The sequence below is a fragment of the Tsukamurella sp. M9C genome (genome assembly GCF_020169415.1).
Classification (GTDB): domain Bacteria; phylum Actinomycetota; class Actinomycetes; order Mycobacteriales; family Mycobacteriaceae; genus Tsukamurella.
In genome coordinates, this window is the sequence record NZ_JAIULG010000034.1 from 1 (window position 1) to 51,122 (window position 51,122).

General features: G+C 71.6%; 47 protein-coding genes, 1 tRNA gene and 2 pseudogenes. 22 read left to right on the forward strand and 28 right to left on the reverse strand.

Translation table 11 applies throughout. From position 1 onward, the window contains the following. The 7 genes and pseudogenes from LB823_RS15860 to LB823_RS15890 form a co-directional block, all read left to right on the forward strand. A pseudogene (locus LB823_RS15860) lies at positions 1 to 603 on the forward strand (AAA family ATPase); the annotation flags it as partial. Continuing rightward, positions 600 to 1,781 (forward strand): TadA family conjugal transfer-associated ATPase, encoded by a 1,182-nt coding sequence (locus LB823_RS15865; protein WP_224648424.1) that lies wholly within the window; start codon positions 600 to 602, stop codon positions 1,779 to 1,781. The pseudogene LB823_RS15860 and the gene LB823_RS15865, both read left to right, overlap by 4 nt. After that, a complete protein-coding gene (locus LB823_RS15870) occupies positions 1,778 to 2,578 on the forward strand; it encodes a type II secretion system F family protein (protein ID WP_224648436.1) in 801 nt (266 codons plus the stop codon). The genes LB823_RS15865 and LB823_RS15870 overlap by 4 nt, the downstream gene beginning before the upstream one ends. Next, complete coding sequence (locus LB823_RS15875) at positions 2,575 to 3,177, forward strand: type II secretion system F family protein (protein ID WP_224648438.1); 603 nt, start codon at positions 2,575 to 2,577, stop codon at positions 3,175 to 3,177. Before LB823_RS15870 ends, LB823_RS15875 begins: the two co-directional genes overlap by 4 nt. A gap of 23 nt (positions 3,178 to 3,200) precedes the next feature. Further along, complete coding sequence (locus tag LB823_RS15880; protein WP_224648440.1) at positions 3,201 to 3,395, forward strand: DUF4244 domain-containing protein; 195 nt, start codon at positions 3,201 to 3,203, stop codon at positions 3,393 to 3,395. A 35-nt stretch (positions 3,396 to 3,430) separates the two neighbouring features. Further along, a pseudogene (locus LB823_RS15885) lies at positions 3,431 to 3,727 on the forward strand (TadE family type IV pilus minor pilin); the annotation flags it as partial. A 56-nt stretch (positions 3,728 to 3,783) separates the two neighbouring features. Next, positions 3,784 to 4,104 carry an Rv3654c family TadE-like protein gene (locus tag LB823_RS15890; RefSeq protein WP_224648442.1) on the forward strand — a complete coding sequence of 107 codons (321 nt, stop codon included), beginning with the start codon at positions 3,784 to 3,786 and terminating at the stop codon, positions 4,102 to 4,104. A 6-nt stretch (positions 4,105 to 4,110) separates the two neighbouring features. On the opposite strand, the gene LB823_RS15895 is transcribed toward LB823_RS15890, so the two are convergent. Next, positions 4,111 to 7,647, reverse strand: a complete 3,537-nt coding sequence (locus LB823_RS15895) for an ATP-binding cassette domain-containing protein (RefSeq protein WP_224648444.1) — start codon at positions 7,645 to 7,647, stop codon at positions 4,111 to 4,113. 113 nt (positions 7,648 to 7,760) lie between these two features. Continuing rightward, positions 7,761 to 8,255, reverse strand: a complete 495-nt coding sequence (locus tag LB823_RS15900) for a tetratricopeptide repeat protein (RefSeq protein WP_224648447.1) — start codon at positions 8,253 to 8,255, stop codon at positions 7,761 to 7,763. A 69-nt stretch (positions 8,256 to 8,324) separates the two neighbouring features. Between LB823_RS15900 and LB823_RS15905 the strand changes: the two genes are divergently transcribed. Continuing rightward, entirely contained in the window at positions 8,325 to 8,654 is a 330-nt protein-coding gene (locus tag LB823_RS15905) for a TfoX/Sxy family protein (protein ID WP_224648449.1), read from the forward strand. A gap of 1 nt (position 8,655) precedes the next feature. On the opposite strand, the gene LB823_RS15910 is transcribed toward LB823_RS15905, so the two are convergent. Further along, positions 8,656 to 10,929, reverse strand: a complete 2,274-nt coding sequence (locus LB823_RS15910) for a DEAD/DEAH box helicase (protein WP_224648557.1) — start codon at positions 10,927 to 10,929, stop codon at positions 8,656 to 8,658. 409 nt (positions 10,930 to 11,338) lie between these two features. Here LB823_RS15910 and LB823_RS15915 point away from each other — a divergent pair, with 409 nt between their 5' ends. The 3 genes from LB823_RS15915 (at position 11,339) to topA (ending at position 15,363) form a co-directional block, all read left to right on the forward strand. Continuing rightward, a complete protein-coding gene (locus LB823_RS15915; RefSeq protein WP_068523077.1) occupies positions 11,339 to 11,542 on the forward strand; it encodes a cold-shock protein in 204 nt (67 codons plus the stop codon). A 131-nt stretch (positions 11,543 to 11,673) separates the two neighbouring features. Beyond that, the gene (locus LB823_RS15920) at positions 11,674 to 12,252 is read left to right on the forward strand and encodes a hypothetical protein (RefSeq protein ID WP_224648451.1); all 579 of its coding nucleotides are present in this window, start codon (positions 11,674 to 11,676) and stop codon (positions 12,250 to 12,252) included. Between the two features lie 171 nt (positions 12,253 to 12,423). Then, the gene (gene topA, locus LB823_RS15925; protein ID WP_224648453.1) at positions 12,424 to 15,363 is read left to right on the forward strand and encodes a type I DNA topoisomerase; all 2,940 of its coding nucleotides are present in this window, start codon (positions 12,424 to 12,426) and stop codon (positions 15,361 to 15,363) included. Here the strand turns inward: topA and LB823_RS15930 are convergent, their stop codons facing one another. Continuing rightward, on the reverse strand, positions 15,364 to 16,860 hold the full coding sequence (locus tag LB823_RS15930) for an adenylate/guanylate cyclase domain-containing protein (protein WP_224648455.1): 1,497 nt from the start codon (positions 16,858 to 16,860) through the stop codon (positions 15,364 to 15,366). A gap of 85 nt (positions 16,861 to 16,945) precedes the next feature. On the opposite strand from LB823_RS15930, the gene LB823_RS15935 reads away from it, so the two are divergent. Next, on the forward strand, positions 16,946 to 18,166 hold the full coding sequence (locus tag LB823_RS15935) for a DNA polymerase III subunit delta' (RefSeq protein ID WP_224648457.1): 1,221 nt from the start codon (positions 16,946 to 16,948) through the stop codon (positions 18,164 to 18,166). Here LB823_RS15935 and LB823_RS15940 read toward each other — a convergent pair. The 3 genes from LB823_RS15940 to LB823_RS15950 all read right to left on the reverse strand — a co-directional run bounded on the left by LB823_RS15940 (position 18,163) and on the right by LB823_RS15950 (position 22,762). Further along, the gene (locus LB823_RS15940; RefSeq protein ID WP_224648459.1) at positions 18,163 to 19,809 is read right to left on the reverse strand and encodes a serine/threonine-protein kinase; all 1,647 of its coding nucleotides are present in this window, start codon (positions 19,807 to 19,809) and stop codon (positions 18,163 to 18,165) included. The genes LB823_RS15935 and LB823_RS15940 overlap by 4 nt on opposite strands. A gap of 84 nt (positions 19,810 to 19,893) precedes the next feature. Next, the gene (locus LB823_RS15945) at positions 19,894 to 21,387 is read right to left on the reverse strand and encodes an NAD(P)/FAD-dependent oxidoreductase (protein WP_224648461.1); all 1,494 of its coding nucleotides are present in this window, start codon (positions 21,385 to 21,387) and stop codon (positions 19,894 to 19,896) included. 130 nt (positions 21,388 to 21,517) lie between these two features. After that, complete coding sequence (locus LB823_RS15950) at positions 21,518 to 22,762, reverse strand: CdaR family transcriptional regulator (protein WP_224648464.1); 1,245 nt, start codon at positions 22,760 to 22,762, stop codon at positions 21,518 to 21,520. A gap of 52 nt (positions 22,763 to 22,814) precedes the next feature. Between LB823_RS15950 and LB823_RS15955 the strand changes: the two genes are divergently transcribed. Beyond that, positions 22,815 to 23,771 (forward strand): arsenic resistance protein, encoded by a 957-nt coding sequence (locus LB823_RS15955; RefSeq protein ID WP_224648559.1) that lies wholly within the window; start codon positions 22,815 to 22,817, stop codon positions 23,769 to 23,771. A 30-nt stretch (positions 23,772 to 23,801) separates the two neighbouring features. Further along, positions 23,802 to 24,380, forward strand: a complete 579-nt coding sequence (locus tag LB823_RS15960) for a hypothetical protein (RefSeq protein ID WP_224648466.1) — start codon at positions 23,802 to 23,804, stop codon at positions 24,378 to 24,380. Here the strand turns inward: LB823_RS15960 and LB823_RS15965 are convergent. From LB823_RS15965 to LB823_RS15975, 3 genes are read right to left on the reverse strand one after another with little or no spacing between them, the layout of a single operon-like run. After that, positions 24,277 to 25,590, reverse strand: coding sequence for a cytochrome P450 (locus tag LB823_RS15965; protein ID WP_224648469.1), 1,314 nt, complete (start codon positions 25,588 to 25,590; stop codon positions 24,277 to 24,279). The two genes, LB823_RS15960 and LB823_RS15965, sit on opposite strands and share 104 nt — an antisense overlap. Positions 25,591 to 25,641: 51 nt before the next feature. Continuing rightward, entirely contained in the window at positions 25,642 to 26,211 is a 570-nt protein-coding gene (locus LB823_RS15970) for a TetR/AcrR family transcriptional regulator (protein ID WP_224648471.1), read from the reverse strand. A 37-nt stretch (positions 26,212 to 26,248) separates the two neighbouring features. Beyond that, entirely contained in the window at positions 26,249 to 26,884 is a 636-nt protein-coding gene (locus LB823_RS15975; RefSeq protein ID WP_224648473.1) for a TetR/AcrR family transcriptional regulator, read from the reverse strand. A gap of 198 nt (positions 26,885 to 27,082) precedes the next feature. On the opposite strand from LB823_RS15975, the gene LB823_RS15980 reads away from it, so the two are divergent. The 4 genes from LB823_RS15980 to LB823_RS15995 are packed head-to-tail and all read left to right on the forward strand — an operon-like array spanning position 27,083 to position 31,291. Next, positions 27,083 to 28,501 (forward strand): NAD(P)/FAD-dependent oxidoreductase, encoded by a 1,419-nt coding sequence (locus LB823_RS15980; protein WP_224648475.1) that lies wholly within the window; start codon positions 27,083 to 27,085, stop codon positions 28,499 to 28,501. Then, the gene (locus LB823_RS15985; protein WP_224648478.1) at positions 28,498 to 29,298 is read left to right on the forward strand and encodes an SDR family oxidoreductase; all 801 of its coding nucleotides are present in this window, start codon (positions 28,498 to 28,500) and stop codon (positions 29,296 to 29,298) included. Before LB823_RS15980 ends, LB823_RS15985 begins: the two co-directional genes overlap by 4 nt. Next, complete coding sequence (locus LB823_RS15990) at positions 29,295 to 30,059, forward strand: acetoacetate decarboxylase family protein (RefSeq protein ID WP_224648480.1); 765 nt, start codon at positions 29,295 to 29,297, stop codon at positions 30,057 to 30,059. Before LB823_RS15985 ends, LB823_RS15990 begins: the two co-directional genes overlap by 4 nt. A gap of 5 nt (positions 30,060 to 30,064) precedes the next feature. After that, positions 30,065 to 31,291 (forward strand): NADH:flavin oxidoreductase, encoded by a 1,227-nt coding sequence (locus tag LB823_RS15995; protein ID WP_224648482.1) that lies wholly within the window; start codon positions 30,065 to 30,067, stop codon positions 31,289 to 31,291. 56 nt (positions 31,292 to 31,347) lie between these two features. Here the strand turns inward: LB823_RS15995 and LB823_RS16000 are convergent. From LB823_RS16000 to LB823_RS16025, 6 genes are all read right to left on the reverse strand, one after another. Beyond that, a tRNA-Thr gene (locus LB823_RS16000) sits at positions 31,348 to 31,420 on the reverse strand. Positions 31,421 to 31,490: 70 nt separating this feature from the next. After that, positions 31,491 to 31,994 carry a DinB family protein gene (locus LB823_RS16005; RefSeq protein WP_224648484.1) on the reverse strand — a complete coding sequence of 168 codons (504 nt, stop codon included), beginning with the start codon at positions 31,992 to 31,994 and terminating at the stop codon, positions 31,491 to 31,493. Beyond that, a complete protein-coding gene (locus LB823_RS16010) occupies positions 31,991 to 32,344 on the reverse strand; it encodes a hypothetical protein (RefSeq protein ID WP_224648486.1) in 354 nt (117 codons plus the stop codon). The genes LB823_RS16005 and LB823_RS16010 overlap by 4 nt, the downstream gene beginning before the upstream one ends. Before the next feature lie 142 nt (positions 32,345 to 32,486). Then, a complete protein-coding gene (locus LB823_RS16015; RefSeq protein ID WP_224648489.1) occupies positions 32,487 to 33,479 on the reverse strand; it encodes an ABC transporter substrate-binding protein in 993 nt (330 codons plus the stop codon). 88 nt (positions 33,480 to 33,567) lie between these two features. Next, positions 33,568 to 33,822 carry a hypothetical protein gene (locus LB823_RS16020; RefSeq protein ID WP_224648491.1) on the reverse strand — a complete coding sequence of 85 codons (255 nt, stop codon included), beginning with the start codon at positions 33,820 to 33,822 and terminating at the stop codon, positions 33,568 to 33,570. Next, the gene (locus LB823_RS16025) at positions 33,822 to 34,742 is read right to left on the reverse strand and encodes an SPFH domain-containing protein (protein ID WP_224648493.1); all 921 of its coding nucleotides are present in this window, start codon (positions 34,740 to 34,742) and stop codon (positions 33,822 to 33,824) included. Before LB823_RS16025 ends, LB823_RS16020 begins: the two co-directional genes overlap by 1 nt. Positions 34,743 to 35,017: 275 nt before the next feature. Between LB823_RS16025 and LB823_RS16030 the strand changes: the two genes are divergently transcribed. Continuing rightward, positions 35,018 to 35,500, forward strand: a complete 483-nt coding sequence (locus LB823_RS16030; protein ID WP_224648505.1) for an SgcJ/EcaC family oxidoreductase — start codon at positions 35,018 to 35,020, stop codon at positions 35,498 to 35,500. A gap of 152 nt (positions 35,501 to 35,652) precedes the next feature. Then, positions 35,653 to 36,381, forward strand: coding sequence for a hypothetical protein (locus tag LB823_RS16035; protein ID WP_224648507.1), 729 nt, complete (start codon positions 35,653 to 35,655; stop codon positions 36,379 to 36,381). 64 nt (positions 36,382 to 36,445) lie between these two features. On the opposite strand, the gene LB823_RS16040 is transcribed toward LB823_RS16035, so the two are convergent. Genes LB823_RS16040 through LB823_RS16060 form a run of 5 tightly spaced genes read right to left on the reverse strand, consistent with a single transcriptional unit; the run spans position 36,446 to position 41,932 of the window. Beyond that, positions 36,446 to 37,072, reverse strand: coding sequence for a PaaI family thioesterase (locus LB823_RS16040; protein ID WP_224648509.1), 627 nt, complete (start codon positions 37,070 to 37,072; stop codon positions 36,446 to 36,448). Positions 37,073 to 37,075: 3 nt separating this feature from the next. Further along, entirely contained in the window at positions 37,076 to 38,248 is a 1,173-nt protein-coding gene (locus tag LB823_RS16045; RefSeq protein WP_224648521.1) for a lipid-transfer protein, read from the reverse strand. Next, positions 38,245 to 38,661, reverse strand: a complete 417-nt coding sequence (locus LB823_RS16050; RefSeq protein ID WP_304941285.1) for a MaoC family dehydratase — start codon at positions 38,659 to 38,661, stop codon at positions 38,245 to 38,247. The genes LB823_RS16045 and LB823_RS16050 overlap by 4 nt, the downstream gene beginning before the upstream one ends. Continuing rightward, on the reverse strand, positions 38,658 to 39,656 hold the full coding sequence (locus tag LB823_RS16055; RefSeq protein WP_224648523.1) for a bifunctional MaoC family dehydratase N-terminal/OB-fold nucleic acid binding domain-containing protein: 999 nt from the start codon (positions 39,654 to 39,656) through the stop codon (positions 38,658 to 38,660). Before LB823_RS16055 ends, LB823_RS16050 begins: the two co-directional genes overlap by 4 nt. Beyond that, on the reverse strand, positions 39,653 to 41,932 hold the full coding sequence (locus LB823_RS16060) for an acyl-CoA dehydrogenase (RefSeq protein ID WP_224648525.1): 2,280 nt from the start codon (positions 41,930 to 41,932) through the stop codon (positions 39,653 to 39,655). Before LB823_RS16060 ends, LB823_RS16055 begins: the two co-directional genes overlap by 4 nt. A gap of 100 nt (positions 41,933 to 42,032) precedes the next feature. Here LB823_RS16060 and LB823_RS16065 point away from each other — a divergent pair, with 100 nt between their 5' ends. After that, positions 42,033 to 42,899 carry a TIGR03619 family F420-dependent LLM class oxidoreductase gene (locus tag LB823_RS16065; RefSeq protein ID WP_224648535.1) on the forward strand — a complete coding sequence of 289 codons (867 nt, stop codon included), beginning with the start codon at positions 42,033 to 42,035 and terminating at the stop codon, positions 42,897 to 42,899. A gap of 8 nt (positions 42,900 to 42,907) precedes the next feature. Continuing rightward, positions 42,908 to 43,318 carry a nuclear transport factor 2 family protein gene (locus LB823_RS16070; protein WP_224648537.1) on the forward strand — a complete coding sequence of 137 codons (411 nt, stop codon included), beginning with the start codon at positions 42,908 to 42,910 and terminating at the stop codon, positions 43,316 to 43,318. Between the two features lie 357 nt (positions 43,319 to 43,675). Here the strand turns inward: LB823_RS16070 and LB823_RS16075 are convergent, their stop codons facing one another. The 7 genes from LB823_RS16075 to LB823_RS16105 form a co-directional block, all read right to left on the reverse strand. Further along, entirely contained in the window at positions 43,676 to 44,533 is an 858-nt protein-coding gene (locus LB823_RS16075; protein ID WP_224648539.1) for a MaoC/PaaZ C-terminal domain-containing protein, read from the reverse strand. Positions 44,534 to 44,564: 31 nt separating this feature from the next. Continuing rightward, positions 44,565 to 45,647, reverse strand: coding sequence for a ferredoxin--NADP reductase (locus tag LB823_RS16080; protein ID WP_224648541.1), 1,083 nt, complete (start codon positions 45,645 to 45,647; stop codon positions 44,565 to 44,567). A gap of 15 nt (positions 45,648 to 45,662) precedes the next feature. Beyond that, complete coding sequence (locus tag LB823_RS16085) at positions 45,663 to 45,983, reverse strand: hypothetical protein (RefSeq protein ID WP_224648543.1); 321 nt, start codon at positions 45,981 to 45,983, stop codon at positions 45,663 to 45,665. 4 nt (positions 45,984 to 45,987) lie between these two features. Continuing rightward, on the reverse strand, positions 45,988 to 47,160 hold the full coding sequence (locus LB823_RS16090) for a Rieske 2Fe-2S domain-containing protein (RefSeq protein ID WP_224648545.1): 1,173 nt from the start codon (positions 47,158 to 47,160) through the stop codon (positions 45,988 to 45,990). Beyond that, on the reverse strand, positions 47,157 to 48,878 hold the full coding sequence (gene kstD / locus LB823_RS16095; protein ID WP_224648548.1) for a 3-oxosteroid 1-dehydrogenase: 1,722 nt from the start codon (positions 48,876 to 48,878) through the stop codon (positions 47,157 to 47,159). The genes LB823_RS16090 and kstD overlap by 4 nt, the downstream gene beginning before the upstream one ends. A gap of 173 nt (positions 48,879 to 49,051) precedes the next feature. Continuing rightward, positions 49,052 to 49,495: a hypothetical protein gene (locus tag LB823_RS16100; protein ID WP_224648550.1), complete on the reverse strand. Its 444-nt coding sequence runs from the start codon at positions 49,493 to 49,495 to the stop codon at positions 49,052 to 49,054. A 238-nt stretch (positions 49,496 to 49,733) separates the two neighbouring features. Continuing rightward, positions 49,734 to 51,122 (reverse strand): FAD-dependent oxidoreductase (locus LB823_RS16105; protein ID WP_224648552.1); only part of this gene is annotated, 1,389 nt, incomplete at its 5' end.

The window sequence follows — 51,122 nt, forward strand, 5'->3', positions numbered from 1 at the left end:
CTCCTGCTCGGCTGCGCGGACATGCCCGGCCTGCGCTGGGGCGACCTGGCGCTGCGCGGCGGCCACGTCCCGTCCGAGGCGCTGGTCGCGGCGCTCCCCGGGCGTGCCGGGGCCGTCGCGGTGCTGTCGGCGGGCGGGTCGGTCGCCGCCGGGTCGCGCGACGCAGGCGGCGCTCCGTCGCCCGGGATCCCGGTCGAGGGTCTGCTCGCGGTGATCGACGCGGGCCGCCGCAGCGTGGGCGTCACCGTCGTCGACCTGCCCCGGCGGGACGACCCGGCGACGTCCGCGTGCCTCGAGGTCGCGGACGTGGTGGTCGTCGTCGCCGCTGCCACGGTGCGGGGGTGCGCCGCCGCGCGCACGGTGGCCGACGGGCTGGCGGGCCGCGCTCGGCAGGTCGGGCTGGTGGTGCGCGGTCCCGCGCCGGGCGGGCTGTCGGCGCGCGACGTCGAGCGGTCCGTCGGGGTACCGCTGCTGGCGTCGATGCGCCCGCAGCCCGGCCTGGCCGCCCAGCTCGACGACGGCGGGCTGCGGCTGCGCCGGGGTACACCGCTGGCCGTGGCGGCGGGCCGCGTGCTCGACGGCCTGCGACGGGGTGCGGCGTGACGTCCCCCGACGGCGACCTCCTGGCCCGGGTGCGGGAGCGGCTCGCGCACACGGCAGCGGTGCTCACGCCCGACGTGATGGCGGCCGCGCTTCGCGCCGAATGCGGGGGCGTGTTGGGCGATACGGACCTGCTCGACGGCCTCGCGTACCTCGAGACGGAGCTCGTCGGCGCCGGCCGACTCGAGCCCCTCCTCGCCGATCCGGACGTCGCGGACGTGCTGGTCTGTGGCCCGCGAAAGGTGTGGGTGGACCGGGGCCGGGGGCTCGAGGCCGCGGGCGTCGTCTTCGAGGACGACGACGCCGTGCGGCGCCTCGCCGCGCGGCTCGCGCTGGCGGCGGGGCGGCGGCTGGACGACGCGCAGCCCTGGGTGGACGGGCATCTGCCCGCCGGGCCGGGCGGCCGCGCCGGGAGCGGGATCCGGCTGCACGCGGTTCTGCCGCCCCTGGCGCACGACGGCACCTGCATCTCGCTGCGCGTGCTGCGGCCGGCGACGCAGACGCTCGACACGCTCATCGACGGTGGGGCGGTGCCGGGCGAGGTGGCAGACCTCGTGCGGCGGGTGGTGGCGGCCCGGCTCGCCTTCCTCGTGGTCGGCGGCACGGGTAGCGGCAAGACGACGCTGCTCAACGGCCTGCTCGGCGCGGTGGATCCGGCGGAGCGGGTGCTGTGCGTAGAGGACGCGCACGAACTCGATCCCGTTCACCCGCACGTGGTCTCGCTGCTGGCGCGGGGCGCGAACGTCGAGGGCGTCGGCGAGGTGACGGTGCGGGACCTGGTGCGGCAGGCACTGCGGATGCGGCCCGACCGCATCGTGGTCGGCGAGGTCCGCGGCGCCGAGGTGGTCGATCTGCTCACCGCCCTGAACACCGGCCACGACGGCGGTGCCGGCACCGTCCACGCCAACTCGCCGCGGGAGGTGCCCGCCCGGCTCGAAGCGCTGGCGGCGCTCGGCGGCCTCGGCCGGGAGGCGCTCCACGCCCAGCTGGCCGCGGCCTTCCAGGTGGTGTTCGCGGTGCACCGCTGGCCCTCGGGCCGGCGCGGGCTGCGCAGCATCGGCGTCGTCGACCGGGGCGACGACGGCTACGTGCGGGTGCTGGCCGCGTGGGACCGCGACGGTGGCTTCACAGCGGAGGCGGAGCGCGTGCACGCGCTGCTCGCGGAGCGGGGTGCCCCGTGACCGCTGCGATCGTCCTGCTCGCCGCGGCGGCGCTGGCCTGGCCCGGCGGTCCCGCCGCCGCGCGGCTCCGGGCGCAGTACGCGCCCGCGTCGTCGCCGGTCGCGCGGCGCTGGGGCTGGTTGGTCGTCGCGGTCCCCGTCGGTGCGCTTCTGATCGGCCCCGGTCAGGCGCTGGCGGCGGCGCTCGCCGCGGGCACCGTCCGCGATCTCCGGGCGCGGAACCGCGCAGCGCGGGAGCGGATGTCCCGGCTCTCGGCGATCCTCGCCGGCGTGGAGGCGATGGTCGCCGAGCTGTCCGTCGGCGCCCACCCCGCTGCCGCCTGCACCACCGCGGGCCGCGACGCCGACGACCCGCGCGTCCGGGCCGTCTTCGCGGAGATGGCCGGGCGGGCGGAGCTCGGCGGCGACGTGGCCGTGGGCCTCCGGGCGCACGCCGGCGAGAGCGCGGCGTGGTCCCGGATCGCCGCGGCCTGGGAGACGGGCACGCGGCACGGGATAGGCATGGGCGAGCTCCTCGCCTCCGTCCGGGAGGACCTGCGGGCGCGCGAGCGGTACGAGCGGCGGGCGCACTCGTCGCTGGCCGGGGCGCGCGCCACCGCGCAGGTGCTCGCCGCCCTTCCAGTGCTCGGCGTGGCGATGGGCCAGCTGATCGGCGCCGACCCGCTCGGCACGCTGCTCGGCACCGGCGCGGGCGGCGTCCTGCTGGTGGTCGGGACGTGTCTGACGTGCGCCGGGCTCCTCTGGTCCCGCGCCATCGCCGACGGTGCCGCCGGCACCGGATCGGGAGAGCGGTCGTGAGCGGGCACGGACCGCTCGCCGCCGCGCTGGCGTTGCTGGCGGCGGCGCTGCTCGTACTGCCGGTGGCGGCGCGCTCGGCGGTGGCGGTCACCGTCTCCGGGGAGACGGCGCGGTCGCGCGGGATGCGACTGCCGCGGCGGGCCGCGGTGCCGGACCCGTTCGAGGCCGCCGCGGCCTACGACCTGTTCGCCGTCTGTCTGCGCGCGGGTATGCCGACGGCCGACGCGGCCCGCGCCGTCGTCGCGGGCGCGCCGCCCGCGCTCGCGGAGGTGCTGGCCCGCGCGGCGGAACTGCTGGCCCTGGGCTCGGACGCCGAGGCCGCGTGGCGGACGGAGTCGGCGGACCCGCAGGTCGTCGGGCTCACCCGCATGCTCCGACGGTCCGCCCGCGCGGGTTCCTCGCCGGCCGCCGGGCTGGCGGACCTCGCGCGCACCGAACGGGCGCAGGCCGAGGACCGCGCGGTCGCGGCGGGCGAGCGGGCCGGCGTCGCAGTCGCGGGGCCGCTCGGACTGTGCTTCCTGCCGGCGTTCGTGTGCTTGGGCATCGTGCCGGTGGTGATGGGACTCGCGGGCAAGGTGCTCGGGGAGGGGCTGCTGTAGCGGTCCGACGGAAGGGGGATGGAATGTGGATTCGATTGCGATGCAGGATGACCGAGCTGATGCTGGAGGACGACGGCATGAGTACGGTCGAATACGCAATAGGCACGATAGCGGCCGCTGCCTTCGGCGCGGTGTTGTACGGGGTCGTCACCGGCGACAACATCGTCAGCGGGCTGACGGACATCATCGGCAAGGCGCTGGGCACCTCGACCGGCTAGCCGGGGACGCGGGCGCGGTCACCGTCGAGGCGGCGTTCGCCGTCGCCAGCCTGATCACCGTGTTGGTGCTGAGCGTGGGCGCGGTCGTGGGCGTCACCGCCCATGTGCGGTGTGTGGACGCCGCGCGCGAAGCGGCCCGGCTCAGCGCCCGGGGCGACGACGCCCGCGCTTCCCGCGCGGTCGAGTCGGTCGGCCCGCCGGGCGCGACGTCGACGGTGAGCCGGAGCGAAGACACGGTGACGGTGCAGGTCCGGGCCCCGGTGGCGCTGTTGCCGGGACTGACCGTCTCCGCCACGGCGGTCGCCGCCGTGGAACCGGGGGCGGCACCGTGACGGCGGGGCCGCGCGCCGCTCCGACGAGGGCCCCGCGTGGCGGGCGGGAGGACGGCGTGGCGACGGTGCTCGCCGCCGTGATGGTCGCCGCGATCGTCGTGGTGGCGGTCATGGTGGTCGACGTGGGCGCCGCCGTATCCGCCCGCCACCGCGCGCAGGCCGCGGCCGACCTGGCGGCGCTCGCCGGCGCCGCGAGCGCGATCGACGCGGAGGAGGCGTGCGCGGCGGCGGACCGTCTGGCCCGGGCGAACGCGGGATCGCTCCGGGCGTGCGGCGTGGACGGATTCGAGGTGACGGTGCGCGTGAGTGTCCCGGTCTCCCTGTCGGTCTTCGGATCCGACGAGGCCACCGCGGTCGCCCGAGCGGGCCCGGCGTGAGCGCTCTCAGCCGGCGAGGTAGCCCCACTCCGGCGCCAGCGCGGCCCACGGCCCGATCGCGGCGATCCGCCCGTCGACCAGCACCACCACCCGGTCGGCCCGGGCCAGCGCGGCCCGCTTGGACGTCGCCCCGATCACGGTGGCGCGGCGCTCGCGCAGCGCCTGCCACAGCTCGATCTCGGTCGTGGCGTCCAGCGCGCTGGACACGTCGTCGGCGAGCAGCAGCTCGGCGTCGGTGGCCAGCGCCCGCGCGAGCGCGAGCCGCTGGACCTGGCCGCCGGAGAGTCGCACGCCCCGGTGTCCGACCAGCGCGTCCCGTCCGCCCGCCGCGGCGACGTCCGATCCGAGTCGGGCGTCGGCGACGGGGCCGTCGAAGGCGCGCTCGTGGCCGAGCCGGACGTTGTCGGCGAAGGTCCCGGACAGCACCCGGGGCACCTGGGCGATGTGCGCCACCTGTCCCGGCCGCAGGAACACCTCGGCGTCGGCCACCGGCCGGCCGTTCCACAGGATCTCGCCGCGGTGCGAGACCAGGCCGGCCAGCGCCGCCAGCAGGCTCGACTTGCCGGATCCGACCTGGCCCACGAGCAGCACCAGCTCGCCGGCCGAGACGCGCAGGTCGACGTGCTCGACGCCGATCGTCCCGTCGTCGTGGACGGCGGCGACGTCGCGCAGTTCCAGCTCGGCCAGCGGAACCCGGGGCACCTCAGGGGGCTCCGGTGCGGCGCCGGCGACCAGGTCGACGCCCGGCGGCACGGTCATCAGATCCACGCCGCCGGCGAAGCGGCTCGTCTCGGCCTGCCAGGCGCGGGTGCCGGGGGCATCGGTCACGACGCTGCCGGCGACCCGGCCGAACCAGCCGAAGCCGCTGACCGCGTTGGCGACCAGCAGCGTCGTCGCCAGCTCCCAGGCCCCGCCCGCGTACGCCGCCCACGCGGCCACCACCCCGGCGCTGACCATCACGACCGGCACGCCCTCCAGGGCGGCCTGCACGCGATGCTCGGTCACGGCGGCCTGGACGCGGCCGGTGTCGACCCTGCGCAGGTGCGCCAGGACCGCGGGGGTGGTGGCGGAGAGCTTGACGGTGCGCGCCGACTCCAGTGCGGACACCAGGGCGCGGCCGAATCGGGCTCGGGCCCTGGACGCCGCCGCCGCGGACCGGCCGGCGATCGGGCGGCCGATGCTGGAGGCGACGGCGGAGGCGACGAGAACGACGAGGAGGATCCCGCCGGCTGCCCAGGTCCCGCCGAGGAGCGAGGTCGCCGCAGCGATCAGGATCCCGTTGACGAAGTCCACCCAGCGATCGGCGTACCGCGCGTAGCGGTCCGCGTCCATGGTCCGGGCGACGACCTCCCCCGGCGGGGTGCGGGGGAGGCGATGCGGTTGGGTCTGGCCGTGCAGGACCGCCATCCGGACCCGCAGCATGACCTCGATCCACCACCGCGGGTAGAGCCGGAAGGCTTCGGAGATCGCCAGCGGTGCGACGATCATTGACAGCACCACCCCCAACGTCAGCCACGTCGGCCGTTCGCCCCGGCTGATCGCCTCCACGGTCTGGCCCCAGAGAAGTCCGGTCACCGCGCCCTGCGCGCCGGTCAGCGCCGCCACGAGGAACAGGACCGCGCCGACGACACCCCAGAGCGGCCGGACCAGCAGCACGTGGACGATCCCCCGGGTCAACGACGGGCCGTTGCCGACCTCCCGGAGCGGGGGCGGCGGTCCCATCCGCCGGCGCCCCCCGACGGTGGCCTCCGGTGGCGCCGTCGGAGCCGCGGAGGACGCTCCCTCGGCCGGGGCGTCGGTCCTGCTGGCGGCGAGCAGTGCGGCGAACGGCCCGGGCACCTCGGCCAGCGCCGCCCGAGATCCCTGTTGCACGATCCGACCCCGGTCGAGCACGGCCACGAGCGGCGCCCGCTCGATGGTGGTGAGCCGGTGCGCGATCAGGATTCCGGTGCGGCCCAACAGCAACCGGTCCGACGCGGCGATCACGAGCTGCTCGGTGAGCGGGTCCATCCGCGCGGTGGCCTCGTCCAGGATCACCACATCGACGTCGCGGACCATGAGCCGACAGAACGCGACCAACTGCTCCTCACCCGCCGACAGCGTCGTTCCGCCCGGCCCGAGCGGACTGTCCACCCCGTCGGGCAGGCCGTCGACCCAGGTCTGCAGGCCGAGCCGGCGGATGGTGGCGTCGATCTGCTCGTGGGTGATCGACGGGTCGAACAGGGCGATGTTGTCGGCCAGCGACCCGATCAGGATCTCGGTCCGCTGGGTGACGACGCCGACCCGGGACCGCAGTCGGTGCAGGTCGATCCGATCGATGTCCATCCCGTTGAGGAAGACGGTTCCCGCCGGGGGATCGACGGCGCGCGACAGGAGCGCCGCCAGTGTCGACTTGCCGGACCCGGTCCGCCCGACCAGGGCGACGGTCCGCCCCGCGGGGATCGTGAGGTCGATCCCGCTCAGCGCGAATGTGCCTTCGGCGTAACTGAAGTCGAGGTCGCGGATCTCGATGCTCACGCCCGGATCGCCGTCGGGGGTGGGGATGTCCGCGCCGCCCTCGGGCTCCGGCGCGGAGGCGAGCATCTGCCGGATCCGGATGACCGCACCCATCCCTGCCTGCAGATCGGGCAGTTGCTCGGCCAGCTGGGCCACCTGACCGACGAACATCGAGGTCACCAGGAACAGGGTGACCAGCCGGGCGACCGACATCGAGCCGTCGACCGCCAGCGCGATTCCGGTGACCGCGATCCCGGCGAGCAGGCCGTGCAGCAACAGTCCGGCGCGGCGCGCCAGCCGCGTTTCGACGCTGACGACGTCGTAGAACCGGGCGTGGATGACGGCCGAGAGTCGTGCCAGCCGGGCGATCGAATGCGACTGGCCCAGGCTGGTGCGCAGGTCGTCGCGGCCGGCGATGCCCTCCTCCAGGGCGGCCGCCTGGTCCGTCCACGCGATCTCCTCGATCACCTTGCGGCGCGCGATCTCGCCGAGCAGTCGCCGGATGGCGAACCAGGTGACGGCCGCGAGGATCGGGAACAGGAGGAACGCCGGCCACCACGAGACGCCGGCGATGATCCAGATCGGCAGGCACGACGCGACCGTGCGGAACAGCGACCACAACTGCCAGCGCGCCAGGTTGCCGATCTCGTGGGTGTCGTCGTCGACCCGGTCGAGGATCTCGCCCACCGCCTGCTCGGTGAGCACCGACAGGGGCTGACGCATCGCCGACTGCAGGACGTCGTCGCGCAGTGCGCCCTCGGCGCGGTCGACCACTCCGACCCAGGCGATCTTGCCGACCGATTCGATCACCGCCGCCCCCAGCAGGCACACCGCCAGCGCGACGATCAGGTGGCCTGCCGGGTTCTCCGCCAGCCGGCCGGCGAACACCGTGCCGGCGGCGGAGCCGAGCGCGGCCACCCAGACGGCGACGATCGCGCCGACCGCCACGGGGCTGCGAAGCCGCCGCCAGGTCACCTGGCGTTCGGGGCTGATCGGCGGGATCGGCGGCGTCGAGGTCGGCGCGGCGGAAAGGGTCGAACTGGACATCGTAGGTCCACGGTAGAGCGCGCCGTCCGCCGCTGTCGCGTCCTTTTCCGGCCCGCCGAACCGGCGCCGTGCGCTGCGAAGCAATGCGCCGGCACGTCGTGAATCCCGTGCGTTCAGCCCTCGATCAGGGCGTCGGCGTAGTGGCGTGCCGAGACGCGGTAGTAGGAGAGACGGTTCGCGAGGGCGTGGATCGTGGCGGCGAGCGCTTCCCGGTCGCGTCCCAGGTCCGCGAGCATCAGGGCGCGGAAGACGACGACGGCGTCGTCGAGCCCGTCCCCGCGATCGGTATCGAGCGCCGCGAGCAGGCGCAGGCCGTCCTCCGGTTCGCCGAGGTTGCGGAGCGAGCTCGCGAGCTGGATCGTGGCCTGACGCGCGCGGTGGTCGTCGAGTCCCGCCTCCAGCGCCGCGTGGTACCCGGCCACGGCGAGGTCCGGTCGATCGAGCGCGTCGTGCGCGCCCGCCACCTCGAACCGGCGGACGCCCTCGGGAACCTCGGGGGCGGCGACGGCGCGCTCCATCCGGGCGAGGAACGCGGCCGGCTCGTCGGTGTCCAGGTATCCCCAGATCGCCTCGATGTCGTCCTCCCACGCCATCCGATCAGTCGTCACCCCGCCACCGTAGTTCCCGATCGTCGGCGACGTGCTGCGCGCCGCCGACGACCGGCGCACACTGGGGCGATGGCGTACGACGAGGGGCTGGCGGACAGGATCCGGGACGCGATCGCCGGGCAGCCCGGTGTGGTGGAGAAGCGCATGTTCGGCGGGCTGGCGTTCCTCGTCGACGGGCACATGGCGATCGCCGCGAACAGCAAGGGCGAGGCCATGGTGCACCTGGACCCGGACGCCGCCGACGAACTGCTCGGGCCGCACGTCACGCGCACCGTCATGCGGGGGCGCGAGATGCGCGGCTGGCTCGACCTCGATGCGGAGGCGACCGCCTCGGACACCGAGCTCGCGGAGTGGGTGCGGCGCACCGTCGACTACGCGCGGTCCCTGCCGCCCAGGTGACTCAGCCCGCGGCCACGGCGGCGAGCACCAGGTCCAGCACGAGGACGGCGCCCTCCTTGTCGAGCGGGTCGTTCCCGTTGCCGCACTTGGGGGACTGCACGCACGAGGGGCAGCCCGACGGGCACTCGCACGCCGCGACGGCGTCCCGCGTCGCCACGAGCCACGTCGCCAGGGACTCGTAGCCGCGCTCGGCGAAGCCCGCCCCGCCGGGGTAGCCGTCGTAGACGAAGATCGACGGCAGGCCGGTGTCGTCGTGCAGCGCCGTCGAGAGCCCGCCGATGTCCCAGCGGTCGCACGACGCGACGAGCGGCAGCAGGCCGATCGCCGCGTGCTCGGCGGCGTGCAGCGCCCCCGGCCAGCGTTCCGGGACCAGGCCCGCCGATTCGAGCACCTCCGGGGTCAGCGTGATCAGGGCGGCGCGGGTGGCCAGCGTGGTCTCCGGCAGGTCCAGCTCGACGGCGTCCATCACCTCGCCGCTGCGCAGCGTCCGCAGGTAGCCGACCACGCGGCTGGTCACCTCGACGGAGACGAACCGCGCGGTCACGTCGCCCAGCACCTCGGTCTCGTGCACCGCGGTGACGTGCACGTCGAGGTCCTCGCGCGCCGACGTGGTCCACTCCGGCTCCTCCGCGTGCACGAGCGCCAGTCCGTCGTCGAGGTCCAGCTCGTCCACCACGTACGACTCGCCCTGGTGCACGTGCACCGCTCCCTGGTGCACCGTCGAGAGCGCCCGCGTGAAGTCGACGGTCCCGAGCAGCCGCCCGGTCGTCTCCTCGACGATGAGGATCTCGCTGCCCGCCCCGCCCCGGATGTTCACGCCCGCATGCGGATCGATCCCGGCGGCCAGGAAGTAGCCCGCGGGCCGCTCGCGCAGCAGTCCGTCGGCCACCAGCCGGCCCACGACGTCGACGGCGCCGAGCGTGCCGACCTCCGCACGGCTCAGCGGGATCTCGCTCGCCGCGCACAACAGCTGCGGCCCGAGCACGTACGGATTCCACGGGTCGGTGATCGTCGCCTCCACCGGCCGCCCGAGCAGCGACTCGGGATGGTGGACCAGGTAGGTGTCCAGCGGATCGTCGCGGGCGATCAGCAGGATCAGCGAGCCCTGCCCGCGCCGCCCGCTGCGCCCCGCCTGCTGCCAGAACGAGGCGACGGTGCCGGGGAACCCGGCCATGAGCACCGCGTCCAGGCCGGCGATGTCCACGCCCAGCTCCAACGCGTTCGTCGTGGCCACGCCGAGCAGCGCCCCGTCGTTGAGGCCCTGCTCGAGCCGGCGTCGGTCGTCCGCGAGGTAGCCCGCTCGGTAGGCGGCGATCCGCTCCGCCAGCTCGGGCGTCGCCTCGGCGAGCATCCGCCGGGCCGAGAGCGCGACGGTCTCCGCGGACCGTCGGGACCGGACGAACGCGAGCGTGCGCGCCCCCTCGACCACCAGGTCGGACAGCATCCGCGCCGCCTCCGTGGTGGCGGGGCGCCGCACGGGCGCCCCGTTCTCGCCCTCCAGGTCGGGCAGCAGCGGCGGCTCCCACAGGGCGACGGTCCGCGGCCCGTGCGGGGACGAATCCTCGGTGACCGCAACGCAGTCCGCGCCGATGAGCCGCGACGCGGCGCCCGCGGGATCGGAGGTGGTCGCGGACGCGCAGATCACGGTGGGGGTGCTGCCGTACTTCGCCGCCACCCGCAGCAGGCGCCGCAGGACGAGGGCGGTGTGCGAGCCGAAGACCCCGCGGTAGTGATGGCACTCGTCGACCACCACGTACCGCAGGCCGCGGAGGAAGCGGGCCCACTTCGCGTGCCGCGGAAGCAATCCCACGTGCAGCATGTCCGGGTTGGTGAACACCCACCGGCTGTCGGAGCGCGCCCAGCGGCGCATCTCCTGCGAGGTGTCGCCGTCGTACATGGCGGGCGAGGCGTCGTTCGGGCCGTAGTCGGTGGTCAGGCGCACCGCGGCCCGGTGCTGATCGGTGCCGAGCGCCTTCGTCGGCGACAGGTAGAGCACCGTTGCGCGGGGGTCCTCCGCGAGGGCCGCGAGCACCGGTAGCTGGTAGGCGAGGGACTTGCCCGAGGCGGTCCCCGTCGAGATCACGACGTGCCGGCCCGCGTGCGCGTGCTCAGCGGCCGCCGCCTGGTGGCGCCACGGCTCCCGGACACCCTCGTCGACGAGCCCCTCCCGCACCCGCGGCGGGACCCAGGTCGGCCAGGGGGCGAATTCCGCTCGGCGTGACGGGATGTCCGCCACGTGGGTCAGGCTCTCGGCGCCGGACCCCGAACCGGCCATGACCCGGTCCAGCAGCTCCCTGCCGAAGGTGTTGTGCTCCACCGTGATAGCCCCCGCATCGACCCGGCGTCCGTCGGGCCGCGCGGGCCGCGGACGCGCCGATCGTCCAGTCTAACCGCGCCGAGAACGGACCGTCGTCCGGTGGGACGGCGGGTGAACGGAAGGCGAAATCGCGCCGCCCGCTGTTGCTCGATGGGAAATCGTGATTGACTGTATGCGGTCGCAGCTCCCGCCGGGGGTCCGAAGGGACCATCGGGGGATCGATGTTGCGGGCGTGGTACTGAAGGTTTTTGTGTGCGGTCTCCGCAAACGGCTCCAGAAAGTATGGCGGCCGGAACCGGCCAGGAGTCGCGCCCCACAGGGGGAACGGTTCCTACACCGGTAGGTAGACAAGTTAGGAAACATCTCAATGGCACAGGGAACTGTGAAGTGGTTCAACGCGGAGAAGGGCTTCGGCTTCATCGCACCGGCCGACGGCTCGGATGACGTGTTCGTCCACTACTCGGAGATCCAGGGCAACGGCTTCCGTACCCTCGAGGAGAACCAGCTCGTGGAGTTCGAGGTCGGCCAGGGCACCAAGGGCCCGCAGGCCACCGGCGTCCGCGCTCTCTAAGAAACCTCGCACCACGCGATAAGAGTTTCTCGCAGCACCCCTCCGCCCTCGGGTGGAGGGGTGCTGTGCATTTCTCGGCCCGTTCGCCGTGTCGACGGTGCCGCCGCACCACGGCCCTCTAGGCTCATCACGTGTCCCAACTGTCACTCTTCTCCGCCGAGCAGACCGAGCCGTCGCCCCGCGACCTCGCCGGCCTGCTCGCCTCGACGGGGCAGATCGTGCAGGTGGGTGGGAGCGCGCGGGTCTCGGTGGTCGTCGCCGATCCGTGGCGCGCCGAGGCGATCGCCGTGATGATCGAGGAGGCCGGCCTGCGGCCGCAGCTCGACACCTCCGAGGAGGGGAATCCGCTGGTCCGGACCCTCGCGGCGCCGGAACTGCAGCCGATGGCCGTCGCCTGGACGCGCGGCGCGGCCAAGACGGCACCGTCGACCTGGGTCCCCGGCCCGCGCGCGCTGCGGGCCTGGGCACTCGCGGGCGGCGACGTGGACGGCGTGCACTACCTCCTCGCGCTCGACCAGCACGCGCCGGAGAGCGCCCCCGTGCTGGCGACGGCCCTCATGCGGGCGGGCGTCGCGCCCACCCTGGTGGGCACGAGGGGGACGAAACCGGCGCTGCGGGTGTCCGGGCACCGTCGGCTCCTGCGACTGCGGGAGAGCATCGGCGACCCGCCCGCGCACCCCGAGGCGGCCGCCCACTGGCCGCAGCCCTGACGCCCCGATCGGACCCGTCCAGCGGAATCCATGAGGCGTGCAGCGGCCCCTGTATATAAGGTGGGGCCCGAGGTGCGGCAGAATGGGCACCGGAGTGGCCGCCTACGTCGCAAGTGACGCGAGGGGTCGAGGTGGTGACGCAGGTGCCACCGGAACAGATCAGGAGGGTCCATGGCGGCACGAGGGAAGGCAGCAGCTGGAGACGGCCTGCATCGTCTGGTGATCGTGGAGTCCCCCGCCAAGGGCAAGAAGATCGGCGACTTCCTCGGCCCGGACTACACAGTCCGCGCGTCGATGGGCCACATCCGCGACCTCCCCAGCCGCGACAACCCGCTGCCCGAGGCCGACCAGGGCAAGCCCTGGGCCCGCCTCGGCGTCGACGTGGACCACGACTTCGAGGCCCACTACGTCACCTCCGCCAGCAAGCGCTCCACCGTCTCCGAGCTGAAGTCCCTGCTCAAGCAGGCCGACGAGCTCTACCTCGCGACAGATGGTGACCGCGAGGGCGAGGCCATCGCGTGGCACCTGCAGGAGGTGCTCAAGCCCAAGGTCCCGGTCAAGCGGATGGTCTTCCACGAGATCACCCAGCAGGCCATCCAGGCCGCCGCGGAGGAGCCGCGCGAGCTCGACATGAACCTCGTCGACGCGCAGGAGACCCGCCGCATCCTCGACCGCCTCTACGGCTACGAGGTCAGCCCGGTGCTGTGGCGCAAGGTCAACCAGGGCCTGTCCGCCGGCCGCGTGCAGTCCGTCGCGACCCGCATCATCGTCGACCGGGAGCGCGAGCGCATCGCCTTCCGCACCGCCGGGTACTGGGACATCGCCGCGCAGCTCGACGCCGGCGCCGAGGCCACCCCGCGCACCTTCGGCGCGCGCCTCGTGACCGTCGACGGCGACCGCGTCGCCACCGGCCGCGACTTCGACGCGCAGGGGCAGCTCAAGAAGCCCACCGGGATCACTGTGCTCGACGGTGCCCGGGCGAACGCCCTGGTCGCCGGCCTGCAGGGTGCGAACCTGACGGTGACCTCCGTCGAGGAGAAGCCCTACACCCGCAAGCCCTACGCGCCGTTCATGACCTCGACGCTGCAGCAGGAGGCGAGCCGCAAGCTGCGGTTCAACACCGACCGCACCATGCAGATCGCGCAGCGCCTCTACGAGGGCGGCTACATCACCTACATGCGTACGGACTCGACCACGCTGTCGGAGACCGCGATCGCCGCGGCCCGCGAGCAGGCCGGACAGCTGTACGGCCCCGAGTTCGTGCACCCGACCCCGCGGCAGTACACCCGCAAGGTCAAGAACGCGCAGGAGGCGCACGAGGCGATCCGCCCCGCGGGCGAGACCTTCCAGACGCCGGGCGCGCTGGCGTCGGTGCTGAACTCGGACGAGTTCCGGCTCTACGAGCTGATCTGGCAGCGGACCGTCGCCTCGCAGATGGCCGACGTCAAGGGCACCACCCTGAGCCTGCGCATCGGCGGCGCCGCCTCGACCGGCGAGAGCGTCGAGTTCGCCGCCTCGGGCCGCACCATCACCTTCCCCGGCTTCCTCTCCGCGTACGTCGAGACCGTCGACGACCAGGCCGGCGGCGAGGCCGACGACGCCGAGTCGCGGCTCCCGCATCTGGTCAAGGGCCAGGCCATCACAGCCGCCGAGCTGGCCGCCGCCGACCACGTCACCAGCCCGCCCGCCCGCTACACCGAGGCCTCGCTGGTCAAGACCCTCGAAGAGCTGGGCATCGGCCGACCGTCGACCTACGCCTCGATCATCAAGACCATCCAGGACCGCGGCTACGTCGTGAAGAAGGGCAACGCCCTCGTCCCGCAGTGGGTGGCGTTCGCCGTGATCGGGCTGCTCGAGGGCCACTTCGGCGGCCTCGTCGACTACAACTTCACCGCGTCGATGGAGGACGATCTCGACGAGATCGCCGGCGGCCGCGAGGGCCGGGTCGACTGGCTCACCCGGTTCTACTTCGGCGACGGCGGGCCCGAGGGCGACGGTGCCGCGGTCGCCGGTGCCGACGGTCCCGGCCCGGACAGCCCCGGCCTGAAGAACCTCGTCGCCGCGAACCTCGACGCGATCGACGCCCGCGCGGTCAACTCGATCCCCCTCTACACCGACACGGACGGCAACGTCGTCTACGTGCGCGTGGGCCGCTACGGCCCGTACCTGGAGCGCACCGTCACCGGCGAGAAGGGCGAGCCGGAGGTCCAGCGCGCCAACATCCTGGCGGCGATGACCCCCGACGAGCTGACCGAGGAGGTCGCGGAGAAGCTGTTCGCGACCCCGCAGGACGGCCGCCCGCTGGGCATCGACCCGGCGACGGGCCACGAGATCGTCGCCAAGGAGGGCCGCTTCGGCCCGTACGTCACCGAGATCCTGCCGGAGCCCGAGAAGGACCCCGAGGCGGAGGACCTGGACGCCGAGGCTGCGAAGCCCAAGACCCGGAAGAAGAAGGCCGACGCGCCGAAGCCGCGCACCGGTTCGCTGCTCAAGACCATGGACATCGAGACCGTGACCCTCGAGGATGCGCTGCGGCTGCTGTCGCTGCCCCGCGTCGTGGGCGTCGATCCCGAGTCCAAGGAGGAGATCACCGCCCAGAACGGCCGCTACGGGCCGTACCTGAAGAAGGGCACCGACTCCCGCTCGCTGGCCACCGAGGACCAGATGTTCACGGTGACCCTCGAGGAGGCGCTCAAGCTGTACGCGGAGCCCAAGCGACGGGGCCGCGGCGCCGCCGCCGCGCCGCCGCTGCGCGAGCTCGGCAACGACCCCGTCTCCGGCACCGCGATGGTGATCAAGGATGGCCGGTTCGGCCCCTACGTGACCGACGGCGAGACCAACGCCTCGCTCCGCAAGGGCGACGAGGTCGCGACCATCACCGACGAGCGCGCCTCCGAGCTGCTCGCGGACCGTCGCGCCCGGGGGCCGGTGAAGAAGAAGGCCACCAAGAAGGCGGCGGCCAAGAAGGCGCCCGCGAAGAAGGCACCGGCCAAGAAGGCCGCGGCGAAGAAGACGGCGGCCAAGAAGACCACTGCGAAGAAGACGGTCGCCAAGAAGACCACGCCCGCGAAGAAGGCGCCCGCCGCGGCGCCCGCGGACGAGACCGTCTGATCAGTCGTCGACGGGGCGCGCCAGCCGCGTGAGCTGGCCGCGCCCGCGGAGCTCGATGGCCTCGCCGAGCACCCACAGGGCCTGCTCGGCGGGCGTCGCGGCCTCGACCGCGCGCCCGGCCGCGAGCAGCGACGAGGGCTCGGACTTCGCGATCTCGGTGATCCGCGCGGCCTCGTTCACTGGGTCGCCGATCACCGTGTACTCGAACCGGGCCTTCGCGCCGATGTGCCCGGCGACCACCTGACCGGCGGAGACGCCGATGCCGAAGCCGGTGCCGCCGAGCACGTCACCGAGCTGGATCCGCATCTCGCGGGCCGCGGCCAGCGCGGCGCCCGCGGCGTCCGGGTGGGGCAGCGGGGCGCCGAAGATGGCGAGCGCCGCGTCGCCCTGGAACTTGTTGACGAAGCCGCCGTGCAGGTCGACGAGGTCGACGACCACCTTGAAGAAGTCGTTGAGCAGGTCCACGACGGCGGCGGGCTCCTCGGTGACGGCGATCTTCGTCGAGCCCACGAGGTCGACGAACAGCACGCTGACCTCGTTGATCTCGCCACCCAGGTGCGTGCCGTGCTCGAGGGCCTGCCGCGCGACGTCCTGCCCGACGTACCGGCCGAACATGTCGCGCATCCGCTGCCGCTCGGCGAGGTCGTGCACCATGTCGTTGAAGCCGGCCTGCAGCAGCCCCAGCTCACTCGAGTCGTAGATCTTCACGGAGGCGGCGAAGTCGCCGTCGCGGACCTTGCGCTGCGCCTGGAAGAGGTCGCGGATCGGGTCGCCGATGGACTTCGCGGCCCGGACGGTGCCGAGCAGGCCCGCGCCGAGCGCCACCACGGACAGCAGCAGCACCGGGTTGATCAGGGTCGGGGCGTCGGGGTCGATGATGCCCGACTCCTGCGAGACGACGACCATGATGATGCCGACGATCGGCGTCGCCGTGCCGAGCACCCAGCTGAGCAGGATGCGGGTGGTCACGGACAGGCCCGCGGAGCCCTGCGGCTCCTGCGCCAGCGCCGCGACCGTGATGGGCCGCAGCACCCGCTCGGTCTGCATGTAGCTGAGCGCGCACGTCGTGGTGGCACCCAGCAGTACCGTCAGCGCGACGACGATCCGGATGCCGCCCGGCGAGTTGTAGTTGATGACCACGAAGATGCCGCCGCCGATGAGCCAGAAGATCGCCTGCATGAGGGCCATGCGCAGCGGAATGGCGAGGGCCCGGCGGGAGATCTCGGGGTCGTACGGGGCGCTGCGCCGGTGCCAGCGCAGCACCGGGAGCACCAGCTTGAGCCCGATCAGCATGCCGAGCACGCTCGCGACCACCAGGTAGGTGATGAAGACCAGCAGGTTGACGCCGCTGATCTCCTGAAGCTGCACGGACTGCTGCACGGGCAGCGCGAACCGGAGGAAACCGAAGACGAAGACCGCGCCCAGGATGTTCGACCGCAGGATGTCCAGCGCGAAGATCGGCCAGGGGGTCTTGGCGAGCCACCGCGCCAGTCGCATAGCGCGACTGAGTCTGCTCTTCGGTGCTGCCACCGCTCCAACTTAGCGTGCGCTCGGCGTCGGACGGGAGGGCTAGGGTGTGGGGGTGAGCTCAGTGTTCGATCGCCTGGTGGGGCAGGAAGCGGTGGTGGTGGGCCTGCGGGCCGCCGCCGAGGCCGCACGGGAGGTCGTCGCGAGCGGGGGCACCGTCGCCGATCTGGCGGGATCGTCCATGACGCACGCCTGGCTGTTCACGGGCCCGCCCGGCTCGGGGCGGTCCGTCGCCGCCCGCGCGCTCGCCGCCGCCCTGCAGTGCGACGATCCCGGGGAGCCCGGCTGCGGGCGCTGCCGCGCCTGCACGACGGTGCTGGCCGGCACCCACGCCGACGTGCGCGGCATCGCCCCCGACGGGCTCTCCATCGCCGTCAAGCAGATGCGCGAGGTGGTGGCCGACGCGTCGCGGCGGCCGTCCGTCGGGCACTGGCAGATCGTGCTCATCGAGGACGCCGACCGGCTCACCGAGCAGGCCGGCAATGCGCTGCTGAAGATGGTCGAGGAACCGCCCGCGCAGACGATCGTGCTGCTGTGCGCGCCGACCGTCGACCCGGAGGACATCTCGGTCACGCTGAAGTCCCGGTGCCGGCACGTGCCGCTCGTCACACCGTCGGCGCCCGCGATCGCGGCGGTGTTGGAGCGGGACGGCATCGACGCCGAGCGCGCGGCCTGGGCCGCGGGCGTTTCGGGCGGGCACGTCGGGCGGGCCAAGCGTCTCGCCACGGACCCGGAGGCGCAGAAGCAGCGCAAGCAGGCGCTGAGCCTGGCGCGGGCGGCCACGTCCGAGGGCGTCTACGGCGTCGTCGAGCAACTGCTGCGCGACGCGGAGAGCACCGCCAAGGAGCTCAACGCCGACCTCAACGAGCGGGAGACCGAGGAGCTCAAGACGGCGCTCGGCGCCGGCGGCGTGGGCCGCGGCACCGCGGGCGTGATGCGCGGGTCGGCCGGGCAGCTCAAGGACCTCGAGAAGCGGCAGAAGGCCCGCGGCACCCGCGCGGTGCGCGACGCGCTCGACCGCGCGCTCATCGACCTCGCCGCGCTCTTCCGCGACGCGCTGGTGCAGGGCTCGGGCGCGCAGGTCACGCTCATGCACCCCGACGAGGCCGAGCAGACCCGCCGGCTCGCCGGCTACGCCCGGCCCGAGGGGCTGCTGCGCTGCGTCGAGTCGGTGTTGGAGTGCCGTGAGGCGATCGACCTCAACGTCAAGCCCGTCGTCGCACTGGACGCGATGGCCGCGGGCGTCTCGTCGGCGCTCCGGGAGAACCGACGCTAGTCGCCCTTGAGCTGCACCTGCTCGAGGGTCGTCGACCACTTGCCGCCGTCGACCTTGACCAGCCCGGTGATCCACACCAGCACGTACCTCGACGACGGTGCGTCGCTCGCGGTGAACTCCGTGTCGCCGTTCGACAGGGTCCCGCTCCACACCCGCTGCGTGTCGTCGACCGAGCTCGGCGACGCGGAACCCGCGATCCGGATCTCCACCGTCGAGCCGGAGCTCGGCGACGTGATGGTGCCGGAGGTGATCCGCGTGGCCTTGTCGAGGGTGATCAGCAGGCCCGTGCCCTTCTTGAGGCCGCCGAAGCCGGGGCCGGAGAAGTAGTAGTCCGTACGCCACGAGGGCTTGTCGCCGGTGAGGACGTTCTCGGCGTAGTTCGAGCTCTCGGCCCCGCCCTGGAAGTACACCTGCTTGACCGAGGAGGCGGTCACCGTCGAACCTCCCCCGGACCCGCCCAGGTCGCCGATGGACGGCTTGACCAGGTAGAACACGCCCGCGGCGAGGGCGATGATCACGACGGCGGCGAGCGCGGCGACGGCCCGGCCCCACTTGCGGGGCGGCGCCGGAGGGGGCGCGACGGGCGCCTCCTGCCGGGCCGAGGCGGGCAGCTGCTCGGCGCGGGTGGGCGCCGGCTGGGCCGCGGTGTGCGGGCCGGGGTACTCGCCGGTCGGGACGTACTGCCCCGTCGGCGGCCCCGGGTAGGGCGCGGTGCCGGGCCCGGCGTGGGCGCCGGTGTGCTCGCCCGTGTACGCGGGCTGTTGGGCGGTGCCCGCCGGGATCGACTGTGGCGCGGTGCCCGACGGCATCGACGACGGTGCCTCCCCGCGCAGCCCGGCGACGAACTCGGCGCACGTGGCGTACCGGTCCTCGGGGCGCTTGGCGAGGGCCTTGCGGAAGACGGCGTCGAGGTGGCCCGGCAGCGACGGGTTGCGGGCGGTGATCTTCGGCGCGGGCTGGTTCAGGTGCGCCGCGATGACGGCGGCGGGGGAGTCGCCGGGGAAGGGCGGCTCGCCCGTGAGAAGTTCGAAGACGGTGCAGCCGAGCGAGTAGAGGTCGGCCCGGTTGTCGAGGATCTTGTTGTCGAAGGCCTCAGGCGACATGTACGCCATGGTCCCGACGGTGATCCCGGTCGACGTGACGCCCACCGCGTCGCCCGCGGCCTTGGCGATGCCGAAGTCCGCGAGCTTGACCTGCGGCGCACCGTCGGAGTCGAAGGCGACGAGGATGTTGGCGGGCTTGACGTCGCGGTGGGTGATGTTCGCGCGACGGTAGGCGTAATCGAGCGCTGCGCCGGCACCGTCGGCGATGTCGATCGCGAGCGACAGCGGCATCGGGCCCCGCTCGGCGACCATCCGCGCGGTGTCCGGCCCGGCGACGTACTCCATCGTGATCCACAGCCGACCGTCGACCTCGCCGCGGTCGTAGAGGTGGATGATGTTGCGGTGGTTGAGCTGTGCCAGCACGTAGGCCTCGCGGTCGAACCGCGCCTTGTACTGCGGGTTGCTGCTGACGGAGGTGTGCAGCAGCTTCAGCGCGTCCTGTCGGGGCAGGCGCGGGTGCTGGACCAGGTAGACCTCGCCCATTCCGCCGCCGCCGAGCTTGCGGACCACCCGGTAGCCCGCGATCTGCTGCTCGTTCATCCGCTCCCTCAAAAACGCGACCGCCCGTCGGCCGCACCGAGTCAACGGTAGCGGTAGACGGGCGGCAGCGGCGATCGTTGCAGGTCAGACGGTGACCTTGGCCTGCTTGCTGGAGCTCAGGCGCAGGCCGGACTCCTCGCCGAGCGACAGCTCGCTGTTCAGGCGCTTGGCGTCCTCGAAGTAGCTCATGGACATGCGCCAGTCGTCGGCCTCGCCCTGGCGGGGGAGCTCCTTGAGCGCGCGCTGGACGTAGCCGGCCTCGAAGTCGAGGGCCGGGCGGGTCGCCATGTCGGGATCGGCGACGGCGACCGCGGTGTCCAGGCCCTTCGCGTCCATCGTCGAGATGAGCTGGGTGATGTACTTCCACAGCATCCCGACCTTGAGCGTCCACGACGAGTTCGTGTAGCCGATGGCGAGAGCCGCGTTCGGGACGCCGGAGAGCATGGCGCCGCGGTGGATGACGGCGTTCGGCACGTCGACGTCGCGGCCGTCGACCGACAGGGTCACCCCGCCGAGCAGCTTCAGCTTGAGGCCGGTCGCGGTCACGATGATGTCGGCGTCGAGGTGCTCGCCGCTCGCCAGCTCGATGCCGGTCTCGTCGAAGGTCGCGATCTTGTCGGTCGCGACGTCCGCCTTGCCGGACCGGATGGCCTTGAACAGGTCGCCGTCGGGGACGGCGCACAGGCGCTGGTCCCACGGGTTGTACGGCGGGTTGAAGTGCACGTCCACCGGGTAGCCCTTGGGGAGGCGCTTGGCGTTCTCGTTGCGGATGATTTTGCGGGCGAGGTCCGGGAAGCGCTGGGCGAAGACGTACACGCCGCGCTGCTGCCAGATGAACCGCTTGCGGCTCAGGTCGTGACCGATCTTGTGGCCGAAGACCTTGTGCAGGGTGTTCGTGATCGGATCCTGCTTGGGCACCGGCATGATGTACGTCGGCGTGCGCTGCAGCATGGTGACGTGCCCGGCCGGCTTGTCGCTGGTCAGGAGCGACGGGACCAGGGTCACCGCGGTCGCGCCGGAGCCGATGACGACGACCTTCTTGCCGCTGTAGTCCAGGTCCTCGGGCCAGAACTGCGGGTGGACGATCTGCCCGGCGAACTTCTCGCGGCCCGCGAACTCGGGCGTGAAGCCCTGGTCGTAGTCGTAGTAGCCGCTGCCGAAGAGCACCCAGTTCGCGGTGAGCGCGATGCGCTCGCCGGCGTGGTCCACCTGCACGGTCCAGCGGCCGTCCTCGCTCGACCAGTCGGCGGAGACGACCTTGTGGTCGTAGCGGACCTTGTCGAGGAGGTTGTTCTCCTCCATGGTCTCGTGCAGGTAGTCGAGGATCTTGTGCGCGTCGGCGATCGAGTCCTTCGACTCCCACGGCTTGAACTCGTAGCCGAAGGTGTGCAGGTCGGAGTCCGAGCGGATGCCGGGGTACTTGAACAGGTCCCAGGTGCCGCCGAAGGTCGCGCGTCCCTCGAGGATCGCGAAGGACTTCCCGGGCAGCTCGGCGGTGATGTAGTGGCCGGCGCCGATGCCGGAGATGCCGGCGCCGATCACGATGATGTCGAGGTGCTCGGGCGTGGTGCTCGTCATGCTTGTCTCTCCTGGTCTCCGACGGATCGGCTGGGCTCAGTGATAGAACCGATGACTTACTCTCTCGCTCGACGGCCCGTCGCGGCCAGCGCAGAGTGCACCCGGTTGCCTCCCGGTCTGGTGCAGATCGTCACGCAGGGCCGTCGGGTCCGAGCCAGCGCAGCACGTCCAGGGCCACCGCCACCCCCGTGGGGTTGTCGGCCAGGGGGCGGGGCAGCAGCTCGTCGGCCCTTGTCAGGCGGCGGATCACGGTGTTGCGGTGGGTGTAGAGGCGCTCCGCCGTTCGCGAGGTGTTGAACTGCTCGTCGACGTACGCGGCGACGGTCTCCCGGGTCTCCTGATCGGCGTCCATCAGCGCGCCGAGGGTGTCGCGGACGAACTCGTCGGCCTTGCCCGTGTCGCTCGTGACCAGGGAGATCAGCGCGATGTCCTCGTACCGCGCGACGCGCCGTCGGGTGCGCAGCCGCGCCATCAGGCGCTGCGTCGTGCCGGCGTCGAGGTGACTGCGCCGGAAACCGTCCAGGTCCTCGCCCGGCCGCCCGATCGCGACCCGGACCTCGGGGTGGTCGGCCAGTTCTCGGGCGAGGTCGCCGGAATCGAGGTCGACGGTGCCCGGCAGCCACAGCCACAGGGCCGAGGCGCTCGCGACCACGGTCAGCGGCCGCGGGGTGCCCGCGCGGCGGGCCAGGGCGTGGGCGGCCGCGTCGAGGTCGCCGACGGTTCCGGTGGTCCAGATGACGGCCGCGGTGTGCGGTCCGGTGAGCCGGTAGCCGAGCTGCTGTTCGGCGCGGGGCCGGGTGATGGGGGCGCCCTCGAGGATCAGCGAGACCGCGGCCAGACGGTCCGCGTTGGTCCCGGTGGTCAGCTGCTCGCGTTCGCCGGCCATCCGGATCGTGATGGCGTCGATGGTGTCGTCGACGTAGGTCGACATCGACGCCCACGTCACCGCGAGGAGTTCCCGCAGCTCGGCGGGGTCGTCGGTGAGCTCGAAGCAGACGTTCATCCACAGCGTCCAGGCGGTGTTGAGGCCCTTGCGGTAGGTGTCGATGCCGTGCAGGTCGAGGCCCCGTCGGACCAGGTCGCGAGCGACGGCGAGGGCGTCGGCGGAGTCGATGTTCGGCGGCACCCGGCGGCCGGGCTGGGCCAGGTTGTGCGCCGCCCAGTGCAGCATGACGGCGGTGTCGGAGTTGCGGACCAGCTCGGCGAGGGTCGGGTCGGAGGCGATCGGCGAGAGGATGACGCCGGTCAGCGTCGCGTCCTGCAGCGCGGTCACCCACTCCTCGGGCGCGTTGCTCGCGAACTCCGCGGCGCGGCGGATCAGCTCCTTGACCCGGTCCGAGGGCTCGGGCCAGGTCTGTTCCGTCGGCGCACCCATGGGTGGAACCCTACTGACCCGCGGTCGGAACTAGGGTGTGCGCGTGACGGGAATGCGGTCGGCGGCCGGCTGGGCGGAGGCCCACCAGGTCCCGCTGTACGTCGCCGGGCTCGTTCTCGGGGCCGCCCTCGGGCTCGCGGTCCCGACGGTGGCGGGTCCCGCCGAGGCCGTCATCAACCCGGTGCTCGCGCTGCTGCTCTACGCGACCTTCCTCGGCATCCCGTTCGCGCGGATGGGGGAGGCGCTGCGGGACGTCCGGTTCCTCGGCACGGTGCTGGCGGTGAACTTCGTGGCGGTGCCGGTCGTGGTGCTCGCCCTGTCGCGGATCGTCGCGCACGACCGGGTGCTGCTCGTGGGCGTGCTGTTCGTGCTGCTCACGCCGTGCGTCGACTACGTGATCGTGTTCAGCGGCCTCGCTGGCGGCGCGCAGGACCGGCTCCTCGCCGCCGCGCCGCTGCTCATGCTCGTGCAGATGGTGCTGCTGCCGCTGTACCTGTGGCTGTTCGTCGGCGCCGACGTGGTGCGGACCGTCGAGTACGGGCCGTTCGCCGAGGCCTTCGTGTGGGTGATCGCGGTGCCGCTGCTGCTCGCGGGGGCGACCCAGTGGGCGGCGGCGCGGACCCGATGGGGCGCTGAGCTCGCGGCGGCGGTGGCCGGCGCGATGGTGCCGATCATGGTGCTGACGCTGGCCGTCGTGGTGGTCTCGCAGATCGCGGGCGTGCGCGACCAGCTCTCCTCGCTACTGCTCGCGGTCCCGGTGTACGTGCTGTTCGCCGCGGTGATGACGCCCGTCGGCGCGGCCGCGGGCCGGGCTGCGGGCCTGGACGTGCCGAGCCGCCGCAGCGTGGTCTTCAGCGGCGTCACGCGGAACTCGCTGGTGATCCTGCCGCTGGTCCTCGCCCTCCCCGCTGAGTACGCCCTGGCGCCGCTGGTGGTGGTCACGCAGACCCTCGTCGAGCTGGTGGTGATGGTCCTCTTCGTCCGCCTGATCCCGCGGTTGATCCGCTAGCCGAGATTCATCGATCGCTATCCTGACGTGATGGATGCGGATTCCGGTCAGGTCGTTGCTCGGCGGGCGACGCCCCTCGGCGTCGTCGGCGCGGTTCTGGCAGTCCTCGTCGTGGTCGAGGTGCTGGCCTGGCTGTGGGGTCAGACCGTCGGCACTGACCTGCTGTGGCAGGCGTTTTCTCTATTGGTCGGCGGCGTGCTCGTTGTGGTGTGGCTCATCTACCTCGCGACCTGGGCGGCCCGCCGCAAGCGGTTCGCCTGGCACCTGCTGATCATCCCGGCGATCGGCCTGCTCGGGATCGCCGCCGCGTTCACCGGTCTGCCGCACAAGGCGCGGTGGGCCTACGACGAACCCCGGCTCACCGCAGCAGCGCAAACAGTGCTGGCCGATCCGCGGACGGAGTTCTACGACCACGGCGACCGCCGGATCGGCACGCAGGAGGTGTACAACACCGCCAAGGTCGACGGAGTGGTCACCTTCTCCATCTTCGGCGGGGGTTTCAGCATCACGACGCTCGAGTACCGTCCCGACGGGAGTTCCCCGGATCGCTGCGGAACGAACCGCTGCCGACATCTGTCGGACGACTGGTGGCGCGTTCTGGTCGACTAAGCGGTCCGTTCATCTTCGCGACACGGACCGGCAGCGACGAGAGCCCGCGCACATTGAGCGAGTGCACCCGCTCGATGTTCTCGAAGTCCACCTCGTAGCCGCGCACCGTCGACACCACCTCGCCCAGCGCGATGTCCGCTTCCAGCTTCGCCAGGTGCGAACCGAGGCAGAAGTGGCTGCCGAAGCCGAAACTCAGTGAGGCGGAGGTGTCCCGCCCGATCCGGTAGGCGGCGGCATCGTCGAACACCCTCTCGTCGCGGTTCGCCGACGCCACTAGGAGCAGCACCCGATCTCCCTGGGGGATCACGGTTCCCGCGAACTCCACGTCGACGGCCGCGCGCCGTAACAGCATCTGCGTCGACGTGTCGTAGCGCAGGGTCTCCGCGGACCAATCCGGCACGGCCGACGGTGCGCCGAAGGGCTTCGCGCCCTCGTCGGGATGTCGTGCACCCCAGTACATGGCGTTGCCCAGCAGCTTCGTCGTGGTCTCGTTCCCGGCGACGATCATCAGGATGAGGATCCCGACGATCTCCGCGTCGGTGAGCGATTCCCTTGCGCCGCTGTCGTTCTCGACCTGGGCGGCGATCAGCGCGGAGATCAGGTCGTCGGCCGGCCGCGCGCGACGCGCGGCCACCAGGTCGACGTAGTACTGGTACAGCCCGAAGAACGCCTCGGCCGCCGGCTGGGGCACGTCGAAAACCCCGTCCTCGCGGTGGATCAGGACGTCGCCGAGGCGGCGCAGCTCGTCGCGGTCGGCGATCGGGACGCCCATCATCTCGGAGATCACCTCCATCGGGACGAGCGCGGCGAAGTCGGCGACGAAGTCGAATTCGGTCCGGTCCAGGCACGCCGCCCAGTGCTCGCGCACCCGCTGCTCGATCCACGGCCGCAGCGCGGCGACGCGCTTCGGGGTGAAGGCCTTGGCGACGAGCCGGCGGATCCGCAGGTGCCGCGGGTCGTCCATCGCGAGGAAGCTCATCGCGTACTCCGCGTCGGGGGTGTACGCCGCCGGCTCCAGCGTGACGCCCCACGCGCTGGAGAGGCGCTCGGTGTCGCGGAAGGCGGCGCGGACGTCGTCGTACCGCGACAGCGCCCAGAAGTCGCGCTCGGCGTTGTAGTACACGGGCTGCTCCGCGCGCAGCCGCTCGAAGACCGGGTACGGGTCGTCGTGGAAGGCGTAGGAGTACGGATCGAGAATTGAACTGGACATGTGTCCAGACAGTAGTCCAGAGATGTCCGGAAGGGAACAGGTTCTTGTTCGTCAGTGCGACATCATCAGGTCGACGGCGCGTGCCAGCGCGGCCTTCGAGGCCTCGAGGTCGAGGTACCCCATGCCGGCCTGGACGAGCACGCCGGAGTACGCGAGCTCGACCGACTCCACCAGGCCCGACGGTGCGCCGCACCCCAGGGCCTCCGTCAGCCGGGCGCGGATCAGCAGGCCGACCCGCAGCCGCGCGGACTGCGCGTCGGCCTCGTGGCCGAGGAGTGCGGTGTTCACCGCGGTCGCGAACTGCGGATCGATCAGCACCAGCTCGACGAGGCCGGTGAGCACCTGCAGGACCCGCTCCCGCGGCGCGGCCGCCGGGTCGGGCTCGACGAGCTCCGCCTCGACGCGACGCGCGAAGACCTCCGCGATCAGGTGGTTCTTCGACGAGAAGTACGTGTACGCCGTCGCGGGCGAGACGCCCGCGGCCCGCGCCGCCAGGCGCACGGTGAACCCGTCGACGCCGTGCTCGGCCAGCGTCGCCGGCACCGCGGCGCACAGCTTGGACACCGTCTCGGCCTGGGCGGGGGACAGTCGCCTGCGGGGGAGGTCGGTCGGGCTGGACATGCGTCCAGACGTTAGACCATGCGCCGTCTCGTCGGGTTCAGGCTCCGAAGGATTCGATCGCGATGCGAGCGCCGGCGATGAGGCGCGCGCGGGTGAACACCTCCGGCTGCGACAGCAGCAGTCTGCCGGACTCGATCACCAGGGCGACGATCATCCGGGCGTACAGCTCGTGATCGCGACGCGGGTCGTGCGTGGCCTCCTCGCCCGCGGTCATCGACAGCATGCGGGTCACCATCTCCGCGGCCTGGTCGCGCCCGCGGTCGACCGTCCTGCGGAACTCCGGGGTCGCGCTGTCGACGAGCTGCAGGATCGCGCTCCACAGGTCGGGCGAGGTGTCGAACATCTTCAGCAGATTCGCGTACAGCGCCATGGCGAGGTCCGCCCGGTTCTCCTGGGTCTTCGCCCGCGCCGCGGCGTCGTAGCACTGGGCGATCGCGCGGCGCTCCTCCCGCTCCAGCGATGCCCGAAGGAGCGCCGGGGAGTCGTCGAAGTGCTTGTAGACCACCGGACGCGATACCCCGGCGGCCTCGGCCACGGATTCGATCGACACCTTGTGCACGCCGCGCTCGACGACCACGCGGAGGACCGCGTCGAGCAGGTGCTCCCGGCGCTCCTCCGGCGTCATCCTCGGGGCGTACGGGCGCTTGGCCTCCGCCTTCGCCACATCTGTCATCACGCCGCCCCTCTCCTTCGGTCGTGTCGGGAATCCCGGGCAATCCTACGGCTTGTGTAGCTACAGCGATCGAAGCTACATTGTGTGTAGCTACAGTGAATGTAACTTTGGGAGATCGGTCGATATCACGACTCCCACGCCCGGATCCGCCGGATACGGCCGAACGGTGTTCGGCTCATCGAACGAGGAGTTGGTGCAGTGGACAACCGAAGTGATCGCGTCTGCGTGATCGGGGCCGGCTACGTCGGAAACGGTGTCGCCGGCGCCCTGAAGCGGGCCGGAGTGCCCTACGACCAGATCGAGGCCACCGACCGGATCGGCGGCAACTGGTCGCACGGGGTCTACGACTCGACGCACTTGATCAGCTCGAAGTCGTCGACCCAGTACGTCGAGTTCCCCATGCCCGCCGACTACCCGACCTTCCCCAGCCGGGCCCAGATGCTGGCCTACTTGCAGTCCTACGTCGATCACTACGGGCTCGCGGAGCACATCGAGTTCAGCACCGAGGTCGTCGACGTCCGTCCCGTGGGCGCCAACGGCATGGCGGGCTGGATCGTGCAGCTGGCCTCCGGCGAGGTGCGACGCTACCGCGCCGTGGTCGTGGCGAACGGCCACTACTGGGAGCGACACCTGCCGCAGTACCCCGGTGAGTTCACCGGGAAGCAGTTGCACTCGAAGGACTACAAGCGGCCCGCGGACTTCGCTGAGGGTGGAAGAGTCCTCGTGGTGGGGGCGGGCAACTCCGCCAGCGACATCGCCGTCGAGGCATCGGCGACCTTCGGCTCCGCCGACATCTCGATGCGGCGTGGTTACTGGTTCATCCCCAAGACGATGTTCGGTGTGCCCGCGTCCGAACTGGACCGGGTATGGATTCCGATGCCGCTGCAGCGCACGGCTTTCAAGGCCATGCTGCGCTTGAGTTACGGTGACTACGAGCGCTACGGCCTCAAGCGGCCCGACCACAAGCTGTTCACCCGCGACGTCACCGTCAACACCTCGCTGATGTACGCGCTCCAGCACGGCAAGGTGCGGCCGCGGCCCGAGATCGAACGGTTCGACGGTGCCACGGTGCACTTCACCGACGGCACCTCGGCCGACTACGACACCCTGGTCTGGGCTACCGGGTTCCGCACGCGATTCCCCATGCTCGACGAGTCGATGTTCGTCTGGGAGAACGGCGATCCGCTGCTGATCGAGCACGTGCTCGCGCCCCGGTTCGCCAACCTCTACCTGATGGGCCTCGTTGCCCCGCGTTCCGGCGCGGGACGGATCATCTCGCACGGCTCCGCCTTCCTCGCCGAGGCGATCCCGGCGCAGGCGCACTTCGCAGAGCCGCTCTCCGATGTCGTCGCTCGCTGGATTCCGGCGCGTTCGACGATGCTCGCCGGCTCGGCGGAGATCCTCGGCCGCGTCCGGCTGTTGCGCCAGGCGATACGACTGCTGGTGGCGAAGTCGGTGCTCCGCCCTCAGACTCCCGGGCTCCGGGCCCCTGCTCCGCGGTCGTCCGCGCCGCAGCCGTTCACCGCACTCGTCCCGCTCGATCCGACCCCACCGGCCGCCGCGCCCCAGCACGCCGCGCGTGTCGATTCCACACCCAAGGAGAGCATCCTGTCATGAGTCTTCCCACTCCCACACCGGATTCCCGGATCGTCGTCACCGGCGCCTCGAGCGGAATCGGTGAGGCGCTCGCCGAGTCCTTCGCCCGCCGCGGGTATTCCCTGATCCTCGTCGCGCGCCGTGAGGATCGGCTGCGGGCCCTCGCTGAGCGGCTCGCCGGCCGCTACGTGGTGCAGGTCGATGTCGAGCCCTGCGACCTGGCGGACGCGACCCAACGCGCCGAGCTGATCCGCCGCCTCAGCAACGTGGAGGTCAGCGGGCTCTGCCTGAACGCCGGCTTCGCCACCTACGGCAGCATCGTCGAGCTGGACGCCGACCGGGAGCGTGAGCAGGTCGAGCTGAACGTGGTAGCCGTCCACGACATCCTCGTCGGCCTCCTGCCCGCCCTGGTCGCCCGCGGCTCGGGAGTGGTCCTGGTGACGGGCTCGACCGCCGGCAACCAGCCCAGCCCGAACAACGCCACCTACGCGGCAAGCAAGGCCTTCGCGAACGCCCTCTCCGAATCGCTGCACGGCGAGCTCGCGGGCACCGGCGTCACCTGCACGCTGCTCGCCCCGGGGCCGGTGCGAACGGAGTTCGCCGAGGTCTCGAACCTCGGCGCCATCGAGCAGCGCCTCCCCGGGGTCGCCTGGGTCACCGCGGAAGTCGCGGCGGAGGCCGCCGTCCGCGGCGCCGGCGCCGGTCGCCGCCGGGTGGTTCCGGGCGCGACCGCGAAGCTGCAGGACTTCGGCGGCAAGTACGCGCCGCGCACCATCCTCAACCCGATCCTCCGCAAGGCCTACGGGGATCTCCGATGAGGGGCCGCGGATCGGAGTACGGCCTGCGCGGCAGCGTGCGGCAGGCGCTCGAGCTCGTGCCCCCGCGCGGCATGCTGTACCGGGACGCGCACTACTTCACCGCGACCGTCGAGGTCGACGTGCCGACGATGCAGTCCTGGCTCCCCGCGGGCGTCCACGCGGTGACCCCGGGGCGCGCGGACGTCTTCACCGCTTGGTTTCCGGACTGCACCTACGGCTCGGTGTATCACGAGGCCGGAATCTTCGTCCACATCAAGACGATCGGCGGGCGCACCGGTATCCACTGTCCGTGGATGATCCTCGACGACGACGTCGCCCTCATCCTCGGCCGCGAGCTGCTCGGCTATCCGAAGAAGCTCGGCGAGATCGAGTGGAACCTCGAGGAGCCCTGCATCTCCGCCAAGGCCGTCCGCCGGGGAACCGAGGTGATCGCCATGAGCGGCCGCCTCGGGGAGCTGATCGAGGACGCACCCCCGATCCTCGGCCGGCCGCACCGCAACGTGACCGGGACCCTCGGCGTGGCCGTGCCCCGGATCGTCGGATTCACACCGGGCGAGCATCCGATCGAGACCCGCGCGGTGCACCTCGACGAGTTCCGCATCGCCGGGTCGGATCGCGACCCCATCGACCGGATGGGCCTCGGCGAGGTCGTCGACGCCCGCCTGCATCGGGTGGATCTGTCGGCCGGGATCCCCCCGATCCCGCTGCGCCCCCTGACCCCTCTGTTCTCCCTGACCCGCCTGCGACCGAGAGTGCTGTGAGCATCATGACCGAATCCCTCCTGTCCGAACCCCTGGTCCTGCCCTGCGGGCAGATCCTCTCCAACCGCATCGCCAAGGCCGCCATGAGCGAACAGTTGGCCAAGCGCGACGGCACCGCGAGCGACGAGCTCCGCCGCCTGTACGCCGTCTGGGCCCGCGGCGGCGCCGGCCTGCTGCTCTCGGGGAACATCATGATCGATCGGGACGCCCTCACCGAGCCCGGCAACGTGATCCTCGACGACGCCCGCGGCCTGGAGGCGATCCGCGCCTGGACGGGCGTCACGTCGGGCACCGACGCCAAGATCTGGGCCCAGATCAACCACCCGGGCAAGGTCGCGGTCTCGCCGTTCGATCGTCGCCCCGTCGCCCCCTCGGCGCGACGCAGCACGGTGCCCGGCTACAACATCCGCAAGCCGCGGGAGCTCTCGTCGAGCGAGGTCGGCGACATGATCGCCAAGTACGCCCGGACCGCCGAGCTGGCCGTGGCAGGCGGTTTCGACGGAGTGCAGGTGCACGCCGCCCACGGCTACCTGCTTTCGCAGTTCCTCTCGCCGCTGTCCAACCAGCGCAACGACGAGTGGGGCGGCGACGAGACCCGGCGCATGCGGGCGCTCCTGGAGACCGTCGCGGCGGTGCGCGCCGCCGTCGGCAACGGCGTCCCCGTCTCGGTCAAGCTGAACTCGACCGACTTCCTGCGCGGTGGTTTCGATTCCGAGCAGGCGCTCGCCGTGGCGCTCACCCTGGGGGAGGCCGGTATCGACCTGCTCGAGATCAGCGGCGGGGGCTACGAACAGCCCGCCATGACGGGCGTCGCGGCGGGACAGGCCACGGGGGCGGATGGGCGCGGCTACTTCTTCGACTTCGCGCAGCGGATCCGCGCCGCCTCGACGGTGCCGATCATGCTCACGGGCGGCCTCCGCGACCCCGCCGTCATGGACGAGATCCTCGGCGCCGGCGTCGTCGACGTGATCGGCGTGGGACGACCGCTCACCTTCGTCCCGGATTACCCGCGACACCTGCTCGACGGTCACGCCCCCGCGCTCCCCAAGAGCGCGCCGCGCGTGGGGTATCGGCCCGCGAACGGATACCTCGAGTTGGCCTGGCACAACAACCAGCTGCACAAGATCGCCGCAGGCAAGACCCCGCAGCGCCGCCCCGGGATCCGGACGCTCGCCCAGTCGCTGACGCGCATCACGGTCGCCGCCGGCAAGCAGATGTCCATCCCGCGGTAGCCCGAGAAACCAGAAACGCCAGGCCGGACGTGTCGTCCGGCCTGGCGTTTCTCGTGAGCTGCCTGCGAGAATCGAACTCGCGACCTTTTCATTACGAGTGAAGCGCTCTACCGACTGAGCTAAGGCAGCGTGGCCCCGCACGGATGCGTGACCGAGGACCAAGTGTACTGACCGCCCCGTCGACCACCAAATGCACCGCTCAGCTGGTACGTCTCGCCAGTACCTGCTCCCGGAGGATGTCGGCGTGCCCGAGGTGCTGCGCCAGCTCGCGCAGGACGTGGAGGTAGGCCCACCGCAGCGGTAGAGGGCCGAGACGGTGTCCGGGGAGGACGTCGTCGAGCGCGAGGTCGGCGGTCGCCCTGCGCGATGCGGCGCACACGTCGGCGTAGGTGGCGCGCACCGACGCGATGTCGTCGGCGTCGATGAGGATGAACGACTCGTCGGGGGTCTCCGGGATGCCGATCTCTGCGCGCGTCCGGCCCGTGAGTGCGGAGTCGAACCACACCTTTTCGACGAACGCGCCGTGTTTCACCAGGCCCAGCAAGGTGGTGCGCGACGGCACGAGTGAGGCTCGCGCCTCCTCCTCCTCCGTGAGTCCGTCGAGCGTCGCGGCGAGCCTGGCGCGGTGCTCGTCGAGGAAGGTCTCGAACTGTTCGCGTATCTGCGCGTCGAGGGTCGTGCGCCCGATGGTCGGCTGCGTCATCGCACCCGCTCCCGCGGCGACGGTGACCAGGCGTCAGGAGGCGGTGCCAGTGGCGCAGGCGCCACAACTTGCCGGATCCCCCAGACGATGGGGCCGAGTACCGGGACCATCCAGGACGCCCTACTCCATGCCCGCTTCCGGCGGGGCGACATCGCGGTGGGCCGGATCGATGCCGTCGCGCTGCGAGCGGAGAGAATCCAGACGGCCATGGCGATGAGCAGAGCAGGCAGTCCGATGATCAGGAGGAACACCAGGAACATCTCGTCGTTGAGTTCCTTGCACATGGGGACCTCGGGCATCCGCGCGCATTCGCTCAAACCGGCTTCCGCGAGGATGGGCACCGTCGTCATGCCCTGATGCTACTGAGCGCCGGCCCCCTGGCGTCGCGCCGGAGAGTGCCGATGACCGGCCTGACGATGTCCGATCTGTCACGTGCGGTCACGATGTCATAGGCGCCGGGGCGGACCGTACGCCCGCCCCGGCGCCGTCGGGCTACTTGCCGGAGATCCAGGACGGGATCGCGGGCCCGGGCACGTCGAAGGCCTTCGCGATGTCCGCGAGGATGTGGTACGCGCCCTGCACGCTCACGGCGCTCATCCACTCGGCGTCCTTGACCTCGACGGTCCGCGGCTCGAGCGGCGCCCACAGCGGGTTCTGCCGGTAGGTGTTGAGCGAGTCGACGCCCTTGTCGCCGTTGGTGGTCACGAAGATCTTCGTGCCGTCGGCCTCGGGGATGCGCTCGGCGCTGATCTCGGTCATGAACTCGTCGATGTTCTGCGATGCGGGCCGCGCGAGGCCGGCGTCCTGCAGCACGATGCCGGAGAAGGACTTCTTCGCGTAGAGCCGGGTGGGGCCGTCGAGGAAGCGGACCACGGAGATCGTGGTGTCGGGTCCGGACTTGGCCTTCACCGCGTCACCGACGCGGCGTGCCTGCGCCTCGTACTCGGCGAGGCGCTGGTCGGCGAGGGTCTCCTTGCCGAGGGCCTTGGCCAGCAGCCGGATGTTGTCCTTCCACGTCGGGCCGGTGGTCTCGCTGAAGACCGTCGGCGCGATGCCGGTGAGCTGCGCGTACTCCTTGGCGTGCCGCACCTTGGCGCTCACGATGAGGTCGGGCTTGGTGGCGATGATCTTCTCGAGCGACGGCGCGGCCAGCTTGCCCACGCTCTGCGCCTCGGCCCCGTAGTTCGTCGCGGACGCCCCGAGGTAGTCCGGGAGCTTGCTGCCCAGCGTGTTGTACTCGGTGAACGCGACCACCTTGGTGTCGAGCATCAGCGTCGCGTCGGTGAAGGAGGCGTCCAGCGCGGCGACGCGCTGCGGCTGGCTCGGGATGGTCGTGCTGCCCATCGCGTGCTCGACGGTCCGCGGGAATCCGCCGGCGGCCGCGCTGCTGCCGGCCGCCGTGTCCGACGGTGCGCCGCTGCCGCACGCCGTGAGCGCGCCGATCGTGAGCGCGGCGAGCGTCACGCGCGCCAGGGAGAGCTTCATGGGTACGAGGTTTCCTTCCTCCCCGCGGGCATCGCGAGGATCGCGAGAAGGAAGGTTACGCTCGCCTTAGTGCTGGATACAACAGTGATTAGCGCTGGTCAGGGTTTGCAGGTGGCCGTCCGGGGCCGCGCATCGGCTGCGCCTTCCGCGGCATCCGGCCCGCGTCATCGAGCGCCCGGCGCAGGAGGAACTCGATCTGCGCGTTGACGCTGCGCAGATCGTCCGCGGCCCATTTCGCGAGCGCCTGATAGACGGCGGGATCGATCCGGAGCGGGACCGCCTTGCGGCCCCGCTCCGGTCGGTCGCCCGCGGCGGGGCGCTCGGGGGAGTCGGTCGAGCCCACTAGCTGTACAGGCTCCCCGTGTTCACGACGGGCGTGGTGCGGCTGTCGGAACACAGCACCACCAGCAGGTTCGAGACCATCGCCGCGCGTCGGTCGTCATCCAGCTCGACGGTGCCGTTGTCCTCGAGCCGGGTGAGCGCGTTCTCGACGATGCCGACGGCGCCCTCGACGATCTTCTCCCGCGCCGCGAGCAGCGCGGAGGCCTGCTGCCGCTGCAGCATGGCCTGCGCGATCTCCGGCGCGTAGGCCAGCGACGAGATGCGGGCCTCGAGGATCTCCAGGCCGGCGAGCTCGACGCGGGCGGCGACCTGCTCGGCCAGCTCCGCGGCCACCTGATCGGTGGACCCGCGCAGCGATGTCGCGCCGGCGACCGCGTCGTCGGCGTCGTACGGGTGACTCGTGGTCACGTGCCGCAGGGCCGATTCCGCCTGCGAGACGATGAACTCCTCGTAGTCCTCCACCGCGAACGTGGCGCGTGCCGTGTCCGCGACCTGCCACACGATGATCGACGCGATGTTCACCGGGTTGCCGGTCGAGTCGTTGACCTTGAGCTCGGCGGTCTCGAAGTTGTGCACGCGCACCGAGACCCGCTGCCGCGTGGTCAGCGGCAGCACGAGGCCGAGGCCCTGGGTGCGCACGGTGCCGACGTACCGGCCGAAGAGCTGCACCACCAGGGTGTGCCCGGGCGCGACCACGACGACCATGCTGATGAGCAGCAGTGCCGCGATGCCGAGCAGCACGCTGACCACGATGAGCGCCGGCGCCTTCGCCGAGATCGACAGCACGACGAGGCCGACGGCCCCCGCGATGAGCGCGAGGAAGCCGAAGAACGCGGCCACCGCGGCGCCGGCCCCGGCGTGCCACGCCGCCCGCTCCGTGATCGCCACCTGGGTGTCCTCGGGTTGAACGATGCCTGTCATCACCCCTCCTTATTCTGATATCACTTAAGTAAGTGATATCAGTTTTTCGTTCGCGACGTCAAGGACGCGTCAGGGTCCCGTCAACGACTCTTCCCGCCGGACGAGGTCGGCAATAGCGTTCCGAGCCATGACCTTCCTGCTGATCGTGACGGGCGTGCTGCTGCTCCTGCGCCTGGTCAACGAGCTGTACTACCGCCGCGTCGATCGTCTTCCGATCGAATCGCGCTGAACCGAAGGCTTGACCTCAACCGGGGTTGATAAGCGAGCCTGGAGGCATGGCTGACGACCTCTCGCGGAACCCTGCCCGCGACCTTCCGGACATCCTCGGCGACGGCGCGCCCGGCGACGCCACGGCGATCGTGGACTTCGTCTCCGAGGTGCTCGAGGCGCAGCGCGCGGGCAGCGTCCCGCGCGTGCGCTCGCTGTTCCGCGACGACGCGGTCTGGACCACGGCGCACGGACGCCGCCTGCACGGTCGCGCCGCGATCGACGCCTTCCTGGCGCGCACGGTCCACGGCTCGATGGCGCGCGGCGCCGCCGACTACGTCGTCGAGCGGGTCCTGTTCATCCGCCCGGACGTGGCCGCGGTCAGCGTCCGGGTCCGGCCGCTCGGGCCCGACGGTGCGCCGCACCCCGCGGTCCCGGACGCGGCGCCGCTGTACGTGCTGTCCAAGGACGACGGTGCCTGGCGCATCGCCGCCGCGCAGTCCACGGCCGTCTTCGACGATCCGGCGGCGCAGCACCGGCGCGCCGGGTAGCCTTCGCACCGCGTCCGGCGGTGATGTTCCCGCAATCGCGTGATCGACTCCCGCGAAAAATGGAACGTGTTACAGTTCTGCCCACGAGACCGTGAGCGTCGAGCTGTCCTGCCTGGGCTTTTCCGACGGCGCTGCGGGAGAGGGGTAGCACCATGGCGACATCACAGCCCGAAACCGACGACGTGACCGTCGAGTCCGTCGACGAGCCCGGCACCGGCGCGAACCAGCCCGAGGCGTCCGGGACGACCGCGTCCGAGACCACGGCGAAGATCTCCACCGCCAAGCCGCGGCCCGCCGCGAAGGCGCGACCGGCGGCGGAGAAGGCCGACGAGGCGCCGCGCGGCATCGTCGTCACGCCGCTCATGCTGGCGCTGTCCGCCGTCGTCGTGCTGCTCGCGGTCGCCGCCACGGCCTTCGGCTTCCTCTGGCAGTCGGCTGCGTCCGACCGGGACGACGCGCGCGATCAGCTCGCCGCCGTCACCGCGACGCAGGAGACGGACGCGCGCGCCGAGGACATCGCGAAGAAGTACGCGATCGGCGCCGCCACCATCGACTACCAGAACCTGGCCGCGTGGCGCACCGCGCTCACGGCCGGCACCACCGACGAGCTCGCGAACCAGCTCCGCGAGGCGTCCACGCAGTTCGAGCAGGTCGTCGTGCCGCTGCAGTGGCAGTCCACCGCGACGCCGCTCGGGACCATCGTCGCGTCCACCAAGGACGGCCTGATCACGGTCAACGTCTTCGTCAACATGATCACCAAGAGCACGCAGCGCCCCGAGGGCATCCCGTCGACGGCCACCTACACGCTGACGATCGACACCAAGCAGGACTGGAAGATCAGCGACGTGCGCGGCATGGACGCCGCCCTGTCCGGCAAGTAGCGGTTCCATACGAAACGGCGCGGACCTCAGGGTCCGCGCCGTTCGTCGTGTCAGGGATTGCGGGTCAGGGCTGGCCGGGCAGGAGCTGCACCATGAGGCCCTCGCCGTCGGCGAGCAGGGTGCCGTCCTCCTCGGTGAGCCGGGCGGTGATGAAGGTCTTCCGCCCGTCCACGCGGTCGACCTTGCCCTCGATGACGAGCGGCACGTCCAGCGGCGTCACCTTGCGGTAGTTCACGTGCAGGTACGCGGTGCGGCTGATGGGCCGCTTCGCGGCGTAGACCACGTTGCCGAAGTTGTCGTCGAAGATGAGCGGCAGCACGCCGCCGTGCGCGACCCCGCCGCCGCCCAGGTGGTACCGGCGCAGCACGCCGCGGGCGACCACGGACTCCTCGTCGAACTTCTCGACGTGGAAGGGCGGCATCAGCAGGCTGCCGCGCCCGGGCAGCGACATGCTGCGGTTCGCGGGCCCCTTGCCCTCCCGCGCCGCGTACGGCGCCAGCAGTTCGACGAGTTCGGCTGCTCTGTCCCGCGCGGCCGCGTACACCTCGTCGGGGGCGTCGACGCACACCGCGAGGTCCTGCAGGCGCCGCATGTTCTCGACGAAGTCGCCGAACGCGGGCGGCGGCGTGGCCTCTCGGAATCGCGGGATCTCGCTCCGCAGGTCCACCTTGTCCGAATCCGAGTCGCTCATCCGTCAGACCTTACTCAGGACCAAACCGCTGGTCGGAACCCCGGTCCCGGCGGTGACCACGGCCCGCTCCGCGCCGGCGACCTGATTGGCGGCCGTTCCGCGGAGCTGACGTACCGCCTCGGCGATGCCGTTCATCCCGTGGATGTACGCCTCGCCGAGCTGGCCGCCGTGCGGGTTCAGCGCTAGGGCCCCGTCGAGCTCGCCGGTCCCGGCCGCCAGGAACGACGGCGCCTCGCCCCGCCCGCAGAAGCCGAGCTCCTCGAGCTGCATGAGCACGTAGGGGGTGAAGTGGTCGTAGAGCACGGCCAGGTCCATGTCCGACGGTGCCATCCCCGCCTGCGCCCACAGCTGCCCGCCGACGACGCCCATCTCGGGCAGGCCGGTGAGCCCGTCGCGGTAGTAGCTGGTCATGACGTACTGGTCGGGTCCGCTGCCCTGTGCCGCGGCGGCGATCACCGCGGGAGTCTGCTTCAGGTCGCGGGCGCGTTCGGCGCTCGTGATCACTAGCGCCACACCGCCGTCCGACTCCTGGCAGCAGTCCAGCAGGTGCAGCGGCTCGGCGACGAACCGCGACGCCTGGTGCTCCTCCAGCGTGACCGGCTTGCCGAAGAACCAGGCCTTCGGGTTGGTCGCGGCCCGCGCCCGGTCGAGCACGGCGACCCGGCCGAAGTCCTCGCTGGTGGCGCCGAAGTCGTGCATGTAGCGGCGCGCCGCCATCGCGACCGTCGCCGCCGGGGTGGCGATCCCGGCGGGGTAGTGGAAGGCGTTGTCGATGCCGTTCGTGTTCACCTGCTGCGCGGCGGCGTTCGAGACCTGTCCGAAGCGGTGCCCGGACCTCTCGTTGAAGGCGCGGTAGGCCACCACCACGTCGGCGACGCCGGTCGCGACGGCCATCGCCGCCTGCTGCACGGTCGCAGCCGCGGCGCCGCCGCCGAAGTTGATGCGGCTGAAGAACTTCAGCTCGGGAATCCGCAGCTCGCGCGCCACGGCGATCTCGGAGTTGGTGTCCATCGTGAAGGTCACCAGGCCGTCGACGTCCTGCGGCGTGAGGCCGGCGTCGTCGAGCGCCGCCCGCACGCACTCCACCGCCAGGCGCAACTCGCTGCGGCCGGAGTCCTTGGAGAACTCGGTGGCGCCGATACCGGCGATCGCGGCCCTGCCGCTCAGCCCGCTCATGCCGGCAGCACCACGGTCGCGGTGCCCGAGATGTGGTCACCCAGGCTGTCCTTCGCGGTCACGGCGATGGTGACGGCGGCACCGTCGACCGCGGTGACCGCGCCCGAGAAGTGCAGTGTGTCGCCGGCGTAGCAGGGCGCGCCGAGCCGGATGGAGATGTTCCGCACGAAGGCCTCCGGGCCCGCCCAGTCGGTCACGTACTTCTGGACCAGGCCGTTGTCGGTGAGGATGTTGACGAAGATGTCCTTGCTACCGCGGGCGTGCGCCGCGTCGCGGTCGTGGTGCACGTCCTGGAAGTCGCGGGTCGCGATGGCCGTGGTCGCCACGAAGGTGGTGCTCGCGTGGATCGTCATGGGCGGCAGCGCGGTCCCGACGGTGACCGCGTCCGCGCGCAGGGTGGTGGGGTACGTCATCGTGCCTCCCAGGCGGGCAGGGTCAGGTCGTCGTCGACGCGCAGGAACACACTCCGCACGGGCATGCCGATCTCGACGGCGGCGGGATCCACGTCGATCAGCTCGCCGAGCACGCGCACGCCCTCGTCGAGCTCCACGAGCGCCACCACGAAGGGGAGGCGCTTGCCGGGGACCTTGGGGTGGTGGTGCACCACGAAGCTGAAGACGGTGCCGGTGCCGGGGGAGACCACGTAATCGGGGACGAGCCCCAGGTCGCCGCCCGGGTCCATCGGACCCGGCGGGTGGCGGAGCGTGTCGCCCCAGCGCTGGATCCGCAGCTCCCCGGCCTTGGCGCCCTCCCAGTAGAAGGCGGTGTCGCGCGAGATCACGGGCCGCAGTACGCCGCCCGCGTAGGCGGAGGCGTCCACGATCCGGCCGCTCGGCCCGGCATCGGGCACGGTGCCCTCCGACGGCGCGTCGGCCGACGGCGGGCGGAACTTCAGCATCCGGAAGGTCATCTCGGCGACGACCTCCTCGCCCACGCGCCACAGCGTCCGGGTGGTGAAGAACCAGCCCTCGCCGAGCCCGGTCTTCTTGGGGCCCACCACGTCCTCGAGCCGAGAAGAGGAGGTCATCACCTCGCCCGGCCGCACGTGCCGGTGGTACGTCTGGTCGGAATTGGTGGCGACGACGGAGGTGAAGCCGGCGTCGTCGAGTGCGGCGGACATCAGCCCCATCGGGTCGTCGTCGGCCCGCACCCCGTGCAGCCCGCGCATCGACCACACCTGCGCCATCGCGGGCGGCGCCACGGGCCCGCCGAACACCGACTGCTCCGCGAACGCGGGGTCCGAGTACAGCGGGTTGGCGTCGCCGATCGCCTCGGTCCAGTTGTTGATCATCGGCTGGTTCACGGGATCCCGGCCGGCGCGCGGCGCGGAATCGCCGAGCGCGCGAATGCGTTCCGCCGCGGCGAGCACGGCCGCGGTCGTGTCCGCCGTCGTGTCGGGCGCGGTCATCGCGGCACCCGCGGCAGCTGCAGGCCCATGAGGGCGATCAGTTCGCGCTGGATCTCGTTGACGCCGCCGCCGAAGGTGAGCACCAGGTGGCGCTTGGCCTGTACGTCGAGCCAGTGCAGCAGCTCGGCCGTGGCCGGCTCGGCCGGGTCGCCGTGCGTCCCGACGGTCTCCTCGAGCAGCGCGGTCAGGCCCTGGATCCGGTCGGAGCCGAAGACCTTGGTGGCGGAGGCGTCCGCCACGTCGACGGGGCCGCCGGCCTCCGCGGCCGCGACCTGCCAGTTGAGCAGCTCGTTGATGAGCTCCGCCGCCCGCACCCGGGCCAGCGCCTCCGCGACGTCGGGCACGCCCAACAGCTCCTGTTCGTGGGCCCAGGCGTCGACCCGGTCGTACAGCGCGCCGATCCGGCCCGACGGGCCCAGCATGACCCGCTCGTGGTTGAGCTGGGTGGTGATGAGCTTCCAGCCCTCGTTCTCCACCCCGACGAGCATGTCCACCGGGACGCGGACGTCGTTGTAATAGGTGGCGTTCACGTGGTGCGCGCCGTCGGCCGTGATGATCGGCGTCCAGCTGTAGCCCGGGTCCTTCGTGTCCAGGATGAGGATCGAGATGCCCTTGTGCTTGGGCGCATCCGGATCGGTGCGGACGGCCATCCACACGTAGTCGGCGTCGTGGCCGCCGGTGGTGAAGATCTTCTGCCCGTTGACCACGTAGTGGTCGCCGTCGCGGACCGCGGTGGTGCGCAGCGACGCGAGGTCGGTGCCCGCCTCCGGCTCGGTGTACCCGATCGCGAAATGCACCTCGCCCGAGAGGATCTTCGGCAGGAACCTCGCCTTCTGCTCCTCGGTGCCGAAGGCCTGCAGCGTCGGCCCGACGGTCTGCAGCGTCACCGAGGGCAGCTGCACGTCGGCGCGGGAGGCCTCGTTGACGAAGAGGTACTGCTCGATCGGCCCGAAGCCCTTGCCGCCGAACTCGGTGGGCCAGCCGACGCCCAGCCGGTCGTCGCGACCCATGCGCAGCACCACGTCCCGGAAGACGTCGCCGTGCCGCTGCACCAGCATCGCGGTGCGCTCCTCCGGCGTCATCAGAGTCGAGAAGTAGTCACGCAGCTCGGCCTGCAGGGCGCGCTGCGCGGTAGTGAGGGCGAGGAACCGGCCCGACTCGTCCGCGCTCGTCGCGTCGTCGCGGTGCGCGGTGGCCAGCGCTCGCACCGTCTGGGGGACGCCGCCCACGAACCGGGTGAGGTCCTTGATCGCCGAGTAGAACCGGTGCAGCGGGTACGTCGCGTCCACGCCGATGCCGCCGTGCAGGTGGTGGCAGGTCCGCACGGCCGACGGTGCCTCCGCGGCCAGCCAGTGCGCCGCGAGCGCGGTGGCCTCCTCGGCCGGCGAGCCCGTACCGATCCGCCAGGCGGCCGAGACCGCGGCGAGGTGCAGCGTGCGGGAGGCGATGTAGACGTCGGCGATCTGCTGCGCCACGGCCTGGAAGGCGCCCAGCGGGCGCCCGAACTGCTCGCGCTTGCGCAGGTGGTCGACGGTGAGCGCGAGGGCCCCGGCGAGCGCACCGTCGGCGACGGCGGCCGCGCCGGCCAGCCCGCACTCGCGCACGGCCTGCGCGACGGTCCCGTCGGTGGACCCGCCCAGCACCGCCTCGGCCGGCACCTCGACACCGGCGAGGTCGACGGTGCCCTCCGGCGTCCCGGCGGACGTGGGGCTGGGGGAGACGGTGACGCCGGGCGCGGACGCGGGCACCACGAAGACCGCGGCGCCGTCGTCGGTGGCGGCGCTGACCAGGAGGTGCGCGGCGTGCTGCGCATACCCGACGGCCACCTTCCGGCCGGTCAGCGCCCAGCCGCTCGCGGTGCGCACGGCGCGCGTGGACGGTGCCGACGGCACGGCGGCCCCGGCCTCGCCCAGCGCGCCCACGATCAGCTCGTCGCCGGTCAGGGCGGCGGGCAGGAGCCGCTCGCGCTGCTCGACGGTGCCGTGCGTCGCGACGGGCAGGATGCCTAGCGCGAGGGCGGGGAGCAGCGGGGCGGCGATCGCGAGCCGGCCGGCCTCGGTGAGCACGGCGGCCACCTCCTCGGCGCCGAGTCCGGCGCCGCCGAGGCTCTCGGGGGCGGGGAGGCCGAGGAGATCGGCCCGGGCGAGGTCCGCCCATGTCGCGCGCCAGGCGTCCCCGGTCTCGGCGCCTCCGCTCTCGCGCGCGGCGGCGTGCCCCAGCACGTCGGCCGCGAGGCCGGCGACGGCCACCTGGTTCTCGTCCGGACGGAAGTCCACGCGCACTCCTGATCTCGATACCGCGTACAAACGGTGAAACGTGTTCTATTTTTAGCAAGTGGAGTGAACGCTCGCAAGCAGTTCGACGAAAGGGTGACCCATGCGATTCACGTACGCCGAGGCGATGACGGATCCGTCGTACTACGTCCCGCTCGCGCAGGCGGCGGAGGAGGCCGGCTACCACAGCATGTGCGTCGCCGACAGCATCGCGTATCCCGAGGTCTCGGACTCGACGTACCCGTACACCCCCGACGGCAGCCGGGAGTTCCTCGACGGCAAGGAGTTCGTCGAGACCTTCGTGCTCGCCTCGGCACTCGCGGCGTCGACGAAGACCCTCCGCTTCACGCCCTTCGTCCTGAAGCTGCCGATCCGCCCGCCGGTGCTGGTCGCCAAGCAGGCAGCGTCGCTGGCCTCCCTCAGCGGCAACCGCTTCTCGCTCGGCGTGGGCATCAGCCCGTGGCCCGAGGACTTCGAGATCATGGGCGTGCCCTTCGAGCGCCGCGGTAAGCGCATGGACGAGTGCATCGAGATCATCAAGGGCCTCTCGACCGGTGAGTACTTCGAGTACCACGGCGAGTTCTTCGACATCCCGTCCATCAAGATCGCCCCCGTGCCCACGGAGCCGCTGCCCATCCTGGTCGGCGGCCACGCCGACGCTGCGCTGCGCCGCGCGGTGCGCCTCTGCGACGGCTGGATGCACGCCGGCGGCGACGGCGAGGAGCTCGACCGCATGCTCGCGCGGATCGACGAGCTGCGCGTCGAGCACGACAAGAAGGAGTTCGAGATCCATGTGATCTCCCTGGACGCCTACACCGTGGACGGCATCAAGCGGCTCGAGGACAAGGGCGTCACCGACGTGATCGTCGGCTTCCGGCTGCCCTACCAGCTGGGCCCGGATACCGAGCCGCTGCAGCCCAAGATCGACCACCTGCGCCGCTACGCCGATTCCGTCATCAGCAAGTTCTAGGAGGCCTCATGAAGGACGATCACCCCGCAGTGCTGGCCGGCCGCGCCTCCCAGTCCGCCGCGAGCGGCCACCGCAAGGAGGAGTGGCTCGACCTGTTCGCCGCCGACGGCGTGGTCGAGGACCCCGTCGGCCCCTCCGGCTTCGACCCGGAGGGTAAGGGGCACCACGGCCGCGAGGAGATCGCGGCCTTCTACGACAAGACCATCGGCGTCGCGGAGTCCTTGGAGTTCCTCTTCGACGACGGCTTCGCCTGCGGCAACGAGGTGGCCTTCACCGGCCTCATCCGCACCGTCATCGGCGGGCACGTCATCGACGCCGAGGGCGTCTTCACCTACAAGGTCGACGACGCGGGGAAGATCGTGGCGCTGCGCGCCTTCTGGGAGGTCGACCGCGCCATGGCCACCGCCCGCCCCGTCTGAACACCCGGTCGCCAGTCTGTGAATCCACGGCTCAGCTCGACAGGGGGCCGGATCTGGCCGTCTGTTCACCTCAGCCGTGGATTCACGGAGCAGGTCATCGCACGGGATGGAGCAGTCATGATGCCGGGCTGTCATCATCTCGCTGGTGGTGATCGTGATTCCGCCGCCGCGCATCGTCGAACTCCTGAACCCGGCGCTCTCGCTATCGCTTCCATCTCGTCATAACGTTGCAACGTTATGACGAGATGGAAACGATCGGTGGACTGCGTCGTGCGCATGGCTCGTCAACCACAACGCATTCCTGAGGTGGGTGCGCATCCGGCGGTTTCGCCTCGTCCGCAACCGCGGCCGGCACGCTCAGCGTGCGGTGAACACCGCGTCCGCGAGCACGGGGGCGGCGCGTTCCACCGACTCCGCGGTCACTAGGTGACGATCCCCGTCGTGCCAGATCCGCACGCGCAGCGTCTCGCCCGGCAGCATGATCCCGGCGAACTTCGCCGACCAGGAGCCCACCGCGGAGGCGTCGCCGTCCACCACCGCATCGGTCACGGCCTTGGCGACGATCCCGTACGTACACAGCCCGTGCAGGATCGGCGCGTCGAAGCCGGCGCCCTTCGCGAACGCGGGATCCGAGTGCAGCGGGTTGCGGTCGCCGCACAGCCGGTAGAGTAGGGCCTGCTGGGGCAGGGTCGGCACGTCGACGGTGACGTCGGCGTCCCGCTCGGGCAGCTCGACCCTCTCCGACGGCCCGCGTTCCCCGCCGAAACCGCCCTCGCCGCGGGCGAAGATCGACGACCGCGCGGTCCACAGCGGCTCTCCGGCCCCATCGACGACCTCGGTCTCCTGCCAGATGACCGCGGCCTTGCCCTTGTCGTGCACGTCGCTGATCCTGGTGCGGGCCACCGCGGTCCCGGAGGCGGGCAGCGGCCGGTGCGCGGTGACCGACTGGCTGCCGTGCACCACCTTGGCGAGGTCGATCTCGACGCCGGGGAACGAGACCTTCGGCGGCTCGGTGGTGTGGAAGTTCTGCGCCACGGTGGCGAAGGTCGGCAGCACGACGGTGTCCTGCTCCGTGGCGTAGCGCAGCTCGCGGGCCGAGAGCGGGTCCGCCCCCGCGCCGAGAGCCAGCTGGTAGAGCAGCACGTCGGAGGTGCTCCAGGAGAACTCGGCGGTGCCGAGCTCGGCACCGATCGCGACCGACGGGTCGATGGGCATGGATCTCCCTAGGCAGTAGGACGGTGACGGGCTATTCGTAGGTGATGTGCACGGACGGGGTGCGGCGCATCGACTGGCAGGCCAGGATGAGCCCGTCGTCGAGGTCCTCCTGGTCGAGCACCTCGTTGTGGGCCAGCTCGACCTCGCCCTCGACGATGCGGCAGGCGCAGGCGCTGCACGCGCCCTCGCGGCAGGAGTACGGCGCCTCGAGGCCGGCCTCGAGCATCACGTCCAGCAGCTTCTTCTCGGCGGGCCACGCGAGCTCGGTGGTCGTCCCGTCCAGCTCGACGGTGACGGTGCCCCCGTCGTCCGCGGGCGCCGGTGCGTCGTCGACCGGCAGATCCTCCGCCTCGGCGATCGCGGCCTTCTCCTCCGCCTCCTCCTGCGCGGCTTCCACCTCGAAGGGGTTGCGCGGCAGGGAGCGGAACTTCTCGATGTGCACCTCGCGGCGGCCCTTGCCGAGCGAGGTCATGGCCTCGGAGACGGCGTCCATGAACGGCCCGGGGCCGCACACGAAGACCTCGCGGGAGGCGTAGGGAGCGGCGAGCGCCGCGAGGTTCGCGGCGCTGGGCAGGCCCTGCACGGACTCCAGCCAGTGGACCACGACGAGGCGGTCGGGGTACGTGCGCGTCAGTTCGGCGAGCGCGGAGGCGAAGATCACCGACTGCGCATCGCGGTTCGCGTAGATCAGCGTCACGGAACCGGTGCCGGTCTCCAGCACCGACCGCAGGATCGACAGGATGGGCGTGACGCCGCTGCCGCCCGCGAAGAGCAGCATGTCCACGTCGACGGACTTCGGCGTGAAGATGCCCGCGGGCACCAGAACGTCGACCTCCATACCGGGGGTGGCGTTGTCGCACAGCCAGTTCGAGGCATAACCCTCCGCGGTGCGCTTGACGGCCACCCGCAGGGGGCCGCCGTCGTGGGGCGCGCTGCACAGGGAGTAGCAGCGCGCCACCGAGCCGGTCTCGTCGCTCGGCACGCGCAGCGTGAGGAACTGGCCCGGCTTGTAGGTGAACTGATCCGCCAGCTCGGCGGGCACCTCGAACTCGATGGAGTGCGCGTCGTGCGTCTCCGAGACCACCTTGGCGACGAGTAGTCGGTGGATGCTCACTTCTTCGTCACTCTCCTAGTCGGTGTCCGGCGGAGCGACGTCCGTCGGCACGGGTACCTCGCCGAGTTTCGCGGCGCGCGTGATCGATTCCATCAGGCGCGGGCAGGTGGCCCGCAGGGCGGACCCGGCACCGTCGGTGGCGAAGACCGTGCACTCGCGCGCGGAACCGCACCACTGGATCGACGTGTGTTCCCGGCTGTTCTTGCGGACCTGCACCGCGACGCCGCAGGTGCCGCAGTTCAGCGGGGTGAAACCGTCGGTGAGGAAGCCCTCCCGATCGGACACCGTCGACGGCAGCACGACCGGCTCGCCGAACATCGTCACCGTGGGGGACATGGGATCAGGCCCCTGCCCCGGATGCGTCCGCGGCGGCCTTCTCGGACTCCTGGCGCGCGATGTTCTGCGCGACCTCGGCCTCCCACGCCTCGACGGCGTGGGTGGTGTCGATCTCGAACTCGAAGCGCTGGGTCATGTCCTCGGAGACCTCGGCGGCGTCGACGTAGAACTGCTCGTACCACCGGCGCAGCTGGTAGACGGGGCCGTCCTCCTCGCACAGGAGCGGGTTGTCGATGCGGGTCTTGTTCTTCCAGATCTCCACGTCCTGCAGGAAGCCCAGACCCACGTTCTTGGCGAACTTGCCGGCCAGGTAGTCGGACTTCTCGTCGTCGAAACCGGGCAGCTTCTTGACCTTCACGCCGTACATCAGCTTGAACGAGTGCTGATCGATCGGGTAGTGGCAGTTGATCAAGATGTTCTCGATCTGGAAGCCCTTGTAGTCGTTGTGCAGGTAGTTGATCATGTACGACGGCCCGAAGTAGTGCGCCTCGGACTTGAGCAGCACGTCGTCGCCGCCGGAGAGCCCGATGTCGGTGACGTCGTTGCGGCCCTTGGTATCCAGGTACTGCGAGGCGATGTGCCCGTCGAAGACGTTCTTGAAGTACGTGGGCAGGCCGTAGTGGATGTAGAAGAAGTGCGGCATGTCGACCACGTTGTCGACGATCTCGCGGCAGTTGCTGCCCTCGATGATGATCTCGTTCCACACCCAGTTCGACCACTCGGGACCGTCGACGTCACCGTCGATCTTCGGAATGTCCAGTTCCGCAGGCGGCTTGGAGTTCTCCACGTCGTGCCAGATGAACAGCTGGTCGTTCTCGACCATGGTGGGCCACGTGCGGGTGCGGGCCCGCAGCGGCACGCGCTTGGCGTACGGGATGGCCTTGCACTTGCCGTCGCCGCCCCAGCGCCAGTCGTGGAACGGGCAGGCGATCTCGTTGCCCTTGACGGTGCCCTGCGTCAGGTCGCCGCCCATGTGCCGGCAATAGCCGTCGAGGACGTTGATCTTGCCGTCCTCGCCGGCGAAGACCACGAGCTTGGTGCCGAAGGCCTCGACGGAGTGGGGCTTCCCGTCGGCGAAGTCCTTCAGCAGGCCGACGCAGTGCCAGCCGCGGGCGTAGCGGGTGGGTGCCGTGCCGCTGTCGATGAGGCGGGCTGTCGCCTCGGTCTCAGTACTCATGCGATCTCCTCTTCCGCGCGGACGGGGGCTGCCGCCGCGGGGATCGATTCCTTACCCGCCATGTCCTCGACTGCGAGGTAGGCGAAGACCATGGCGGGGCCGATGGTGGCGCCGGGGCCCGCGTAGGTGTGGCCCATGACGGGCGAGCTGGTGTTGCCGGAGGCGTACAGACCGTCGATGACGGTGCCGTCGGCGCGCTGGACCCGGCCCGCGACGTCGGTGCGCAGGCCGCCCTTCGTGCCGAGATCGCCGGGGACCATACGTGCAGCGTAGAACGGCCCGGTGGTCAATTCGGCGAGACTGGGGTTCGGCTTGTTCCGGGGGTCGCCGTAGTAGTGGTCGTAGGCGCTCTCGCCGCGGTGGAAGTCCTCGTCGCGCCCGGCGCGGGCGAAGCCGTTGAACTTGTCGACGGTGGCGGTCAGCGCCTCCGCCGGGACGTCCATCTTCTCGGCCAGTTCGGCCAGGCTGTTCGCGCGGACCATGTTGCCGGACTCGTACCAGCGCTTGGGGAGCGGCTGACGCGGGGGCTGGCCGGCGAACATGTAGCGGTTGCGGTAGCGCTGGTCGAAGACCAGCCAGCACGGCACGTTCTCGCCCGGGCCCTCGCCCTGGCCGTACCGGCCGCCGTACATCGCGTGCACGGCCTCCACGTAGGGCGCGGACTCGTTGACGAAGCGCTCGCCCGCGGTGTTCACCATGACGCTGCCCGGCAGCGAGCGCTCGGACAGGGCGAACCAGGCCATCTTCGGCAGCTGGATGGAGGGGCCCCACCAGGCGTCGTCCATGAACTCGAGGGCGCCGCCCACGGCCGCGCCCGCGCGGATCGCGTCGCCGGTGTTGGCGGGGACGCCGTTGGTCCACTCGGTGCCGATGGGGGCGCGCTGGTACTGCGCGCGCATCTCCGCGCTGGACTCGAAGCCGCCGGCGGCCAGGATCACGCCGCGCCGGGCGGTGAGGTGCACCTGCGTGCCGTCGCGGTCGACGGTGACGCCGGTGACCCGGCCGTCCTCCTCGGTGAGCCCGACGAGGGAGGTGTTCAGCCACAGCGGCACGTTCGCGCGCTGCAGGCCGACGCGCAGCGCGGCGATCAGTGCCTGGCCGCGGCCGAGCAGGTGCTTGCCGCGAACCCGGGCACCGTAGTAGCGACCGGCCACCCGGAGCGCGCGCAGCGGCCCCTTGGGGTGGCGCATGATCAGGTTGAGCCACTTGAAGTCGGCCTGCGTGACCACCAGGTTCATGGGGGCCTTGGTGTAGTCGGGCTCGAGGTTCTTCAGCTCGTCGCCGAGCTGCTTGCCGTCGAAGGGTTTCGGCTCGCAGGAGCGGCCGTGCGCCCGGCCGCCCGGCGCCTCCGGGTAGTAGTCGGAGTAGCCCGGCACCCAGGTGAGCTCCAGCGGGCTCATGCGGTGCACCATCGAGATGACCTCGGGGCCGCGGTCGACGTAGGTGTCGATCCGCTCGGCCGGCACCACGTCGCCGATGATGGAGTGCAGGTACTTGCGCGCCTCATCGGGGGTGTCCTTGATCCCCGCCTTCACCAGCGACTCGTTGCCGGGTACCCAGACGCCGCCGCCGGAGCGGGCGGTGGACCCGCCGTAGTGCGCCGCCTTCTCCACGACCAGCACGCTGAGCCCGCTGTCCGCCGCCTTGAGCGCGGCGGTCATGCCCGCTGCGCCGCTACCCACCACGATCACGTCGTATTCGGTGGTCTCCGCCGTCATCGACTCTCCTCGCTGATGAAACAAGTTCTCTAGCCTCACCTGCGCCGATGGGCAGCAGGTACGCGCTACAACTGCAGCATAGACTAGAACACGTTTCACTCGCCAGGGTTCAGCGGTGATCGGCCCGCGGCGCCACGCGGGCGCCGCCGCCGAGGAGGTCGATCGTCAGGCGATCAGCAGGGGATGGTGATCCGCTCGTAGGTCCCGGCACTGGGACGGAAGACCCACTTGGGCTGGGGCGTGCACCGCGGCGTCGGGGCCGGAGTGGTGACCCGCGGCGCGGTCCGCACGGGCGCGGGCGCGGTGGTGACCGGCTCGGGCGGCGCGACGGTCGTCGGCGGAGGAGTGGGGCTCGGCGCCGACGGCGCGGTCGTGCTCGGGAGCGCCGGGCTCGACGGTGCCGTGGACGACGGGGAGGCGCTCGGCGCGATCTCGGTCGACCGGAGCGAACCCGACGGTGCCACGACGGGCCGCGGGTCGGTCGACGGGCCGCTGCACATGCTCACGCTGACGGCGATCGCCGCGACGCAGAGCGCCGTCGCGGCCGCGATCGCGAGCACCCGGCCGGTGAAGCCGCCGAGGCGTGCGGAGCCCGAGGTATTCACCCGGTGGGTCATCCCGCGCACCCGTTCCGGTCGATCGCGGGCGCGGCGGACGCTGTCGCAGTCATCGCACCATCTTCGCAGCCCGCGGCTTGTTTCGGGAGAGCCGGCACCAGTGCGAGTGTGGTTGGCGCACAGCGAATTCGATCCCGTGTCCGTGGTCCGCGAACGCGGATCGCCGAATTCGTTCGCGATCGCGACAACGTCCAGGTCGAAGGGCAACAGGAGACGCGGGTTACTGCAAAGCGAACAGCTATCCGGTTGCGGCGGCGATGCCCGCGCGACGACCGAAGAAGCTCCCGTCGCCGAGGCTCGTCCCGCTGGCGTACCCGCCCGCGCACACCCCCGACGTGCACCGCCCGGCCGCGAACAGGCCGGGGATCGGCGCACCGTCGACGTGCAGCACCCGCGCCTCCACGTCCGTGCGCAACCCGCCCAGGGTGAATCCGGCGGTGAAGCCGCGCATGTCCCAGGCGGCAACGGGGCCGGCGAGCGGCCGCACCCACTGCTCCTTCTTGTGCAGCAGGGGATCGGTGCCGTTCTCCGCGTGCCGGTTGTACGTGTCGACGGTGCCGGTCAGCGCACCGTCGGGGAGGCCCATGTCGGACTCGAGCTCCGCGACCGTCTCGGCGGCCCAGGTCGGCGGCTGCCGGAAGTAGGGCGTCGAGGTCTCGGTGGCGAGCGCCTCCTCGTGCGCGTCCATGTCCATGACCAGGTACGCCGCGTTGTCCTGCTGGATCAGCACGGCCTGGCCGATCCGCCCGCCGTAGGTGTCCTCGGCGATGAACCGCTGGCCGCGGCCGTTGACGAGGATCCCGCGGGCCATCATCTGGGGGTCGCCGAAGAAGGCGACCTCGGTCGCATCCATGTGGGCCAGCGCGGCGCCCGCGGCCTGCGCCATGAGGATCCCGGCCCCGTCGTGCTCCTCGATCGCCGCGGCCGGGCGCCCGATCAGCCGCGGCGCGTAGGTCTCGATCATCTCCGCGTTGTAGGCGAAGCTGCCGGTGGCGAGGACGACGCCCCGTCGGGCCCGCACGTGCAGGTCCGTGCCGAACCGGCGGGCGACGAGGCCCTCGACCCGGCCGTCCGGGCCCGTCACCAGTGCCCGCGCGCGGACGTCGTACTCGGCGCGCACCCCGAGCGCCTCCGCGGTCTCGACCAGCGGTTTCATCAGCATGTAGCCCGCCCCGCGCACGCCCGTCCGCTTGTCCGCCATCTGCGGGACGTGCCCGCGGGGCGCGGGCGCCGCGATCGTGCTGAAGGGCGCGGCGTTCTCCCCGCCGGAGAAGCCGAGCCCCTCGTCGTGCGGCACCTCCCAGCCCGGCTCGCCCCAGAACTCCTCCTTGAAGACCACGCCGCAGCCGGTCAGCCAGTCGTAGTGCTCGGTGCTGCCGTGGGCGTAGGCGTGGATCTTCGTCCCGTCGACGCCGGGCCCGAGCGCGGCGGTCAGGAAGGTCTCCATGTTCTCGGCGCTGTCCTCGAAGCCGAGCGCGCGCTGCAGCGGGGTGCCGCCGCCGAGATAGATCCACCCGCCGGACAGGGCGGCCGCCCCGCCCCAACCGCCGGTGCGGTCGAGGACGAGGACGTCGGCGCCGGCGCGGGCCGCCTCGATCGCGGCGCAGACGCCCGCGATGCCGTACCC

Bases quoted from the DNA above. Each gene is read 5' to 3' on its own strand.
- LB823_RS15950 (WP_224648464.1), bottom strand. From the start codon at position 22,762: ATGGGTGCGCCGACGGAACAGACCTGGCCCGAGCCCTCGGACCGGGTC.
- LB823_RS15940 (WP_224648459.1), bottom strand. From the start codon at position 19,809: ATGAACGAGCAGCAGATCGCGGGCTACCGGGTGGTCCGCAAGCTCGGC.
- LB823_RS16070 (WP_224648537.1), top strand. From the start codon at position 42,908: ATGAAGGACGATCACCCCGCAGTGCTGGCCGGCCGCGCCTCCCAGTCC.
- topA (WP_224648453.1), top strand. From the start codon at position 12,424: ATGGCGGCACGAGGGAAGGCAGCAGCTGGAGACGGCCTGCATCGTCTG.
- LB823_RS16045 (WP_224648521.1), bottom strand. From the start codon at position 38,248: ATGAGCGGGCTGAGCGGCAGGGCCGCGATCGCCGGTATCGGCGCCACC.
- LB823_RS16065 (WP_224648535.1), top strand. From the start codon at position 42,033: ATGCGATTCACGTACGCCGAGGCGATGACGGATCCGTCGTACTACGTC.
- LB823_RS15910 (WP_224648557.1), bottom strand. From the start codon at position 10,929: ATGGCCGGTTCGGGGTCCGGCGCCGAGAGCCTGACCCACGTGGCGGAC.
- LB823_RS16085 (WP_224648543.1), bottom strand. From the start codon at position 45,983: ATGTCCCCCACGGTGACGATGTTCGGCGAGCCGGTCGTGCTGCCGTCG.
- LB823_RS15895 (WP_224648444.1), bottom strand. From the start codon at position 7,647: ATGTCCAGTTCGACCCTTTCCGCCGCGCCGACCTCGACGCCGCCGATC.
- LB823_RS16040 (WP_224648509.1), bottom strand. From the start codon at position 37,072: ATGAGCGACTCGGATTCGGACAAGGTGGACCTGCGGAGCGAGATCCCG.
- LB823_RS15905 (WP_224648449.1), top strand. From the start codon at position 8,325: ATGGCGTACGACGAGGGGCTGGCGGACAGGATCCGGGACGCGATCGCC.
- LB823_RS15945 (WP_224648461.1), bottom strand. From the start codon at position 21,387: ATGACGAGCACCACGCCCGAGCACCTCGACATCATCGTGATCGGCGCC.
- LB823_RS15930 (WP_224648455.1), bottom strand. From the start codon at position 16,860: ATGCGACTGGCGCGGTGGCTCGCCAAGACCCCCTGGCCGATCTTCGCG.
- kstD (WP_224648548.1), bottom strand. From the start codon at position 48,878: ATGACGGCGGAGACCACCGAATACGACGTGATCGTGGTGGGTAGCGGC.
- LB823_RS16035 (WP_224648507.1), top strand. From the start codon at position 35,653: ATGGCGACATCACAGCCCGAAACCGACGACGTGACCGTCGAGTCCGTC.
- LB823_RS16050 (WP_304941285.1), bottom strand. From the start codon at position 38,661: ATGACGTACCCCACCACCCTGCGCGCGGACGCGGTCACCGTCGGGACC.
- LB823_RS15995 (WP_224648482.1), top strand. From the start codon at position 30,065: ATGACCGAATCCCTCCTGTCCGAACCCCTGGTCCTGCCCTGCGGGCAG.
- LB823_RS15880 (WP_224648440.1), top strand. From the start codon at position 3,201: ATGTGGATTCGATTGCGATGCAGGATGACCGAGCTGATGCTGGAGGAC.
- LB823_RS15990 (WP_224648480.1), top strand. From the start codon at position 29,295: ATGAGGGGCCGCGGATCGGAGTACGGCCTGCGCGGCAGCGTGCGGCAG.
- LB823_RS15965 (WP_224648469.1), bottom strand. From the start codon at position 25,590: ATGTCCAGTTCAATTCTCGATCCGTACTCCTACGCCTTCCACGACGAC.
- LB823_RS16075 (WP_224648539.1), bottom strand. From the start codon at position 44,533: ATGCCCATCGACCCGTCGGTCGCGATCGGTGCCGAGCTCGGCACCGCC.
- LB823_RS15960 (WP_224648466.1), top strand. From the start codon at position 23,802: ATGGATGCGGATTCCGGTCAGGTCGTTGCTCGGCGGGCGACGCCCCTC.
- LB823_RS16025 (WP_224648493.1), bottom strand. From the start codon at position 34,742: ATGACAGGCATCGTTCAACCCGAGGACACCCAGGTGGCGATCACGGAG.
- LB823_RS15955 (WP_224648559.1), top strand. From the start codon at position 22,815: ATGCGGTCGGCGGCCGGCTGGGCGGAGGCCCACCAGGTCCCGCTGTAC.
- LB823_RS16005 (WP_224648484.1), bottom strand. From the start codon at position 31,994: ATGACGCAGCCGACCATCGGGCGCACGACCCTCGACGCGCAGATACGC.
- LB823_RS15985 (WP_224648478.1), top strand. From the start codon at position 28,498: ATGAGTCTTCCCACTCCCACACCGGATTCCCGGATCGTCGTCACCGGC.
- LB823_RS15915 (WP_068523077.1), top strand. From the start codon at position 11,339: ATGGCACAGGGAACTGTGAAGTGGTTCAACGCGGAGAAGGGCTTCGGC.
- LB823_RS16055 (WP_224648523.1), bottom strand. From the start codon at position 39,656: ATGACCGCGCCCGACACGACGGCGGACACGACCGCGGCCGTGCTCGCC.
- LB823_RS16090 (WP_224648545.1), bottom strand. From the start codon at position 47,160: ATGAGTACTGAGACCGAGGCGACAGCCCGCCTCATCGACAGCGGCACG.
- LB823_RS16010 (WP_224648486.1), bottom strand. From the start codon at position 32,344: ATGACGACGGTGCCCATCCTCGCGGAAGCCGGTTTGAGCGAATGCGCG.
- LB823_RS16100 (WP_224648550.1), bottom strand. From the start codon at position 49,495: ATGACCCACCGGGTGAATACCTCGGGCTCCGCACGCCTCGGCGGCTTC.
- LB823_RS15975 (WP_224648473.1), bottom strand. From the start codon at position 26,884: ATGACAGATGTGGCGAAGGCGGAGGCCAAGCGCCCGTACGCCCCGAGG.
- LB823_RS16015 (WP_224648489.1), bottom strand. From the start codon at position 33,479: ATGAAGCTCTCCCTGGCGCGCGTGACGCTCGCCGCGCTCACGATCGGC.
- LB823_RS16030 (WP_224648505.1), top strand. From the start codon at position 35,018: ATGGCTGACGACCTCTCGCGGAACCCTGCCCGCGACCTTCCGGACATC.
- LB823_RS15970 (WP_224648471.1), bottom strand. From the start codon at position 26,211: ATGTCCAGCCCGACCGACCTCCCCCGCAGGCGACTGTCCCCCGCCCAG.